The organism is Corynebacterium sp. UMB0012 (genome assembly GCF_030216265.1).
In the GTDB taxonomy this organism is placed as follows: domain Bacteria; phylum Actinomycetota; class Actinomycetes; order Mycobacteriales; family Mycobacteriaceae; genus Corynebacterium.
Map to the genome: position 1 here is coordinate 1 of NZ_JASOKQ010000014.1, position 57,671 is coordinate 57,671.

General features: G+C 56.1%; 51 protein-coding genes and 1 tRNA gene (1 of these 52 running past the window's edge). 18 read left to right on the forward strand and 34 right to left on the reverse strand.

Annotated elements, in window-relative coordinates:
• Positions 1 to 191 precede the first annotated feature (191 nt).
• Positions 192 to 2,189, forward strand: coding sequence for a glycosyltransferase (locus QP324_RS07800; protein WP_284815449.1), 1,998 nt, complete (start codon positions 192 to 194; stop codon positions 2,187 to 2,189).
• A complete protein-coding gene (locus QP324_RS07805; protein WP_200435365.1) occupies positions 2,179 to 2,784 on the forward strand; it encodes a hypothetical protein in 606 nt (201 codons plus the stop codon). Before QP324_RS07800 ends, QP324_RS07805 begins: the two co-directional genes overlap by 11 nt.
• A 48-nt stretch (positions 2,785 to 2,832) precedes the next feature.
• Here QP324_RS07805 and QP324_RS07810 read toward each other — a convergent pair whose 3' ends face one another.
• Positions 2,833 to 3,777: an NAD-dependent epimerase/dehydratase family protein gene (locus QP324_RS07810; RefSeq protein WP_200435364.1), complete on the reverse strand. Its 945-nt coding sequence runs from the start codon at positions 3,775 to 3,777 to the stop codon at positions 2,833 to 2,835.
• A gap of 335 nt (positions 3,778 to 4,112) precedes the next feature.
• On the opposite strand from QP324_RS07810, the gene QP324_RS07815 reads away from it, so the two are divergent.
• Both QP324_RS07815 and QP324_RS07820 read left to right on the forward strand, forming a co-directional pair.
• A complete protein-coding gene (locus QP324_RS07815; protein WP_284815452.1) occupies positions 4,113 to 5,156 on the forward strand; it encodes an ATP-grasp domain-containing protein in 1,044 nt (347 codons plus the stop codon).
• Positions 5,157 to 5,324: 168 nt separating this feature from the next.
• A complete protein-coding gene (locus QP324_RS07820) occupies positions 5,325 to 6,488 on the forward strand; it encodes a hypothetical protein (protein ID WP_284815453.1) in 1,164 nt (387 codons plus the stop codon).
• 53 nt (positions 6,489 to 6,541) lie between these two features.
• On the opposite strand, the gene QP324_RS07825 is transcribed toward QP324_RS07820, so the two are convergent.
• The 7 genes from QP324_RS07825 to QP324_RS07855 all read right to left on the reverse strand — a co-directional run bounded on the left by QP324_RS07825 (position 6,542) and on the right by QP324_RS07855 (position 17,273).
• Complete coding sequence (locus tag QP324_RS07825; RefSeq protein WP_284815455.1) at positions 6,542 to 8,389, reverse strand: hypothetical protein; 1,848 nt, start codon at positions 8,387 to 8,389, stop codon at positions 6,542 to 6,544.
• An 8-nt stretch (positions 8,390 to 8,397) separates the two neighbouring features.
• A complete protein-coding gene (locus QP324_RS07830; RefSeq protein ID WP_284815457.1) occupies positions 8,398 to 10,608 on the reverse strand; it encodes a glycosyltransferase in 2,211 nt (736 codons plus the stop codon).
• 9 nt (positions 10,609 to 10,617) lie between these two features.
• Positions 10,618 to 11,538 carry a hypothetical protein gene (locus QP324_RS07835; RefSeq protein WP_179386813.1) on the reverse strand — a complete coding sequence of 307 codons (921 nt, stop codon included), beginning with the start codon at positions 11,536 to 11,538 and terminating at the stop codon, positions 10,618 to 10,620.
• A gap of 8 nt (positions 11,539 to 11,546) precedes the next feature.
• Positions 11,547 to 12,812 (reverse strand): UDP-N-acetyl-D-mannosamine dehydrogenase, encoded by a 1,266-nt coding sequence (wecC, locus tag QP324_RS07840; protein ID WP_284815461.1) that lies wholly within the window; start codon positions 12,810 to 12,812, stop codon positions 11,547 to 11,549.
• A 123-nt stretch (positions 12,813 to 12,935) separates the two neighbouring features.
• Positions 12,936 to 14,816 carry a glycosyltransferase gene (locus tag QP324_RS07845; protein ID WP_236587104.1) on the reverse strand — a complete coding sequence of 627 codons (1,881 nt, stop codon included), beginning with the start codon at positions 14,814 to 14,816 and terminating at the stop codon, positions 12,936 to 12,938.
• 23 nt (positions 14,817 to 14,839) lie between these two features.
• The gene (locus QP324_RS07850; RefSeq protein ID WP_200435359.1) at positions 14,840 to 16,486 is read right to left on the reverse strand and encodes a hypothetical protein; all 1,647 of its coding nucleotides are present in this window, start codon (positions 16,484 to 16,486) and stop codon (positions 14,840 to 14,842) included.
• Between the two features lie 10 nt (positions 16,487 to 16,496).
• The gene (locus tag QP324_RS07855; RefSeq protein WP_179386815.1) at positions 16,497 to 17,273 is read right to left on the reverse strand and encodes a DUF6270 domain-containing protein; all 777 of its coding nucleotides are present in this window, start codon (positions 17,271 to 17,273) and stop codon (positions 16,497 to 16,499) included.
• Between the two features lie 72 nt (positions 17,274 to 17,345).
• Here QP324_RS07855 and QP324_RS07860 point away from each other — a divergent pair, with 72 nt between their 5' ends.
• Together QP324_RS07860 and QP324_RS07865 are read left to right on the forward strand one after the other, a co-directional pair.
• Entirely contained in the window at positions 17,346 to 18,290 is a 945-nt protein-coding gene (locus QP324_RS07860; RefSeq protein WP_284815464.1) for an ABC transporter permease, read from the forward strand.
• Positions 18,280 to 19,125 (forward strand): ABC transporter ATP-binding protein, encoded by an 846-nt coding sequence (locus tag QP324_RS07865; RefSeq protein ID WP_218840688.1) that lies wholly within the window; start codon positions 18,280 to 18,282, stop codon positions 19,123 to 19,125. Before QP324_RS07860 ends, QP324_RS07865 begins: the two co-directional genes overlap by 11 nt.
• Here QP324_RS07865 and QP324_RS07870 read toward each other — a convergent pair.
• Positions 19,108 to 20,655, reverse strand: coding sequence for a glycosyltransferase family 4 protein (locus QP324_RS07870; protein WP_284815467.1), 1,548 nt, complete (start codon positions 20,653 to 20,655; stop codon positions 19,108 to 19,110). The two genes, QP324_RS07865 and QP324_RS07870, sit on opposite strands and share 18 nt — an antisense overlap.
• Before the next feature lie 2 nt (positions 20,656 to 20,657).
• Positions 20,658 to 21,581: a glycosyltransferase gene (locus QP324_RS07875; RefSeq protein WP_284815469.1), complete on the reverse strand. Its 924-nt coding sequence runs from the start codon at positions 21,579 to 21,581 to the stop codon at positions 20,658 to 20,660.
• A 665-nt stretch (positions 21,582 to 22,246) separates the two neighbouring features.
• Here QP324_RS07875 and QP324_RS07880 point away from each other — a divergent pair.
• Positions 22,247 to 22,319: transfer RNA gene (locus QP324_RS07880), tRNA-Asn, on the forward strand.
• Between the two features lie 1,793 nt (positions 22,320 to 24,112).
• Here the strand turns inward: QP324_RS07880 and QP324_RS07885 are convergent.
• From QP324_RS07885 to QP324_RS07900, 4 genes are all read right to left on the reverse strand, one after another.
• Entirely contained in the window at positions 24,113 to 24,778 is a 666-nt protein-coding gene (locus QP324_RS07885; RefSeq protein ID WP_284815470.1) for a DUF1707 domain-containing protein, read from the reverse strand.
• Between the two features lie 38 nt (positions 24,779 to 24,816).
• A complete protein-coding gene (gene wecB / locus QP324_RS07890; protein ID WP_179386820.1) occupies positions 24,817 to 25,998 on the reverse strand; it encodes a non-hydrolyzing UDP-N-acetylglucosamine 2-epimerase in 1,182 nt (393 codons plus the stop codon).
• A gap of 86 nt (positions 25,999 to 26,084) precedes the next feature.
• Positions 26,085 to 27,362, reverse strand: coding sequence for a phosphatase PAP2 family protein (locus QP324_RS07895; RefSeq protein WP_284815473.1), 1,278 nt, complete (start codon positions 27,360 to 27,362; stop codon positions 26,085 to 26,087).
• A 127-nt stretch (positions 27,363 to 27,489) separates the two neighbouring features.
• On the reverse strand, positions 27,490 to 27,639 hold the full coding sequence (locus QP324_RS07900) for a hypothetical protein (RefSeq protein ID WP_284815474.1): 150 nt from the start codon (positions 27,637 to 27,639) through the stop codon (positions 27,490 to 27,492).
• Positions 27,640 to 27,795: 156 nt separating this feature from the next.
• Between QP324_RS07900 and QP324_RS07905 the strand changes: the two genes are divergently transcribed.
• Positions 27,796 to 28,077 carry a hypothetical protein gene (locus tag QP324_RS07905; protein ID WP_005324241.1) on the forward strand — a complete coding sequence of 94 codons (282 nt, stop codon included), beginning with the start codon at positions 27,796 to 27,798 and terminating at the stop codon, positions 28,075 to 28,077.
• 78 nt (positions 28,078 to 28,155) lie between these two features.
• Here the strand turns inward: QP324_RS07905 and dnaG are convergent, their stop codons facing one another.
• Positions 28,156 to 30,078, reverse strand: coding sequence for a DNA primase (gene dnaG / locus QP324_RS07910; protein ID WP_284815476.1), 1,923 nt, complete (start codon positions 30,076 to 30,078; stop codon positions 28,156 to 28,158).
• A gap of 210 nt (positions 30,079 to 30,288) precedes the next feature.
• On the opposite strand from dnaG, the gene QP324_RS07915 reads away from it, so the two are divergent.
• Positions 30,289 to 30,750 (forward strand): ribonuclease domain-containing protein, encoded by a 462-nt coding sequence (locus QP324_RS07915; RefSeq protein WP_284815478.1) that lies wholly within the window; start codon positions 30,289 to 30,291, stop codon positions 30,748 to 30,750.
• 2 nt (positions 30,751 to 30,752) lie between these two features.
• On the forward strand, positions 30,753 to 30,986 hold the full coding sequence (locus tag QP324_RS07920; RefSeq protein WP_005324236.1) for a barstar family protein: 234 nt from the start codon (positions 30,753 to 30,755) through the stop codon (positions 30,984 to 30,986).
• A gap of 138 nt (positions 30,987 to 31,124) precedes the next feature.
• Here the strand turns inward: QP324_RS07920 and QP324_RS07925 are convergent, their stop codons facing one another.
• The 3 genes from QP324_RS07925 to QP324_RS07935 form a co-directional block, all read right to left on the reverse strand.
• On the reverse strand, positions 31,125 to 34,403 hold the full coding sequence (locus tag QP324_RS07925) for a LamG-like jellyroll fold domain-containing protein (RefSeq protein ID WP_284815480.1): 3,279 nt from the start codon (positions 34,401 to 34,403) through the stop codon (positions 31,125 to 31,127).
• Positions 34,404 to 34,714: 311 nt separating this feature from the next.
• A complete protein-coding gene (locus tag QP324_RS07930) occupies positions 34,715 to 36,007 on the reverse strand; it encodes a deoxyguanosinetriphosphate triphosphohydrolase (protein WP_284815482.1) in 1,293 nt (430 codons plus the stop codon).
• 48 nt (positions 36,008 to 36,055) lie between these two features.
• Positions 36,056 to 36,631: a YdcF family protein gene (locus tag QP324_RS07935; protein WP_284815484.1), complete on the reverse strand. Its 576-nt coding sequence runs from the start codon at positions 36,629 to 36,631 to the stop codon at positions 36,056 to 36,058.
• A 54-nt stretch (positions 36,632 to 36,685) separates the two neighbouring features.
• On the opposite strand from QP324_RS07935, the gene QP324_RS07940 reads away from it, so the two are divergent.
• Positions 36,686 to 38,710: a TPM domain-containing protein gene (locus QP324_RS07940; RefSeq protein ID WP_284815486.1), complete on the forward strand. Its 2,025-nt coding sequence runs from the start codon at positions 36,686 to 36,688 to the stop codon at positions 38,708 to 38,710.
• A gap of 95 nt (positions 38,711 to 38,805) precedes the next feature.
• Here QP324_RS07940 and QP324_RS07945 read toward each other — a convergent pair whose 3' ends face one another.
• Genes QP324_RS07945 through QP324_RS07955 form a run of 3 tightly spaced genes read right to left on the reverse strand, consistent with a single transcriptional unit; the run spans position 38,806 to position 41,137 of the window.
• Complete coding sequence (locus QP324_RS07945) at positions 38,806 to 39,246, reverse strand: hypothetical protein (RefSeq protein WP_284815488.1); 441 nt, start codon at positions 39,244 to 39,246, stop codon at positions 38,806 to 38,808.
• A complete protein-coding gene (locus QP324_RS07950) occupies positions 39,246 to 39,755 on the reverse strand; it encodes a hypothetical protein (RefSeq protein ID WP_239278673.1) in 510 nt (169 codons plus the stop codon). Before QP324_RS07950 ends, QP324_RS07945 begins: the two co-directional genes overlap by 1 nt.
• Before the next feature lie 2 nt (positions 39,756 to 39,757).
• Positions 39,758 to 41,137 (reverse strand): glycine--tRNA ligase, encoded by a 1,380-nt coding sequence (locus QP324_RS07955; RefSeq protein ID WP_005326454.1) that lies wholly within the window; start codon positions 41,135 to 41,137, stop codon positions 39,758 to 39,760.
• Between the two features lie 184 nt (positions 41,138 to 41,321).
• Here QP324_RS07955 and QP324_RS07960 point away from each other — a divergent pair, with 184 nt between their 5' ends.
• The gene (locus QP324_RS07960) at positions 41,322 to 41,612 is read left to right on the forward strand and encodes a helix-turn-helix transcriptional regulator (protein WP_284815489.1); all 291 of its coding nucleotides are present in this window, start codon (positions 41,322 to 41,324) and stop codon (positions 41,610 to 41,612) included.
• 70 nt (positions 41,613 to 41,682) lie between these two features.
• Complete coding sequence (locus QP324_RS07965; protein ID WP_284815491.1) at positions 41,683 to 42,102, forward strand: Fur family transcriptional regulator; 420 nt, start codon at positions 41,683 to 41,685, stop codon at positions 42,100 to 42,102.
• A gap of 111 nt (positions 42,103 to 42,213) precedes the next feature.
• Here QP324_RS07965 and QP324_RS07970 read toward each other — a convergent pair whose 3' ends face one another.
• Positions 42,214 to 42,876, reverse strand: coding sequence for a CPBP family intramembrane glutamic endopeptidase (locus QP324_RS07970; protein ID WP_239278675.1), 663 nt, complete (start codon positions 42,874 to 42,876; stop codon positions 42,214 to 42,216).
• 139 nt (positions 42,877 to 43,015) lie between these two features.
• Between QP324_RS07970 and QP324_RS07975 the strand changes: the two genes are divergently transcribed.
• Together QP324_RS07975 and QP324_RS07980 are read left to right on the forward strand one after the other, a co-directional pair.
• Positions 43,016 to 43,465 (forward strand): hypothetical protein, encoded by a 450-nt coding sequence (locus tag QP324_RS07975; protein WP_284815493.1) that lies wholly within the window; start codon positions 43,016 to 43,018, stop codon positions 43,463 to 43,465.
• Positions 43,466 to 43,468: 3 nt separating this feature from the next.
• A complete protein-coding gene (locus QP324_RS07980) occupies positions 43,469 to 43,663 on the forward strand; it encodes a helix-turn-helix transcriptional regulator (protein WP_284787560.1) in 195 nt (64 codons plus the stop codon).
• A 25-nt stretch (positions 43,664 to 43,688) separates the two neighbouring features.
• Here the strand turns inward: QP324_RS07980 and QP324_RS07985 are convergent, their stop codons facing one another.
• The 4 genes from QP324_RS07985 to QP324_RS08000 all read right to left on the reverse strand — a co-directional run bounded on the left by QP324_RS07985 (position 43,689) and on the right by QP324_RS08000 (position 46,540).
• Positions 43,689 to 44,444: an isoprenyl transferase gene (locus QP324_RS07985; RefSeq protein ID WP_284815495.1), complete on the reverse strand. Its 756-nt coding sequence runs from the start codon at positions 44,442 to 44,444 to the stop codon at positions 43,689 to 43,691.
• A gap of 10 nt (positions 44,445 to 44,454) precedes the next feature.
• Entirely contained in the window at positions 44,455 to 45,171 is a 717-nt protein-coding gene (gene recO / locus QP324_RS07990) for a DNA repair protein RecO (protein WP_284815497.1), read from the reverse strand.
• Between the two features lie 6 nt (positions 45,172 to 45,177).
• Positions 45,178 to 46,215: a GTPase Era gene (gene era, locus QP324_RS07995; protein WP_284815499.1), complete on the reverse strand. Its 1,038-nt coding sequence runs from the start codon at positions 46,213 to 46,215 to the stop codon at positions 45,178 to 45,180.
• A 118-nt stretch (positions 46,216 to 46,333) separates the two neighbouring features.
• Positions 46,334 to 46,540: a hypothetical protein gene (locus QP324_RS08000; RefSeq protein WP_284815501.1), complete on the reverse strand. Its 207-nt coding sequence runs from the start codon at positions 46,538 to 46,540 to the stop codon at positions 46,334 to 46,336.
• Between QP324_RS08000 and QP324_RS08005 the strand changes: the two genes are divergently transcribed.
• Positions 46,539 to 46,928, forward strand: a complete 390-nt coding sequence (locus tag QP324_RS08005) for a hypothetical protein (RefSeq protein WP_284815502.1) — start codon at positions 46,539 to 46,541, stop codon at positions 46,926 to 46,928. The two genes, QP324_RS08000 and QP324_RS08005, sit on opposite strands and share 2 nt — an antisense overlap.
• An 85-nt stretch (positions 46,929 to 47,013) precedes the next feature.
• Here the strand turns inward: QP324_RS08005 and QP324_RS08010 are convergent, their stop codons facing one another.
• The 8 genes from QP324_RS08010 to hemW form a co-directional block, all read right to left on the reverse strand.
• Entirely contained in the window at positions 47,014 to 48,030 is a 1,017-nt protein-coding gene (locus QP324_RS08010) for a formamidase (RefSeq protein ID WP_284815504.1), read from the reverse strand.
• 372 nt (positions 48,031 to 48,402) lie between these two features.
• The gene (pdxY, locus tag QP324_RS08015; protein ID WP_284815506.1) at positions 48,403 to 49,251 is read right to left on the reverse strand and encodes a pyridoxal kinase PdxY; all 849 of its coding nucleotides are present in this window, start codon (positions 49,249 to 49,251) and stop codon (positions 48,403 to 48,405) included.
• Between the two features lie 52 nt (positions 49,252 to 49,303).
• Positions 49,304 to 49,921: an rRNA maturation RNase YbeY gene (gene ybeY, locus QP324_RS08020; protein ID WP_005326445.1), complete on the reverse strand. Its 618-nt coding sequence runs from the start codon at positions 49,919 to 49,921 to the stop codon at positions 49,304 to 49,306.
• Positions 49,918 to 50,898: a PhoH family protein gene (locus tag QP324_RS08025; RefSeq protein ID WP_284815507.1), complete on the reverse strand. Its 981-nt coding sequence runs from the start codon at positions 50,896 to 50,898 to the stop codon at positions 49,918 to 49,920. Before QP324_RS08025 ends, ybeY begins: the two co-directional genes overlap by 4 nt.
• A 23-nt stretch (positions 50,899 to 50,921) precedes the next feature.
• A complete protein-coding gene (locus QP324_RS08030) occupies positions 50,922 to 51,680 on the reverse strand; it encodes a 16S rRNA (uracil(1498)-N(3))-methyltransferase (RefSeq protein WP_284815508.1) in 759 nt (252 codons plus the stop codon).
• Positions 51,680 to 52,837 carry a molecular chaperone DnaJ gene (dnaJ, locus tag QP324_RS08035; protein ID WP_284815510.1) on the reverse strand — a complete coding sequence of 386 codons (1,158 nt, stop codon included), beginning with the start codon at positions 52,835 to 52,837 and terminating at the stop codon, positions 51,680 to 51,682. The genes QP324_RS08030 and dnaJ overlap by 1 nt, the downstream gene beginning before the upstream one ends.
• A 69-nt stretch (positions 52,838 to 52,906) precedes the next feature.
• On the reverse strand, positions 52,907 to 53,956 hold the full coding sequence (hrcA, locus tag QP324_RS08040; protein ID WP_023020999.1) for a heat-inducible transcriptional repressor HrcA: 1,050 nt from the start codon (positions 53,954 to 53,956) through the stop codon (positions 52,907 to 52,909).
• 397 nt (positions 53,957 to 54,353) lie between these two features.
• Positions 54,354 to 55,493, reverse strand: coding sequence for a radical SAM family heme chaperone HemW (hemW, locus tag QP324_RS08045; protein ID WP_284768894.1), 1,140 nt, complete (start codon positions 55,491 to 55,493; stop codon positions 54,354 to 54,356).
• A 147-nt stretch (positions 55,494 to 55,640) separates the two neighbouring features.
• Between hemW and QP324_RS08050 the strand changes: the two genes are divergently transcribed.
• Positions 55,641 to 57,035: a hemolysin family protein gene (locus QP324_RS08050; protein ID WP_284815512.1), complete on the forward strand. Its 1,395-nt coding sequence runs from the start codon at positions 55,641 to 55,643 to the stop codon at positions 57,033 to 57,035.
• Positions 57,035 to 57,671: the 5' portion of a CNNM domain-containing protein gene (locus QP324_RS08055; protein ID WP_005324190.1), read on the forward strand. Its footprint extends 422 nt past the window's final position; the window shows 637 of its 1,059 coding nt (coding positions 1–637); it begins with the start codon at positions 57,035 to 57,037; the stop codon falls past the right edge of the window. The genes QP324_RS08050 and QP324_RS08055 overlap by 1 nt, the downstream gene beginning before the upstream one ends.

Below are 57,671 nucleotides of genomic sequence, written 5' to 3' on the forward strand. Positions count from 1 at the left end.
GCATCCTGGTCAAATTTTCTTGGCATATTCCAGATTTTCCCATCTACTCAAACGGAACAAAACCTGGGACACTTCAGAGCCCGTCCAATGGAAGGATCGGGCTAACCCAATTCCCATCCCACCTTTCGAGCTAGTTGTCACGGCCAATTGGCCTGGGGCAAATGTAGTTACTATTTTTGGAGAGCCGCTTAATGACTGACATTTCTGTAGTAATTGGATTCCGCGATTGGGGCGCACTCCGGCTTGAGCTAGCACTGGAGTCTATCCGTCAATCTTTTGGCCAGTTCGATGGTGAGGTAATTCTTTCTGACTTTGGCTCTACTGACCATGAAGCAAACCGCAGGCTCGCACAGAGACTGGGCGTGAAATACGTATTTACACCGGACCAAGGTTACTGGTCTCGTTCTGAAGCTCTTAATGCAGGATTCGTACACGCGGACGGCGAAATCCTGGTATCTACCGATGCAGACATGGTTTTCACGCCTAAGGCGTTTGAGCGCATTGCCGCCGTAGCTAAACAGGATGGGCAATCTGCTTACTTCTTGCAGTGCCGAGACCTTCCCGAGGGAATGGACGATTCTTGGGTAGCTGAGCACCCCAATAGCTGGAAGGAGATGGAACGAGCTGCTCGGCTACGTCCACGCTGGGGAATGGGCGGAATGATGGCCATTCCTCGAGAAGGCTTCGACCTCATTCGTGGGTTCGATGAACGCCTTCACACCTACGGCGGTGAGGACCTCGATTTCGCGCAACGCGCCCGTCGAGCTGGATACAGGACGGTCTGGATAGATGACCCCGAGGTGCGCATGTACCACATGTGGCACCCCAAGACGATCAACACCGTTAACCAAACCGACGAAGGAAGAGAAGCCGTACGCTTCAACAGGTCCGTCGTCCACCACGACAAGTCGTTCGTACGAAATACCAATCAGTGGAAACATCGCCGTGGCGACGAGAACCCGGCGGTATCGGTGGCCATTTCCACATATAACCGCGCAGATTTCCTTAGAGAAACGATTCTCTCGGTGCTTAACCAAACGATGCAGGATTTCGAAATCGTAATCGTCGACGATGGCGGCTCTGACCACACGAAGCAGGTCGTAGACGAAATTAACGACTCCCGAATTAAGTACTATTGGCAAGAGAATCAAGGCATTTCGGCTGCACGAAACCTTGCAGCCGAGAAAAGCACTGGCTTCTACACTGCCGTCATCGATGATGATGATCTCATGCACCCTAACCGACTCCAATGGCAGCTCGAGGGAATCGAGGCCGGCGCCGTTGGCAACGTTGGCTGCTTCATCAACTTTGAGCACGACGACGGAACAATGCAGCTCTTCGTGGGTAAGAATCCTACCGCGGAGCGTTCCATTCCTACCGGTTCCGCACCGGGTCATGGTACTTGGATGCTGCAAACAGACGTCATTCGAAAGCTAAAATATGACACCTCTCTTTCTAGCGGCGTAGACAACAATTTCTTCCTTCGCTTGCTCCGCTCGGGCTACAAAGTAACCCACACAGGCAAGCCCCTCACGCTTCGCCGTATGCATTCAAGCCAGGTAACTAATACCGACGTAGGCAATCAAACGCGTGCAGCCGCAGAAACTCTCAACTTCCTGCGCTGGCGATATGACGAAGCACAGCGCAAAATCGCTGAAGAACGGGCCAATGCCACACCACAGTGGCCAAAGATTGGTGACAAGAAGGAGATGCTGGAGGAAGCACGCCGCTACCTCCCCGATCACCTCAGCACCAAGAATTTAATCGTCACCTCGCCCCTCCCCCAAGCGGAATGGACCGGCCAAGTAACTGCCACGAAGGTCCATCTACTAGAGCACGGGGAAGACGAAGCCGAGGAAGTCATCACCGACGTTTCGATCATTCTCACCGCTAGCTACGAAGATATGGTTAAGCTGCGCCAAAGTGGGGCCGAATTCAGTGTTGCTCTGGCGGACGGAGATGGACCTAGTGATCCGTTAAATGTACTAGCAAACGGAATCATTCCTTCCCTGAATACCAGCAAGCCCGATGCAGTATTTGCACTATTCGTCCGGCTCGCACCGGAAGACAAGTTCGACGTGTTCGTAGGCGACCATGGCTTGATCGCCGACAAGTTCAACACTCTAGAGAACAAAGCCAACGCGTTTGTAGTAGGACCGAAGCACTTCGAGGCAGATAATGAAGTTTAAACGAATTCAGGAACCAGGAAACCGAACTGGCTACGAAGCCGTTCTCTCGGAATACGACTCTATTCCCCCGAGCAACAAAGTCATCATTGATGAATTGCCGGAAAAGATTGACCCGAACCGGGAGGCCATTGCGCTATATCTCATCTTTGGAAAGTGGGTAGGTTCTGATTTCGCAGTCCCGCAGTGGATGTCCCCTCATACCGGTGAAACCATTGCGCGGGCAGCATCTCCTATCACTGTTAACCCAACACCTTTTGAGTACTACCCAAAGGGCCTTCCTATAGGCAACCGAGACCTCTTATGCACCGACTCAGTCGAGGTTGGCAACGAGCAAAGCACGGTTTCAGTCCTTCCCGCTCACTCTTGGTCCGGCGCAGTGAGAGGTTTCGATTCGCTCATGGTTTCTTCTAACGCCTTTGTGTTTCAGGAAACCCCCGAAGACGTAGCCCCGCTAGTAGGAATCGCCGTTCTTTTCGCTGAGGATCTGAACGCTGATTCTGTGTGTGTCCGAGCTAATCTTGCCGAAAGTGAAGAGAACCGAATAGCCGAGCTTCTTTCAAGCGTCCGCTTGGGTTTTAAGGCTACACAGGGCTAACTGCACAGAAATTAGGGCTCTCGCAAGTACTAGCGAGAGCCCTTAGCTCTATTTAGCGCCGAGGCCACGGAAATAATCAAGAGTTTCCTCGATTCCCCGCCCAAGGTCATACTCCGGTTGCCAGTTTAAATACCTTTTTGCTTTTGAAGAATCTAGCGAAGAACGAGGAACATCGCCCAATCGAGCCGGGGCAAACTCCGGGTCATCGGCCACACCCGCCGCCTTCGCTACTGCTGTGTGTAGTTCCCTATCGCTAGTCTCCACTCCCGTACCGATATTGAAACGCCCGAAGTCACCGGGTGTGGTAGCCGCCAAATAGAAAGCTCGAGCAACATCTTTAACGTACACGTAGTCACGAGTATTGGAGCCCGAACCAAATACCTTGGTGGGTTTACCGCTCAGAAGCCGCTGGCTGAAAATCGCAACGACCCCGGCTTCACCATGGGGGTTCTGGCGTGGACCATAAACGTTAGCCGGCGCTACGAAACTTACGCTGATACCGTACAGCCGGTGGAACATCTCCAGATATAGTTCGCCGGCAGCTTTGCTGGCAGCGTAGGGGGACTCGGGAGCGAGCGGATTATCCTCGTTTACAGGAAAACTTGCGGGACTGCCATAAATCGATCCTCCGGAGCTAGTGTGAACGATTTTCTGTACACCACTGCGGCGGGCGGCGTCTGCCAGTTTGATCGTTGCAATAATGTTTAACTCAGCGTCTTCAACTGGGTCTGCCACCGAATGCCGCACATCAATCTGGGCAGCCAGGTGGAACACAACATCAGTGGGATGCTCTTGGAAGAAGGCACCGAAATCAAAATTCTTTATATCGCCTTCAATGATTTCAACTGTTCCGGATTTCATGGCGGATTCTAGATTGACTTTCCGACCCGATGAAAAATTGTCCAACACAGACACAGAGTGTCCCTCAGAAACAAGTAAATCCACCAAGTGAGAACCGATAAACCCGGCTCCTCCGGTAACTAGAGCGCGCATGCCCTTAACAATAGCACCGCTTCAAAATTCCCTGACAATTAACTGTGACCACAAAGAGGACCAGGGATTACTTCCCCTTTTCCTTCACCCATCCTCGTCTGCCATAAGCGTGAAGGACCACATGCTATAAGCCAAATGCTCTCAGGACTCTACCGACCAAGCATAGAAGCCCCGCCACATCAGAGACAGCATCTTATGAAAGCTCAAGGAACTGCCTCCACTCACGCCGCACGTGTTGCGGAGATTTTGCAGGCTCATCGATGGGGCGAATTAGTGAGTAGGTCTTAGTGAGTTAGTCGGTGCAAAAGCGAGAACCTTAAATGTACTATGACTACGTGAGCTACGATCCTAGAAACCTAATTGCTTTGGTAAATGACGAAATTTTGAAACCAAAGCTGCCAATCAATACTTATGACCGGATTAAGTCCCGCACAAAACTTATGCTGGGCGAAGCGAGGTCCCGCGGCTGGGAGACCCAAAAAGTTAAAGACGGCACATGGATATTTTTGAATAACGGTAAAACGGTGGGAGGAACCGTTTACCACGGCCCTTCTACCCAGAGCATGTTCGCTAGAAGAGTTTCCAACGACAAACAGGCCACAAAATTGACCCTTCAAGCCAATAACGTGCCGACGCCTAACGGCCAGAAGTTCAATTCAGCCACTAAGGCTGAGGCCCTCGAATATTTTAAGGCGCAAGATCGCCCTGTCGTGGTTAAACCGAATGGCGGTACCCGAGGGCGAGGCGTGTCTCTCAATATCAAAGATACCGAGTCGTTTGAAAAAGCTTGGACTAAAGCAGCTGACAGCGGCTACGGCGATGAAATTGTAATCGAAGAATACTTCGCTGGTTTCGACATTCGCGTCTTAGTCATCGGTGGCCGTGTACGCGTTGCTTGCTCTAGGCTAAACGCATTTGTAGTAGGTGACGGGAAGCATATGGTTCAAGAACTGGTGGATCTCGAGCTCCGACGCCGACAGGCCGATGCTTACCTAAAATCTACGGAGATCAACATAGATGAAGATTGGCTAGCCGAAAGCCCTTGGACACTCGAGCAAGTGCCCGAGCACGGCGAAGTAGTCGTTCTAAATCCAATATCCTCCGTAGGTGGAGGCGGCTTCACGCTTAATGTCATCGATAAAGTTTCTCGTCAACACATCGCGGTTGCGGAGCGCGCTGCTCGGGCTTTCCCAGGAACGGGAACAGTGGGAGTAGACATTTTCACCTCTTCCCTACAGCCTGACGCCGACATCACAGTTCTAGAAATCAATACGCAGCCTTTCTTCGACATTCACCACTATGTAAGTTACGGAGAGCCTGTTAATGCGGCTAGCTATATTGTCGACCAGATCGAGCGAACACAGCTGCTCTACTCTTAGGCACTAGTTAAGACTCTAGGCTTTGCTGGGTCGGCGTAACACCGCTGAACCTCTGCACTGCCTCGGGCTTAATAGTGAAAACCAAGGCGAACTAACTTGTCAGCCTGCCCTCGTTGCTAGAATCTGTGCGATAAGCAACCCACTCCTAGCTCAGATGATTGGAACTACATGCGTACCGAGCACCTAAACCATATTCTGGATTCTCTGCCCAGCCTTGAACAAAATTATTGGCAAGATGGTTACACCACGGGCATACACAACGCGTGGATTCGGACTGTCCGCCGCTCGGGGCGCAACTTCCATATTGACCGCTCGAAAAAGAACCGTCCGTATATCACTCTAAAGGATTCTGCAGATGATCCCATCGGAGTAGTTACTCCTTGGAACGTACCTACCTGCACTAAGACAGCTGGGCGAATCTGCCAGAACAAAGTAAAAACACAAAAAATCCTGCACACTGCTGGCATTAATGTTCCCTGGTACCAGGTTTTTGGACCGGACGAGGCTGACAAAGCCTTCGACACCGCTTTTGCTCAAGGCCGGAGGGAAGTTGTGGTCAAAGCACCAAGCTTCTCCCAAGGTCTCGGAGTTTTTCTCAACGTTACTGAACAGGACTTCAAAGAGCGCTTCCACGAATGCGTGGAGATGCAAAAGGAACGAAAGCGAGAGCCCTCGGTAATTGTCCAAGAAATGGTTGACGGCTTTGAATTGCGCGTCACCGTTGTGGAGGGAGAGTTTTTCGGTTCAATCATCCGAATCCCTGCCTACGTTACCGGCGACGGAACCCACAATATCGAAGAACTGATGGCGCTTAAGAATGAAGAGCGTCAGAAGGACCGCGCACGAAGCAAGCGGCTTCTTCGCCGAAACGCGAACATGGAAGCGTTCATGCGATCCAATTCAATGTCTTTCTCCGATGTTCCCGAAGCAGGAGAACGCGTTCTCCTCAGCGCAATCTCTAATATTTCTTTCGGTGCTGAAACTGCAAACATCACCGATATCATTTCGGAGGAAATTAGGGACACCGCTGTTCGAGCAGTTGCCGCGATTCCGGGTCTATACACTGGCGGCGTCGATATCATGGTGCGTAGTTTGAAAGACGACATGCCACGAGTTTTGGAAGTCAACTCTTTCCCTCACGCGACATCCTTTATCTACCCCACTTACGGGGAATCTATAAACCCCATCGCGCACTATCTGGACTCGTACTACGCCCAGCACAAGTTTGCAAAAGGCACAGAAGAGACCTTCTCATTGAAAGAAAAGCAGATGCTTTCTTCTCGCCATGACTTCTGCAAACTAAAGCTGCAGCTATTTCCCACCGAAGACTAAAAGTAAGGCCGGTGAGCATGAGCACATCATGTTCACCGACCTACAGCCTTGGGCTAATCATCTTTCGCCGCTAGCCATTCCTTCCGCAGCCAACGATCAGCCACGTACAAACGCCAAATGAATTTCACGATCTCTCTTTGAGACGACTTTTCGGGAACGATAAGTTCTCCGTTCGCGGCCGCTTCCAGGATATTCCCAAATTCGGGAGTGACCTTTGAAATGAGCAGATCCCAGTTAGCAGATTCCACCAGCTCTTTGGCCATCTGAACGGCCACAGCCTTGGTGTACTCTATCGCTTTTGAATCTTTAAGCCGAGGATCCACCTGTAGGAATTCATCGCTCTCATGAGCAGGAACTTCAGCATATCGCTCGGCAAAGGAATCTTCTCCAAGATTCTCCACCGGACCAGCACTCTCAAACCGCCATTTATTGCCGTTGGACAAAGGAATTCGGTTCGCTTCGGGCCAAATCATTTCTAAGGCCCTAAAGAGAACACGCTGTGAAACCTTCTCTGACATCGTCATAGCGTCAGAAATCGCAGCGACCTCTTCATCAGCAATTGGATAAGCAATGACTGCATCACGCTCGTAAAGGTTAATGTGTGCATGCAACCAACGTCCCGACCTAAAGTTTCGGGCAAAGAGATACAAGTACTCGAGGTCGATAGACGTCTCTACTTCACGCTGCCATTGTTCAAGGAAATAAGCGTACTGCGCTCGGATTCTCTCGTTTACGAACCACCCGGCTTGTCGTCGCAAAGCGTTTTGCAAGCCCGACCCAGAATAGTGCAGCTTCTTTGCCTGACCGCCCTTCATTAGTGGCCACTGCCCCAGCATGATTGCGTCACCGGCAACGCGCGGCGAGGAGCCATAATAAATAGAAGTATGCGGTTCAGAAGCCGGGATGCCATCAGACATGAGAATTGTTCGATCAACCTTTTCCGCCAAGCTTGACCGATCAACTGGGGCTGGTGCAGTTACTTCCAAGTTCTTTTCAGCTGCTCGGCACAAATTATGCGCCACTCGGACTTCTTCATCATTCGGCTTGCCAAAGGTTACCCCATAGACAGATTGCTCCGAGTCCTTAACTAATCCGAGCAATAGCCGGCTGTCTTTACCGCCACTCATTCGTAGTTGAACGTTCTTGCCCGAAAAATTCGCTAATGCTCTCTGAGTAGAGGCCTTTAGCGCGTCGGCAAGTGCTTCAGCTGCTTCCTCTTCAGAGTGAAGGTTTGGGAGGTTCGCGATTAGACCTGCTGGACGAGGAATAATCTTTACTTCTCCGGCCTCAATCGCTAGTGCCTCGTCCACTGCAATTGTAGATACCCCTTCAAACGGAGAAACAGCATCGAGGTTAAACCCAAACATCAAATACTGATCTAAAAAGTCAGTTTCCAATGCCACTGGAGAAGATTCGCCCTCTGCTCTTGCTACTGCAGCAAGAAGCGGCCGGTTGCTGGCGAAAACATAATCTTCCGTCTCCGCATAATGTACCGCTTCTAGAGCCGGAATTGTGTTCCATAGTATGACGCGATCGCGATAGCGCTCACCCCAGATCGCCGTATAGCTGCCCCAAACAGGATCGGTGTAAACAACCTCGCCGCCACGCCTGGACACCTTCTCTAACAGGAGCTCGGAAACATCCTGGCCGCTCGAATGCGCCCACCAGTCTTTCTTTGCGACGACGCGGTTCGACTCGTTCTTCCTTTTCCACACGCCTATAGAGGCAGTCCCATGCTGTCCCGGTGTGGAAACTTTTATTTCACTGCGATAGTGATCACTGACCAAACTGCGGTATTTCTGGAAGCACCGCCGTAGCAGTTCGGAATTATGCTCTGCAAGGTCGTCAGAAACGGTAGAGCGAAGCTTCTTCTTAGGCACCGCCAAAAGGTAAATGGACATCCTAGCTCCTAGATAGTTTCCGTACGCTCAGACTCCTTGACGGCAATATTTTGCCCGGTCAAGGCTTCGATCCATTCGGAAATAATTTTCTTAACTCCCCAACGGGAGGCGTATTCACGTGCCTTTTGGCCCTCTTCTGCAAATGTCTCCGGTTCACGTAGGGCGAGTACGCGATCAATTGCGAGGTCACTACCTCCATCTACATACGGACCAAAAATGTTCTTCGCCCCGTCTCTCTCCCACACGATGGGGACTGCACGCGAGGCCATTCCTTCTGCAGGCGCAAGATGGAAACTTTCCACATCACTTGGCGACAACACGATGCCGATCTTCCTAAACCAAGACGCCATATCTGGCCCAAAATCTTCAAACACTACGTGATCCCGTAGTCGCTCGTTCGAGGCAATAGATGAGAAGAAATCTAGATACAACTGCTTCTGCAGAGGCTTACTCCATTCGTGAGGGTATTCCCAAGGAGCCCTGCCTCTTATATGAAGGATGTACCGGTCGTCTTGTTCCAATAGCTCTTCAAAGAAAGAAACAGCTCTATCTGGTCGCTTTAGGAAGGGAACGTAGCCGACCAGACCAATATGGAACTGAGCACCAAAAAGCTTTTCCCGGTCAAAGTCCACTAAATCAATTGCATTTGGAATTACCCGAGTAGCCGTGGATTGCAGCGGAAGTCGTTCCAGCGCCATTTCCTCGTAATGCTGCGAAACGAAAATCAATTCGTCCACGCCTTGCCAGTCGATTTCCTTCATCCATGGGCCGGGACCACGAAGTTCGAATCCATGTAGACGACTAATTAGCCTCTGCCCTGGTCGCTTATGCTCTGCATACCACCGAACTGACGGACCACACCATTCGCAAAATACAACGTCCGCCCAATTGACCAGGTTTCGGCTGCGTTCTTCGTCATGCTGATGCAGGGACGACCAAACGTCCTTCTCGAGTATGAACCGTGGATCCTTCTCAAGCGCATCCACTAATTCGCCCATGAACTTGAAATCGTGGGATGCGATTACGACCTTAATCGCATCCATAGGCACCGCACGCTTACTAGAACGGACTATGCCGGCCGCTTCGAAGTAGCCAGTTAGACGATCTACCGCTGAATCCATTGAAAAGTTTGCTACCTTGCCCCTAACCTTTGGGCTCATTAGGTCAATAGAGTTTGCGGTTTTCGCAATGACCTTTGCGGCATCCACTGCGGTAGCTTGCGCATCGATAAAGAATGGATAATCGCTACCGAAGAGAGCACGGGAGTCTTCGTTAAAGTTAACTAAGGCAGGAGTTCCAAGGGCAGAATATTCTAGCGCCTTTGTGGAAACCTCAAGGCTTGAATCTAGTACCGCTGTCCGCCAGCCTAATCCAATATGGGCGGAGGAAATGGCTGCCATAGATTCATCCCGAGACACACCACCTAACCATTCAACTCCGCTATCAGCATCGGCTGCTGCCTTCTCTAGCGCATCTTTCATCTGAATGTGCCAAGAAGGATCTCTTTTATCCCTATTTATCTTGTCTCCGACAACTAATAGCTCTGACTCAACTCCCAACTTTCTGAGATGCTTGGGAATCTCCAGCATTTCGAGTGTCTTCCAGTCCTTGGCCATCTTTCCCGCATAGACAATGCGGAGCTTGTCCGACTGCTCGTAACTGCTGCCGAGTTTCTCCTTGGAAAACGCCTCACTCGGTACCATCGGGAGCATCAAGCAGGTCTTCCCTGCTGCGAATGGTGCGATCGATTCTAGATAACTCCGCGCCGCTTCAGTTTGTACAAATACTCTCCGAGCATTCGCCGAGATTCTTTGCAAACGGCCGATATTGGTCTTAGAAAGTTTGGTGATCGGGAAAGGAAGATCTGTTATATAAGCCCAGAGTATCGGTGACAAGATCGAGGATCTACTTAATGTATGTGCCAAATTCAATCCTCGAGAGACGAGGATGTCAGCACCGACTTCGCTGACCAACGATTCAAGAACAGGAACCGCAGCTTCCTCGTTGAGTGGAGAACTGGTGTCCGGAGGGAGATGTAGGACGACGTTTTCAATCTTGTCTACGGACTGTATTAGACGATAGTTATCCGGCTTCATTTTGAGCTGGAGATGAACCTCGTCGCATGTTTTTGAGAGCGTTTCGGTTATTGACATGAGCCAAATGGACGAACCATCGACAACATTCGGGCTGATGTCCCCATAAACTACAGCTATGCTCACTTCTTAACCTCACTTACACGCGTATGCGTCGATGGCCTTTATCACTGGGTTCGCCATTTCGGCGCTCCGAGAATCTTTCCTTGACTTCTTAGAAAGCACAACATCAGCGGCGTCACGCAAAACGCTCGTCATGTGTGAAGCTGGTGCATTAGCCACTACCGCCGTAACGACATTACCGTTTCGTTGCGCTTTCATAATCTGGCTATGGAGCTCCTGGAAAAGATGCGTTCCCTGAGCTGAAAGACTCCCGAACCAGCGACCAGAGGTTAAAGATGCTTCTTCGATAACGAGGTAGGAAATGTCGTTCCCTGCCTTCGCCAGGTCAACGGCAGAATCTATTTTCCGGACGGAGCAAAAATCTGAAAGAATTTCACGTAGTTCGGAAGAGCCTAAAACGGCCACTACTCGACTCACTTCGCTGGCAGGATAGAGCAGTTCCCGTAGTTTTTCCTTGGAACCCTCCCCAGTGTCTTGCAGCGCCGCCTGTCGCCCAGCCACATGGGAGTTGGGCTTTTCGACAGGCTTCGATGCAGAGATACGCCTAGGCGAGAAATAGGATAGAGGTTCTGAGCTTCTGCCCCCTGAGCCTGTCTCCCCGTCCCGCCATTCCTCGACCGCGGAATTGATTTGAGTGAGTTGCTCTTCTTGAAAGCGTTGACTTTCTCTCGATTTAGCTATACTCCCCGACATGTTTCGGAGCAGCGACAACTCCTTTGCAACGGACATTACATTGCGGTAATCCTGACGGCGTTGTGCCTCCACTCGTCGTGCCCAAGAAACGCTCAAGACCAAAATCAGAGCTGCTATTAACACCGCCAGGATCAGCAGCCCCGCGCGAACCATATTGCTCGACAGCACCGCGGCTATTAACAACACAGCGGCTAACACGGCAAGACTTGCAAGCGACTTGCCGGATTCCAACCTCTTCATCCCTAGGATCAGCTCCACATGCCACGTGTGTCAACGACATTCTTTCCTTCCAAGACGCTCTTTTCGAGGCTCTTGAAAGGTGTATGGTCCACTAAGACAGCAACCACGGGGCTTGAAGATATCGCGTGAGAAGCGTCAACTAGCTGCACGTTTTGATATGCGGTTAGACTCTCGGGCAGCTCATTCACATTAGGCTCAGCTACTAGGATGTTTTTCTCTGGCCACTTCTCGGCCATTTGTTGCACGATAGACAGAGCAGGGGATTCTCTCAAATCATCGATATCCGGCTTAAATGCTATTCCCAGTGCGGCGATTGAATCTGCGCCTTCGGCCTCGACTGCTTCAGTAATTTTGGCAATAACGTAGGCAGGCTTGCCGTCATTAACCTCCCTCGCCGTACGGATCAGCTTGGCTTCCTCCTGAGCCGAAGAAACAATGAACCAAGGATCAACTGCAATGCAGTGGCCACCCACACCAGGGCCCGGATTCAGAATATTGACTCGTGGGTGATGGTTGGCGAGTTCAATCAATTCCCAAACATCAATTCCAAGCTTGTCTGAGATGATTGACAGCTCGTTTGCAAAGGCAATATTCACGTCCCTGAACGAGTTCTCGGTCAGCTTTGCCATCTCAGCGGTTGTTGCATTCGTCAATAGCATCTCGCCATTGCAGAAAGAGGAGTATAGCTGTTTCGCCCTATCCGTCGACAGGGGATTTAGGCCTCCGATAACTCGGTCATTAGCGGCCATCTCCTCCATAATCTTGCCCGGTAATACCCGCTCAGGACAGTGTGCGACTAAGAGACGGTTAGCACTTTCAGGATCCGTCGATAGGTCCGGCCTTTCGGCTAAAAGAATTTCAGCCATCTTTTCAGTGGTCCCTGGAGGGGAGGTTGATTCTAGGACCACGAGCGCCCCCGGTCGAAGCACAGGAGCAATATTCTTCGCTGCCGCTTCGATGTAGGACATATTGACTGAATAGTCATCATTGAACGGCGTCGGGACAGCCACAATGAACGCGTCTGCTTCCGCTACTTCTGTATCAGCCTTGAGATGTCCATCGGCGACTACGCTTTTTAATAAAGCTTCGAAGCCAGGTTCAAAAAAGGGCATTTCACCATTGTTGATCTTCTCCACATGGCGCTCATTGATATCCACCCCCACTACGGAGATACCAGAATCAGCGATAAAAGCTGCAGTCGGGAGACCAATGTATCCCAGCCCAACAACACAAACCTTGTTTATGGGTCCCAATTGTTTCTCTTCAATGCTCACTAAAACCCCTCCTCGGGAGAAAAAGTATTTTCAAATTTTAATTCGACGTTCTAGAACCGCAGTATATTATTCCACAAAGGGGACGCTCCTACATCGAAAACCCTTGGGGAGCACGCGGTCCATCTAGCATTCAACAGCCTCGAAATTCCGACCAATCCCCACGACCTGCCCGTTAGCCAGAAACGATGCATTTGAGACTTCCCAAGTATGTTGTCCAGCATTTCTCATCTGAACAAAGTTGAAGCGGTCTGTGGAATATATTTTCCCCCCTTTCCTCAAAAGAGAACGAATAAACGCAGTGTCTTCCCCTCGGGAACGCGCCTCAAATTTATTTTCCGCAAACGTATTGCGGGGGCCGAAGAAAGTAGGGCCAGCTACGAAGTTCGTCCAGCGATGTTCCCTCTCCGGCCGCCTAACTATCAGCAATTCTTCATTGCCCAAAAACGCATAGTTTGCCTGTTTGCCTACCAGGTCAGCACCAGAAAAGGACCACGAGTTATACATATCCAAAAGATATGAAGCAAAGTAAAAATCATCATCATCAAACTTGGCGATGAAATCGCCTGACGAAGCAGCGATACCTGCATTTAAGCACTCTCCTAGCGAGGAACTTCGCTCCTCCCTAAGTACACGGTATTGATGAACTTTCGCCTCCTCAGCGAAGTTTGCAATCTCCTTGTCACCAACTTGAATCCCGTGCAGAACCAAAATCAGCTCGACATCCACTCCGGATTGCCGACCTACCTGCTCAAATACATGCTTCAATTGCCCTTCCCGCACCGTAGAGCAAATAACACTAACTTTTGGTTTAGTCTTCAGACCTTCAAATTCAGAGGGACTAACTCGTTCCAAAATCTCCATTGCCCGAGTTGTATAGGTATGGCTCTCCCAGATCCTTCTTTGCGCCCGATGTACCAGCCTGTCTCTCAACTCAGGAGAATTAACCAAGGCACGAATAGACAACGTGGCTTCTTCCCTACTATCTACAAGCACTAATTCAGTAGAAGGAAAAGTCTCCTCAAGTGCCTTGCTCCATGTAGAGACTACAGGCGTGCCAGAAGCAAGAAGTTCAAACACTCTACGGGAGCACATACTGGGACTGTCGACTACAGAGTTCACATTTAGGAAGACTTTGAAATTCTTGTAAGCCGCAATCATTTTTTCGTACGGCAGAGACCCCACAACTCTTTGGGAAAACGGCTGCGGGAAAAGATAACGCTCGTCTTTTCCCTCGAATCTAGAGAAGATACGGAGACCGTCTTCAAGATGCCCTGATGCGTCCATAGCTCCGCCCAGCAGCATCTCCATTTGCTCACGGCGTTCTGGATATTTGTGAGCAAAATACATGCCTGCAAAAGCCACGTCTCCTTTCTGATAGTTAGGCATATCAGTCCGGATAGGGTTATGAATCGCAGGCTGAGCAGCAAAGCTCAAAGGCCACACTCGGTCATGCCCCAAAGCCTGCTTATAGGCACCTACCAAATTGACATCACTCGTAAACACGAAATCGAACAATCGTGCAGTATCCAAGAAGTCCTCAAAATGGGGAGGATCCTCTTTATTCCAGAAGGCCGTAGGAATCCCAAGTTGCTTACATTGCTCGACGATCACGGAAAGCGCGGTGCTGGGAGCGGCACCGCCAGTCAATTGGTATTTCCAGGCTCCTCCATTTCCGTCCCAAGCACTCTCGACCAAGAATAAATCAAGCTCAAGGGATTGAAGTTTCGATTCTTCCCCAGGCAAGATTGGCACGATTGTAAATTCCTCTCCCCATGCCAGGAGAGAAAATTCATCCATGATTACGCCAACGCGTAGGTCCTTGAATGGGCTTGTCCTGTTAGTTTTCCCTTGGGCGGTTACTGCCAGTGGGTCAAACGTAGCGGTCCTTTTGCTTACCGTTCCTACGTTAAATCGCCTTTTAGTCTGGCGTATTAATTCAGAAGGGCCTTCATCTCGGGCCACCTGACGCGCCCGTTTAAAATAGTATTCAGTTTTATTCACCATCTTGTTTATTCTTCCATTTTGAGTCACAGAGGCCACCCACTCCAACGAATTATTGTTTTGTACACTGCTTTGTTTAACCGATTCTCGTACGACAAATTGAGCATTGGCCAGATTATTCTCCTAGTATTGAACGGAAGACCTATTGAGGGCCCTAACTCATATTCGGAGTATCCCGCAGCAGCCCAACTGGTCATTCGATTTTCCCAATAATAGAGGTCATAGAAGCTTGCTAGCGACGGGGAGACTGAATCTAGCTGCGTATAAGCTATGTACTCCTCCATCTCTGCGACAAGGCGAGAATTGGAGGAAAATTTACTCGTCGTAAACTTTTCGGCTAGAATTTCGCCGTTAACTGGACTTTCAGTCCTATCTCTATAAAAGACTGTGCCGATTTCACCACCGATCCCAAAAAGGACTACGGATTCTTTGGGGAAGTTCTGCCACATAGTTTTGGCTAAAGCCGGAAAACGAGCCCAAGTAGGAAACGATCGTTTGTACGCGGAAGCAAACTTTCCCTCAAAAATGAACGGTTCCACTTTCACTACCTTGTGTTGCAGACCAGACAGCAAAGCTAGGAAATTGGCTCCTTGGAGATCATTGATCCCTAAAGGATCTTTTCTCTCCGCGAAAATGTAGGTCATAGCTTTCGTGAAGTGTTTTTGGAAAAGATCAATGCATGACAACAGAACTACCAAAGAATCTTGGCCTGAGGTCAAAGCGAGATAGGTTTTATCAGAGGAATTGAGCCACGCCGAAGTCTGCACCCTAAGCTCACCAATCAGAATGCGAGCGACCTCTTTTGGCGAATATTCTGCTGATACTCGGTGCTTTTCCAATGGGAAAATGCGGGAGTGCAGGGCCCTTTCTCCGTCAAAAGACAGCACACAATTAGCACTTACTAGGTCGGTGCAATCATGCGGCGTAATGCGGCCTGGCAACCATTTTCCCGCAGCACTCACATAGTCAGGATTTGAAAGAACCCAATATGCTCGCTTCCTCGAGAATTCTTCTATCTCTCTAGCGACCAACGCAGAATGCGATGCAGCGAAAAGTTGTTTATTTCTGACGGTCCAGTAACAACTTCTGCTTGCCATTGCATCTACGTGAATACGCCACTGGTCATCACGCCCGGCGATAAGGACGAACCGGCCCCCTAGCCACAGGACGTACTCATCAATCGCATCGAGGCTATTTCCAGACAATATTAGATCAGCAATACGGTCAGCGATGAGGTCACTATCAGATATTCCTTCTTCCGAGTCGATAGCAACCCCCAGCACGGCAACTGAGACTCCACGTTTCTGGGCCAATGCAACAGGAAGGTTTTCTTCAACCCGAAGGCGCCCCTCACCTAGAGCCAGCTCTTTCCAACGCGGTGAAGGCGGTGGTTGAAGAAACCCTTGGTTGCTGAACTCGTATCCACGCGAAAAAGCCCGCACTTCCCCGCTATTGCCAGACCTTCGCCGATTCTCTCCCACCGCAGCGTCTGACAACCCGCGCCAAGCTCTTTGCAGGGTGGATTTCGCGTTTTCGTCCAAATCCGGTCCGAGAAAGCGAGTACCCACAGTCGCCTCGACTCTGGAACGCCCCCGATATACTCGCGCTCTAATACCGTGCGGGATTTGACGAGCTCCCTTCAGCAAGGAAGCCAGCAAACCTTCTAGTTTCATATCTATGCCGCTAATTCCTAGTCTGGTGTACTGATTTCTTAATCTCGTACTCCATCGAAGCATACGCCGAACGAGTGAAGTGGAATGGTGCATTTCCCCACTTATGGTTCTCGTCAGCTACTGTGCCGTCGATCCTTGACACAGTAATCCCCAGTCTTTCTAGAACCACGTAATATTTACGGAACATCTCATTGTACTGCGAGGCAGATAAACCACGTATCCGGCCAGTCTTCTTATTGTCTGAGCGATACTCGGCCCATTCCGGTGCCAAGACTAGGCATTTTTGCTTCAAACCAAGAAAATCCAAAAACTCAGTAAATAAAGCTGCAGCCCCCTGCCAACGCTGGAAGTGCTCGGCGGACCCGAAAGGAATCTTTCTGGCCGTTTTCAGGATTTGGGGCACGCCCTCCAGCCGCCTAAGTTCCGCGCTATTGGTAGCAATGCTCCCATCTGGAAACTCCCAAACCCCGGTCCGTTCAACGACCAAGTCCCAGACAAAAACATCAATACCGTTTTTCTTCGATATTTCGCGCATGAGGTTTCCCGACAAATCACTCTCTAACATGCGCTGCTGGAAAGAGCTTTTCAGTTTGAAATCAGGAATATTGGATTTCGCGTCTGAGCCCACGGAAAGTAGAGACTGACGTGCCACATAGCGGAGCACTTTGAAGTCGGTGTGCTTAGCGAACTCAACAGTGTCCCGACTCACACACCCACCAAAAATAAAGGTACGGACAGGCGTGGCTTCTCCTTTGGAAGATGCCGGCTCAAAGTTTCCTAACTGCATACGATGATTCTAGACTATCCTCAGTGACAGTTTAGACCGTAACTACAGAGCAATCATCACAGTGGAGAAATTGTGGAATCACAATTGAACAACGACAGCGACAGTGCTCCCGAGGGGACCAACGCAAAACAAGAAAAGCCCAAGCGCGTTAAAAACGCTAGTTTCCGCAACTTGGAGCTCGTTGACGATTCCCAGTTATATAACCTACAGAGCCGAGATAACCTAGCGTCTTATACTCGTCGTCTTCTTGACCGCCGACATTTCATCTTGGCTTATGCACGCAGTAAATCGCTTAGCCGAGGTAGAAATATGTTCCTCGGACGCGCTTGGCTTATCCTTCAACCGATCCTAGACGTGGCAGTTTATGCTTTCATTTTCGGCTACGTTCTTCACGTTTCCAGGGGAATGGACAATTTCATTGGATTCCTAACAATCGGTGTAATTTACCTCAAGTTCGCAACCGGCGGCTTATCAGCTGGCACTTCCATCATCCGTGGCTCAAAGGGGTTGATTAGCAGTTTTAACTTCCCCACAGCAGCCATCCCCATTTCGACGACCATTAAGCAAATGATCGACCATGCAATCCCCGCCATGGTTGCGATAATAGGCGCACTTCTTTTTCAGCTCGATAAAGGAGTTTCTTGGACCATCATTCTAGTGGTTCCCTTGTATTTCTTAATCCACTGCTTCTCGCTCGGTTGCATGTTCATTGTGGGACGAGCTACAGCATTTATTCCCGATCTAAAGTCAGTAGTGGGAATCATCAATCGAGGTCTCTTTTTCATCTCGGGTGTATTCTTCGATCTGAGCAAATTTGATAAAAATCCCCATATTCAAGCAATCATGCAAGCTAATCCCATTTACCAGTTTCTTACCGCAGTGCGGCAGCTGGTTTTGGACGGTGAGGTACCGCCCTTAGGCACTTGGCTGTATATTGCAGCTTGGTCATTCGGGCTATTGATTATTGGATACTTCTACTTTTGGCAAGCCGAGGAAAGGTACGCAGTTGTCAAATAACCCAACGGTTGTCGCTCGTAATCTCAAGAAGTCTTACTACCTTAATCGCTCCGGTTCTGAGCATGTTTTATCCAAAAAACTTTCGAAGCATACTGTGGAAGCAGTAAAAGACGTTAGCTTTGTAGCTTATTCTGGAGAATCGATCGGCATCCTGGGTAAAAACGGCTCCGGGAAGTCAACCCTTCTACGAATGATTGCTGGGTCATCAAAGCCCGATTCCGGCGACGTGTTTGTTTCCTCCCAGCCCACCTTGCTCGGCGTCGGGGCGGCTCTCCAATCAAATTTAAGCGGTCGCCAAAATATCAATTTAGGACTCTTGGCAATGGGGCTAACCCCAGCGGAATCTTCGAAGCTCGTGGATCCGATCATCGATTGGGCGGATCTCCGATCCGCAATCGATCGTCCCTTAAAGACTTATTCGTCGGGCATGAAATCTCGCCTGACTTTTGCGATCTCTACAGCAGTTCGGCGCGAGCTACTACTAATTGACGAAGCCCTTTCCACCGGAGATTCCACGTTCAAAGCTAAGGCTAAGGATCGTATGGACGAGTTTCTCGCTGGATCCGGAACAGTCTTTCTCGTATCTCATGGTGCCGCGACAATTCAAACGCACTGCACTCGTGCCATATGGCTGCACGAAGGCGACATGATTGCTGACGGAGATGCGGAAACTGTAACTACAACTTACCGTGTCTGGGGAAATAGAGTTAGTACGGGAAAACTTGAAGAAGCTGACCGCATCATCAAGCGGCAGCGGAAGGCGTTTAAACCGCACAAAATCCTACTGGATTCTGAGGCCGCAAAGTTTTTGACTCATTCATCTTCCCCTCAGTAGCTCTAAGTACAGCCCCTCCAAGATGTGCGCATTCCGCTCCCATGATCGCTTCTTGGCCCATTCTTCAAGCTCCCGAGGATTCACGCTGAGTTCCCCCTGCCGGACTAAATCAACTGATTTAGCAAGCGCGGAGGGGTTATCCGGTTCAACTTCAACCATTAATCCACCGGTGATTTCCTTTAACGCTGGTAGGTCAGTTCCGATTACCGGTACCCCGCAGGCCATAGCCTGTAGCGGCTTAAGCGGAGTGACCTTCCTACAAACTTCAACGTCTCGCCGCGGTACCACGAACACATCCAAAGCAGCGTACCAAAGGTGAATATCAGAGGCCGGCTGCTTACCAGCGAAGACAACCCGATCGTTCAATTCAAGCTCATCGACCAAGTCTTCAAGCCCTGGTCGAGCCACTCCATCTCCTACGATAATGAGAGTTGCGTCTGAAATCTCCTCCATCGCAGTTATAGCAATGTCCAGCCCTTCGTAATCCACGACTGAGGTAATTGCACCGATTAAGAACTCGTCGCCTAGGCCCAATCGTTTTCGGGCGCGTGCTTTGTCAATATGAGTTTTAAGCTGATTGGCTTCCAAAGCGTTCGGAACGACCTTGATTTTCGATTCTGGAACGCCTCGACGCGTTAGGTCCCCTTTCGACACCTCACTTAACGCTATTACTTGATTTGCAGCCATCATCGCCGCTGTTTCGGCCTGGCGCGCTAATTCAAAAAACTCCGAGCTGCGGCGTTTTTCTGGGTCTGGTGACTGCGAAGCCCACGTGCTCTCGGGCTCGCCTCGGACCTCATAGATCCATGGGACGTCAAGTAGAGCGGCTGCGCGAGCCACCACGCGTGCGTTTGTGTACGGGGTGGTGGTGTGAAGTATGTTTACTTGCTTTTCCCTCGCGAGTCTTACCAGTTGGCGTACGGCCAGATCCTCCTGGCGAGTAATAGAAAACGGAGCAAATACGGAGCCCAACACGAAATATTCGAGACCATCGTTGACAAAATATGGACCATGATGGAATCTACCGATATTCTCTGGATATCCGTAGCGCGTACAAGCAAACGCTTCTACTCCCCTTGCCCTTAAACTCTTGAATAGTGCTTTAGACCGAAGCGTGTATCCAGATTGGGTATAGGGCAATGCATTCGTGAAATGAAACAGTACCCGCGGGGCGGCTGCGCTACCGCTGCGTTCAACTGCTCCCTCAAAGCATTCAACTGACTGGAGTTGCAGAAGTTTCCCGCGGAGATATCTCTCAAACGAAAACGTCAATGGCCTAAGGAATCGCCACTTTTTCAGCTGTTTTATCGCCCTACTCAATTCCCCGGCCTCGGCGGTCTCGTACCCAGGGCTCCTCATTGCCGAAAGTACAAAGTGCGCCCCCTTCACACATGCTCGGGCTACCTTGGACTCTGAGTTTAAGCGCACGAATTCAACCATTTGACTCGAAAATCGCACAGGATCCTGTACAAGTCCCACAACATTGATGGACCAAAATTTGATGACCGAGCGACCAATTCCAGCAGGCATGCTTATGGCTCCATCTGCTTCAAGAACTTAGCAATCAAGCCGGGCACAACGTTGTTCCGTTCGTTCTCAACCCAATGTCGAGCTCTTTCGCTCGCCTTGAGAGATAATTCGCCCTGAGCAAAGGCACACCATAGGTTCGCTAGAGCTTCCGGCGACTCGGGAGGAACCGCATAACCGGCTTCCAACGACTCGATCAACCTGACTGATTCCCCGGCTACAACACCTGTAATTGGCACCCCATACTCCATGAGCTCGAACAGTTTAGAGGGAACAGTTCTTTCTAATGGCTTCCAATCAGTTAAATGGACAAGCGCGGTATCTGCCCAGTCGTAATAGTCTGAGATGGAGTCAGCTGACTTCCGCTTAATGAAAGCTGCGGGAACTTTTCTTTGCTTTGCGTAGTCTTTCACTGACATGCGAGCATCTCCTGCGCCCACGAACTTTAGCTCAATCGGCACTCCGCGATCCGCCGCGATCACCGCTGCATCAATCACGTTTTGAAGTCGTTGAGCGCGACCTATAGTGCCGGCATATAGCACCTTTAGAGGTCCTTCCCCTGAGTCTGGAGCCTTCTTCTGCCCCAATCCCCCTCGGGGAAAAACATTCCGGATGGTGACCATATTGCTCAAAAGTTTTGAGTTCTTCCGCAACTGAGGTCGACTCTGAAAATCTAACTTCAAATCATCTGCTGTGAAAATGACACCATGGGCTTTCCCCAAGACATAATAAAGTGTCCTAGCAACCACAAAACTAACGAACTGAATCGGCCCTCTACTCAAGATTTTTTGCTTTAGCGAGGCACTCTTGACCCCCTTATTCCACTCACTTGAATAGGCTAAGAGGTCAGGCCAGGCGTCCCTTAAGTCGATAGCCAATTTCGCCCCTGAGATTTTAGCTGCTGCAAAGGCGACCACGGCGGTTGGCAAAGCCGGCACTGTACCTATAACCAAGTCAGGCTTCCAAGATTTCCGAATTCCGAACTCAACTATTACTGCGTAGAGAGACCCCAGAGCGATGCCCGCTTGACCGATCGCACGCTGGATCAATGAGCCACCACACGGGATAAACCCACTCCGGATGACTAAATCTACAGCGTTACTCTTTGCTACCTCCGTTCGAGGATGGAAGAGAGACGCGCTCCACCAATGACTCATAGAGGTTCGTCGAACAGATGCCGGCGGAGGAGCAACAACCCTGACCTCGTGGTCTTGAGATTTTAGAATACTAGCGATCCATTCCCAGCGACGCTGCGGCACGTTACTCTCTGGCGACCAATACTGCGAAATGATGAGGATCCGCAATTTTCTCTCTTTCGTTAGTACTAAATCCGTCGCTCTCTAGCGCCAACAGCATACTGAGCCGCTATTCCTAGATTACTGGTTCCCATAGAACTAGTCTTCTTACCTACCATTTTTACACAGGGGCCCCAGTGTGTGGAGTCCTGGCCCTTTCCTGCCGCGTTCCCGCCACATACGAACAACAAATTCAGCCATTTTGCCGCTGTGTACTGCTAATTTGTTGAAACGGCAGGAACCCTATATAGTTATTTCTCGTTGCACAGAGAACACAAAGTTCGCCGTACAACGAATATTCCTCCATAGCTCAGTTGGCAGAGCATTCGACTGTTAATCGAAGGGTCACTGGTTCGAGCCCAGTTGGAGGAGCAAATAGCCTGGTGGAGTTATCCATCAGGCTTTTACTTTTAGCTTGCTTCTCTCTAGGAATCCTCTCACTTCTCATGCTCACCCGCCGCGATAATTTCTCTCCTCATCATAAGTTCGATTCATTGCTGGACTTTTACTCATCCTTCCCCCCCCCTTGACGGGGTTTCCACGATTGGATACGGCCAAGGAGAGCTCGATATCAAAGTCGTTAACCGCGGTTCGGATACTACTCTCGTCTTATTCCACGCAGCTATCTACCGGCGAAAAGTCAAACACTACCCACTTTTTTCGGGACAACGGATCACCCGCGATCTGAATGCTAATCTCATATTTGTCTCCGATCCTTCTCTGGCCCTCGGATTAGATCTCGGCTGGTTTGCTGGTAGCCGAACTCAGTGGTTACAAGCTGATCTCCCGGGGATATTGCGGCATGTCTCATATGCATTTGGATGGGACCAGAAAATGATATTTTTTGGTGCTTCAGGAGGAGGTTTCGCGTCCCTCTATTATTCTTGGCATTTCCCTGGTTCTACAGCCATTGCCGTAAACCCACAGACGAATATCGCCGAATACACCTCTGATCCGGTCGAAACATACGCCAATATTGCCTGGGATGTTCCCGACATTGAATCTTCACCAATTACTTTTGATTTGCGGTCTTTATACTCTCATGGCTTTCCCAACCGCGTTATCTTCCTCCAAAATACCTTCGACGGACTGCACAGAGACAGGCACCTGGCACCGTGGTTACGGGCGACCCCCGCACCCGACAAAAATATGTGGCTATTAATGGGCCGCTGGGGGCGCGGTCACACCCCTCCTGAATCCGCTCTCCTGAAGCAGGTCTTAGAAGCTTCTGTCTCGCCGTCCACGTCTCCGTTGGAGACGCTGGGGTTCGAACAGGCTCCGCCCAGAAATAGGCCTAAAACTTGGCACAAAGCTCTGAAACAAAACGGCTCGACCTCATAGCCGGTCTAAGGCTCCGTTTCCTGAGAAATAGAATCGTCAAGTGCCAACTTGGCTGCTTTCCTAAATCCGGCAATCCAGCACTCTAATTCCCGATTCTGGGAACCTCGTTCCTATACTGATTCGACTGGGTAAATATCACATACTCACTAATGATATAAACAGGTCTGAAATCTTACACAGTGGCATCCCTCGCCATAAAACGGCTGGCTGGGAGCCGGATCATTAAAGCAGTTAAAGAAGCCGCTCGGCGGTGTTTCTTCTAGTCTCGAGCGTTCCATTAAGGATGCTGCTGATTTCCAAACCCGTCAGGGGCGACGACGAAACTGCAACTGGTGACCAGGGTTTTGCGCCGGCCGAAAGATTTTGCACCGAAGAGGTACTAACCTAAATTGAACTAAACCAAATCTGCATAAATCGAGCAGACATTTCTGTTAGCGTTTCCGATATCAGAAATAAAGTCGGCAACGCCTTGTCTGCACGGGGGACACGAGCTATCTCCACCGATTTTCTGTAAATCCTGGCTACGGCGCCAGATACATCTTCGGAGTAGGAGTGGGGCTCACAGGAACGAGAAAAAGGCCGTTAGGTTTATAACAGGTTGCTAACTCACACGGCCGACTACTGTTGCAGATGCTTTCGCCGTTATCTAAAGCTGCGCAGCAGCTGATTTGTTGTTCGAGTTTTCTCTCCGCAAGGAAAGCGCTCCCTGTACTAGGCAGATCAGGCAAAGGCATTGAGAGCACGTCCGAAAGAAATACCACCACGCTTCAGATGTGACCCAGGTCAGCCGGCGATATGTTGGCAGGGTCGACAAATAGTAATAGCTATTCTCCGTAGCGGCGCCCCACGTGAACGTCTACGCCACCAAAGAGGCTGTAGCAGTTGACGATGATTTCGGGTGCGTCCACTGGAAGGTCATTCGGATGTATGGCGCCGTGCTCGACCTTCAGGTCATGCCCACCAAAAAGGCCAAAGCCACCCACGCGGACGCGGAAGCCCTCTGGGATGTAGACATCGGCACCACCGAAAACTCCTACCGCATTGATGGTGGTCGTGCGGTTACGAAGAGCCACGCCGGTCAGGTCAATGTCAACACCGCCGAAGGCTCCAATAGCTGTCAGGGTACGGGCTACTGCCCCGCCATTGACCGTGGAGCCACCGAAGATGCCCAGAGCCAGGGATTGCGGCTGTCCTACCGAAGGCTGAATCTGCTTCATCGCCTGCTCAACTTTGGCTATGGCGTTGGATTCTTGGTGGCCGGAGTACGCTTTGGTGACCTGGCTATGGGCACCAAAGAGGACTTTTTCCGGGCTTTCCACAAGGTCAGCGAGGGGCTTGATCAGCTCGCCACGCGTTGTGGCGCTCTCACAATCGGCCGAACGCTTTTCAAATTCAGTGAGGTCAATCTGACCTGCCGACAGCGCATCCCCGAGGATGTCTGCGGCCTTCATACGCTCTTGGTGGTTACAACGGATCTCCAGCGGTTTCATACTTTTATAATATCCGCTATAGCCACCATTCGCGCGGCTTATTCCTCACTTTGAGGGGACTTGGAGGTATCGATCTCCGGACGGAAGTCAGCTTCCCGCTCGCCAACTCCGGTTAGCTCGGCAATAGCCGCTACAGCGCGCTGCGCACCCTTGCCATCGCCATAGGGGTTGACTGCGTTGGCCATGGCGTCGAATGCGGCGGCGTCGGAAAGCAAAAGCTTAGCCTCAGCCACGATGAGCTCACGGTTGGTGCCCACCAGCTTTACGGTGCCGGCAACGACGGCCTCGGGGCGCTCGGTATTTTGGCGCATAACCAGGACTGGTTTGCCTAGCGCAGGAGCCTCTTCCTGGACTCCGCCGGAGTCAGTCAAGATGATGGTCGCGCGGTTTTGCAGCTGCGTGAACTGGTCATAAGGCAGCGGATCCGTGATGATGATATTCGGCAGGTGTTCGACCTCCGGCAGGACGGCCTCGCGCACCTTGGGATTCAGGTGCAGCGGCAAGGCAAAGTTGATCTCTGGATAGGCTTCTGCCAGATCCTTGACCGCGCCACCGATTTCCTTCATAGCCTCAAGGTTCTCGCGGCGATGGGTGGTAACTACGACAAGCCGCTTATCGGAATCTGCGGCTTCCTGCAGGGCAGGGTCCGCGAACTTCGTGTCCCACGAGGCTGCTTCCAAAAGCGCGTCAATGACGGTATTACCAGTGACCACGATGTCCTTGGAACGAACGTTCTCGCGGCGCAGGTTCTCCATAGACCCTTCGGTAGGGGCCAGGTGGAGCTCGGCTACCTGGCCAATGAGCTTGCGGTTAGCTTCTTCGGGGAACGGCGAGTGGATATCCCCGGTGCGCAGGCCCGCTTCCAGGTGGACAATCTTTACACCGCGGTGGAATCCCGCGAGCGCTGCGGCCATGGCGGTAGAGGTATCGCCTTGGGAGATGATGACGTCTGGTTGTTCCTCTTCAATGATGGAGTCCAGTCCGGCAATCGCACGGGAGACGATCTCATTGAGGCCTTGACCCGGCTTCATAAGGCCGAGGTCATGCTTCGGGGAAATGCCAAACATGGTGTTGACCTGCTCCAGCATCTCTTTGTGCTGTCCGGTAGAAACCGGAATGGATTCAAAGCGCTCATCTTTATCCAGCGCCTTGATCACAGGGGCAACCTTGATAGCCTCCGGGCGGGTGCCATAGATGGTCATTACCTTGGGCTTAGTCATTACTCATTTCCTTTTGGTTGATGGGGATACTTCTTTATTGAACCATGTGCGGGAGCGTTGTACCCCCACGCGGCTTGTTGGAATCGTTAGCCGCTGACACTCACGCCGCCGTCTGGGGTGATGGTCACCGTGGCCGCCATGGCGCGGGCTAGGTCGAGACGTTGCCACGAGCCTCCCTCTGACTGCCAATCCAATGGATTGCCGGCTGGGCGCGCGGTCTGGCGGAGGACCTCGGCACGCTGGTTCCAGCTGAGTTCGGGATGGGATGCGGCTAGCAACACTGGGGCGGCCTGTGGGACGACCATCGGGGCGTCTGTGCGGTAACGCGGGGCGAAGTCATAGTCCATGAACTTCGAATATTCGGCGACCACATCCTGGGTGGAGCGGTAGTCGGTACCCTCTGCCCTATCCTGGGCCACCAATTCTTCTACCGTTTTGCCGGTGCGCCACTTGATTTCTTGGCGCACTTCCATCGAGGCTTCCCATAGAGCATGGCGCATGCGCTTATCGTTGAGGCGGTCTGCCGCGGCGGCTTGGCCGGTCATGCGCCCACCGATGACATCCAGCGGGTAATGCACGCCCAGTACTACGCGGTGGTTGCCGGCCTCCGCGCCGCGCAGCATGAGCTGTGGGCCTACCTCGGGCAGCATGAAGGACATCAGCGTGGTAATCCACGTTGCCTGATTGGTATGGCCCGAGGGGAAAGCTGGCGAGGTGGGATAGAGATCCTTGGAGCCATCGTCGTAGCGCTTAATCGCCTGCGGCGCGCGCTGGTACGGGCGCTGATAGTTGAAGTAGTACTTCTCTGACATCGTGGAATTGGCCAGTCCGCCTGCGCGGGCGGCGTAACCATTGCCTAGCAGGTATTCGGTTTTGGGCAGGCGGTGCTCGGCCAAGGCGGCACGGAAGGCATCGCCTAGGTTCTTGCCCATCGAGTCAGAAACGGCGTTGAGCACGCTGGTGGAGCTGGCCTTGGCATCGGCCTGCGCGCGGCGGATCAAAGCGGGGTCGCCGGCTGCGGCGTTGTTGATGGCTACGGCCTTGTCCATATTTTCCTGGCGGATTTCTGGCTGGGCCTTGATGTGGTCAAAAAGCTGGACTACCTGCCAGTAGTTGCCAAATTGATAAGACGAGACATCGGATTCGAAGCCCGCGATATAGTCCGTGCTAAATGGCTCAGGAACCGGGGCACCGGGGTGCTGGACTGGGGCTGCGCCGGAGGTGCGCTGGGTGACGGGCTCACGCAGCTGGGGCACGGTTACGGGAAGAGCTGCGGCCGCCGGTGCGAGGGTTATAGTCAGTCCAGTGGCCGCGCAGAGGGCGAACACGCGGGCTGCGGGTCGAAGTTTATTCCGATAGTTCAACGTAGAAACCTTTAACTAGCATCAAATTCCTACGAATAATATCCAGCTAAAGTTACGGAGAAGTAAACGCTGCGCTAAACCTGCATGCACAATTGCGGATTGATGGGTAGACCTTTGCGGTCACCACTCAGCACTCTTCAGGCCAATTGGGGCCTTGGTGCGCCGCGGCGGCCTCCGGTTGGTGGCCTGAGGATTCCGCAGAAATGCTCGCGGTAAAAAGCGCGGCCAGCGCTACTGCTGAGGCCGCCGCCGAATCCCTGCGCTTGTTATTTTCCACACACTTAAACTAGCGCGTATTCCGCGCCATGAAAAGTGCTAGTCCAATGCGGGGCTAACGCTACCCCTCACTCGTGGCTGGCGGCGCGCGGCAAGGCTTCGCGGTAGGCTAGTGGGGAACTTTTACTCGCATAGAAATAAGGGGACACGCTAGATAATGATCCAATTCGTCTTCGGCGCCGCAGCAGGATACGTTTTTGGCACTAAGGCTGGCCGCAAGCGCTACCACCAGATCAAGGGCGCCTACGAAAAGGCCGTCAACTCCCCCGTGACTAAGTCCGCCGTCACCTCGGCACGCAAGGCGGTGGCTAATCGCCTGGACCCGGAACCGCGCATGCGCGAGGTTCGCGATTTGTCCTCCAAGCGCAAGGGCAAGGGCCGGCTGCGCGGATCGCAGGTGGATAATGCGGACCGCATTTATGAGCCTGATGAAGACTAGGTCGGTAACAAGCTAGCCTGTAGGGCTTCCCCTCCCCTCGGCGCGTACCTGGTTTGGGTTCGTGCCGAGGGGAGATTTTTATGCTTGGGGAGGCGTGCCGCGGAAGGCGCGGTCATTAAGCTCGCGGCGGGCCTGCTCGAGGGCAACGAGGTCGGCGAAGAGCGAGTTATAGCTGGCCTCATCATCGGAGGGACGCATGCGGCCGAGGCGGGCCTTGAGCTGGGCGATCTGATCGCCCACCACGGTTTCTTGCAAGCGGGAAAGGACGGAGTCGGCGTATTTTTCGGGGCCGACGTCGGTAGGCAGGATTGCTTCGACGGCGAGCTCGGAGACGAAATTGCGGCCGGTGAGGTCCTGCATCTCGCCGGCTACTGCGGCAATCCATTCCACGGCGGGCATGGACGCACCCTGGGCGGCGCCGCCGGCGGTGGAAATAGCCTGGCGGACGAGGCGGTAGGCGTCGTTAGTATAGGCGTCGGCAGTAATGCCATCGAAGTAGGAGCCCGCTACCTGCGGCATCTGCAAGGCCAGCTTGAGGGCCTCGCGCTGTGGCCACAGGTGGGTTTCCTTGGGGCTCGGCGGATGGATCATCGGCACGTCCTGCTGCGCCGGCTGCTGCTTCGCGTTGTCGAAGCGGCGGATGGTGGGTTTTTCAGCCTTCTTGGGCTTGCGCGCCTCCGCGCGGACCTGCTGGAGGACCTCCTCTGGGTTGGCCCAACCCACCCAACCTGCGAGGCGGCGGGCGTACTCGCGCTGGAGGGGCTGATCGCGGATCTGCGCCACCACGGGGACCGCGCGGCGCAGGGCCTGCAGGCGCCCCTCCGCGGTATCGATGCGGTACTCCGCTATGACGGATTGGATAACGAACTCGAACATGGGGATGCGGTCCGCGATGAGCTCGCGCACGGCGGCATCGCCCTTCTGTAGGCGCAGATCGCACGGGTCCATGCCGTCGGGCGCCACGGATACAAAGGACTGGCCGGTGAATTTTTGCTCGCCATCAAAAGCGCGCATGGCGGCCTTCTGCCCTGCCTCATCGCCGTCGAAGGTATAGATGAGCTCGCCGTTGAAGTAGGAATCATCCAGCATGAGCCGGCGCAGCACCTGGAGGTGCTCACCGCCAAAGGCGGTGCCGCACGATGCCACTGCGGTTTTCACGCCGGCGGCGTACATGGCCATGACATCCGTATAGCCCTCTACCACCACGGCCTGATGGTTATCGGCAATATTGCGCTTAGCCAGATCGAGTCCGAAGAGCACCTTGGACTTGTGATAGAGCATGGTGTCCGGGGTGTTCATGTATTTGCCGAGCTTGTCGTCATCGAAAAGCTTGCGGGCACCAAAGCCAATAACATTGCCGGAAAGGTCCTTGATGGGCCACAGCAGGCGGCGGTGGAAGCGGTCTATGGGGCCGCGCTTGCCCATTTTGGAAATGCCGGCCGCATCCAACTCCTCGAAGGAAAAGCCCAAGCGCAGCAAGTGCTTGGTGGCGGTATCCCACCCCTCCGGGGCATAGCCGCACTCAAAGTCATAGATGACCTCGCGGGAAAAGCCGCGATCCAGTAGAAAATCGCGCGCGGTAGCCGCCTGCGGCGTCTCCAATTGCTGACGGTAGAACTCGTGCGCGGCCTTATTCGCAGCGATGAGGCGCTGGCGGGTACCAGGCTTCTCATTGCGCGCGCCCGTGGAACCGCCCTGGTAGTTAATGTGGTAGCCGATTTTTTGCGCTACCGCTTCCACTGCCTCTGGAAAGGAAACCTGCTCCATTTCCATCAGGAAACTAAAGACATCGCCGCCCTTGCCGGTGGAAAAGCAGTGATAGTAACCGCGCTGCGGGCGCACGTGGAAGGACGGGGTCTTTTCATCCTTGAAGGGGCTCAGCCCCTTGAGCGAATCATGTCCGGCGGGCTTGAGCTGAACGTACTCGCCCACGATCTCTTCTAAAGGCGCGCGTTCACGGATAGCTTGAATGTCGCTGTCCGGAATTCTGCCTTTTGCCATGCGTACAGACTACCCCGCGCGCGGCGGGAATGTTCAAATGGCAGGGCCAGGATGGTGTGGTGCCTGTGGGTTCACGGTTTGGGCGGAAATTACCCTCTGATGGGGTGTATTCCGCCTGCCTTTACCTACCCCCGTGACGGGGAATTTTTGGCCTTGTTGGCAGCTTAGGCCGATTTCGGTATTCACCGCTGCACCTGCAAGAATAAAGGTATGTCCAAGTCCCAAGCGTCTAAGAAATCGCTCCCAGTAGCCCTCGGCGGCCTTGCGCTTGCCGTCGTTGCAGGCTACTTCGGCTTCGACCTCGGCGGCAATGATGATTCCTCTGCTTCTTCGCCGTCTGAGTCCGCAGGTGGCGCTAAGGGGGGTGACACCGATACCTGCGAGATGTCCTCCCTCCCCGCCGAGGCGAAGGACACCGCGGACGATATCTTGGCCGGTGGCCCCTATGACTACCCGGATAATGACAACGCCCGCTTTGGCAACTACGAGGGACGCCTGCCGCAGCAGGACAAGAATTACTACCGCGAATACACAGTAGAAACCCCGGGCAGCAAGAACCGCGGCGCCCGCCGCATCATCACCGGCGGCGGCAGCGAGACCGACCCGGACGTGTGGTACTACACCGATGACCACTATGAAAGCTTCTGTTCTATCCCAGACGCGGAGGAGTAATCATGCAACGCATCCTCATCACTGAACACATCCGCACCCGCGCGGACTTCTTCAACGCGCTTGGCCGCACTCGCGGCTGCGAGGACTGCGGCCCCCGCAACCTCGATGACCTGGCGGACTTCCTACGCGAGCAGCGCACCACCGTCATCATTGCCTCCGACATGGAAATCGCGGACGCAGAGTTGGAAGGCGTTGCCACCGTTTTGGAGGATCAGGGCGTTAAGTTGGTGCGCTAGCCGGTTTCATACCCCCTACCAATCGCGGTGGGTACACCGATTAAAAGCCGAACTGAGGAAATGAATCCTCGGTTCGGCTTTTTCATTCACGTACCACCGGGCGCTATAGCTCTAGCACCGGCAAAGGTGCTGTGCGCTTTAGAGCCCGAAGGCTCGCTTCAGCTTCTGGATGGTCTCCGGCGCGAAGTAGTTCAGCATACCCGCGATGATTCCGGTAGCGCCCACAGCTCCAATAAGGGCACCGAAGATGGCGGGGAGCACGCGATGAGAGCTTCCCTGGCTCGAGCTGGAGCTGCTTGAGGAGGATTCAGAGCTGGAGCTACTGCCTGTGTTGTGGTTGCCGTCGGTGGCGGTAACTTCAACGACTCGAGAAGCAAGAGCTTGGTTTCCAGCAGAGTCCGTGACTGCGTAGGTCACCGAATAGGTGCCTGGCTTGGAGGTATCCACGCTGCCGATAACCTTCACCTTGTCGGTGAGATCACCGTCTTCTTTGTCCTTGGCGCTCACGCCCTTGGTCAGATCGGCCTCTGCCCCCTGGGAAATGGTGAGTTTCTCGCTAGGAACGATGAGCTCAGGCGCTGCGTTATCTGCAGTGTTCTCCTGCGCGGTAAAGACGCCGAACTGGCGGACGATGCCGCGCTTGTTGGTGTCCTTAGAGGAGGCGTCGGCAGTCGTGGCATACCAGCCGTAGGTCTGACCGGCCTTCAGGTCCTTGTAGACTGTGCTCGTAGGCCAGCCGGATTTTGCGGTATCCTTACCAATTTCCTTGCCGGTATCGGTCAGCGCCACCATGGAATTGGTCTGGAAGTCGGTCTTGCGAGTCTTGAACTGAATCGGCACACGGAATTCATCTTCATGGCCGTTATAGCGCTGGCGGTCGTCGTACTCGGTGGCGTTGTGGTCATCGAGGAGCGGCGAGTAAGTGTCCACCACCATCTCGTTATTCTTCAGGTCAAACTGCAGCAGGCGCAGGTAGCTGGAGCCGAAGCGGAGGCCGGTATCACCGTCGTACTCGCCAATCTCGGTCAGGCCCATTTCATCGGAACCGACCTCGTAGAACTGGTAGTCCGCCAATAGCTCCGTCACGTGGTTATTGGTATGGCCTACATCCTTGCGGGTGATAATGGATACGCCGTGCTCGTGGCCGGCCAGCACCAATGCAACGTTCGGGTTCTTCTTGATCACATTGTCATAGACCATGACGCCATCGTGAGAGAAGTCGGAGTTGCGTCCATCAGGGCTATTGGATGGCTTTAGATAGGCGTGAGTGAGCACGATGGCATTGCGGTCTGGATACTGCTTGAGCACCTTATCGGCCCAGGCTGCCTCTTCTTCGGTGACATCAAAGCCCAAATGCAGGGCGATGAAATCCATGCCGTTGGTAGTAAAAAGGTCGTAGTGGTTATCGTTATTGCCCTCAGCATAAGGGTGGTACGAAGCATCTTCCTTGGCCCAATTGCCCTTGCCCTGCTGTGCCTCGTAGCGCTCTGGACCGAAGTACTCGTTGTACAGGTTGCCCGCGCCAACATCTTCACCGCTGATGTTGTCGTGGTTGCCCGGTAGCACGCCATTGACCACGCCTGCATCTTCCAAGTTCTTCTGAGCCTTGGACGCAACCTCAAATTCCTTCTTGGCGTTGGCACGGTCAGAGCCTGCTACACGCCAATTCTCAATGAGGTCACCGGTGTGTGCAGAGTAAGCGATCTTGCGCTTTTCAGCGTTGTCTGCAATCCACTTGGTAGCGGCGGTGTAGCCTACCTCCCACTTCTTGCGCTCTTCAGCCGTGGCCTTCTCTACCGCGCCTTCGGAGAGGTACTGCGTATCGGTGTGGTGCGCAATGGCGAAATCATAGTCGTTGGCATCTGCAAATTCCTCATTGACTGGCTCATTGAGATCATCGGCAAAGACGTCATAGCCCACCACCATAGTGTGGATAGTATCGCCATCCACAAAGTCGCTATTGACCTGCGCGCTCAGGCTTACCTGATCCTCGGATACACCGCGAGACTCCGCGAGCTTTTCCCACGCAGAAGCCTTGTTATTCCATGCCATGAGGCGAACGGCGCGCTTGGGATCCACCGCTCCGGACCAGGCAAGGTCGTGGGTGTCCTTATCTGCGTCCTTGAGGGACAGGTCAAAGCGTTGGAATGGCATGTTCTCGGTAGAAGCGGACTTCTGTGCCTCTTCGTTGGACGGGTTCAGAGACTTCTCAAAGTCCTCGCCATCCTGGTACTCAAAATCCAGCTCTTCCGGGATTTCATCGAAGGTTCCTTGGAATCCCTTCTCCGCTACGCTGACATCTGCTTCGGTGAAGGTGGTCTCCACGTCCCCACCGCTCGGGTTTTCCGCGCGGGCGGAAATGGTCGCGCCATTTCCGGTAGGAGTGGAATCGGTTCCGGCAGCACCCGGCAGGTTGCCGGAAGTGAAATCGATGGACTGCGAGATTTGGTTGCCAAAAACATCGTGGCCTTCGACCTCGATGACGTGGTTGCCTTCCTTCAGGCCGGTGCCAATCTCTTGGCCGCGTTCAATGTCCTCACCATCTAGGGTGTAGGTGAGCTCGCGAGAGATGAGCGCTTCATCATTTACCTCGACGTCGAAGGTCACCGGACTGGTCAGGTGGTCACCGGTGCTTGGGGTGGAGCTGGTGATTTCCGCCTTCTTGTCCGTGCTCAGGTTCGAATCCTCATATAGCGCCGTCACGTCTTGTGCGCTGAGCGGATCGGAGAAGACGCGTGCTTCACTGACCGCCACGTCAGAGTAGAACTGGGCTCCATTGTTTGGGCCAGAATCCGCGCCGATCATCACAGCGGTCGAGTTGCTCTTTGGCTTTTTAATCTCACCGGTGGCACCGGTGTTCTCGGCGACCTTCTCGCCATTGACGTAGAGCTCATTTTTGTGGCCATCGAATACGCCGACCGCGTGGTACCACTGGCCCGGCTCCATCTTCTGTTGCGCCTTCTTGTAGCCACCGTTTGCATTAACGGTAAAGGTCAGTTGGTCACCATAGATGACCATTGCCCAGCCACCGGCTTCCTTATTAGCGCACAGGCTCTTTTCGTTTCCATCAAAATCACCGTCATAGCGAAAGACGCACTCCACTGTGAATCCGTCCTTGACTTGGTCAAACTTATCTCCGATATCGAAGCCGACAGCGTCTTTGCGGCCGTCGAACTGGGCGACAGGGCGCTCGAGCACGCTGTCTTGTTCCACCGAGGGCGCGCCGATGGTTAGCGGCTCGGTTTCGGAGGCGGAGTTGGTGATAACCCCATTGTCGAGGGCCATATCGAAGATATCTGCTTTAGGAAGGGATTGAGCGGAAGCGAAAGCGGGAGCGAAAGCGGGAGCCACTAGGCTCGAACCGGCCAGGCTGATGGAGGTGATCAGAGCGGCCTTATAAACACGTCGTTGAGACACGAGAATTCCTTGACTCTTAGTAAATGGGAGAGAGTTCGCGTCCAGCCATAGTGGAAGCGAATGGGACTAAGAGTAGGCCGCCCGATTTACGCGAAGTTGTCGGAATAGTTACGTCAGAATGAACGGTACCCAAAAGTATTTTGGCGGAAACTACTTCCCTTCCCGGACTCAATTCGCTACCCGATTCAAACGAAGGAAAAATACATTGTCTACTGAACCTCCGAACCTTAAGCATCACCCTGCCGAGCCTGATAACCCGAAGCGGCTCAGGAGAAGTTATCACTAATCCTCCCCCCCTGCCCTGGCACAATCTAACTCAAAAATCCAGACAACTCCGCGCTCCGCCGGGCCAGTCGCTCCAGGCGGGACTCGGTCATGGAGGCGATCTGGTCGATGATGGCGCGGTCGCGGGCGGCGTCGGTATCGGCCTGCTCCCACCACAGGCGGAAGGTGGCATCGAGGGAGCCGGGGGCGCCAGCGACGAGGTAGTCGTAGACGCGGTAGATGCGCTCGCGCTGGCGATCTTGGCGTGCGAGGTGGGCGGGCTCGTCCATGACGTAGAGGACGGCGATGGTTTTGAGCAGCTTGACCTCTGCTTCGGCTTGCTTGGGCACGATGAGGTTGCCGTGCATGCGGCCAAGGCTATTGGAGGCAATGAGATCGGCATTGGCCTCGCTGGTGGCGCCAACGGTCGCGCCGACATAGCGGCCGACGAGCTCGGAGGTCATCTTCTTCAGGTTGGCGTAGTCGCGCAAGGAATAGTCAAAGTCACCGATGGCGTTGATGACACTTAAGTTGCGCAGGCTATCGGCTGCTTCTAGGAGCTCGTCGGCGGTGCCGCCGAAGGCTTTGGCGCCCTTTTCTGCCAGTTGGGCCAGCTCCACCAAGTCCCAGAGCACGCTCAATGAGATACGCCGGGAGATGATGCCATCTTCCACGTCGTGCACGGAGTAGGCGATGTCATCGGACCAGTCCATGACCTGGGCCTCGATGCACTTACGGTTATCGGTATGACCCTCGCGCAGCCAGTCCAAAAGGTGCGCATCCTCGTCATAGGCGCCGTACTTGCGGTTGGTGGTGCCATCCGGGTTGGTCTTGGTCCACGGATATTTGCAGGCGCCGTCGAGGGCCGCGCGGGTGAGGTTGAGGCCAAAGCTTTGGGGTTCGCCGCGGGCATCGTCCACGATGACCTTCGGCTCCAAGCGGGTGAGGATACGCAGGGTTTGGGCGTTGCCCTCGAAGCCGTTAAGGGCAACTTCATTGAGCGCATTCTCGCCATTGTGGCCATAGGGCGGGTGGCCGATGTCATGAGTCAGGCCGGCCATATCGCAGAGATCGGGATCGAGGCCGAGCCCGGAGCCGATGCTGCGCGCGATTTGGCCCACCTCCAGCGAGTGGGTCAGCCGGGTGCGCGGGGTATCGCCGTCGCGCGGGCCGACGACCTGTGTTTTATCCGCTAGCCGGCGCAGCGCGGCCGAGTGCAGCACGCGGGCTCGGTCGCGGGCGAAGAGCCCGCGGTGCTCCTCCACGGGGTGGAAGGCTGAGCCCTTCGGCTTTTCATCGGCCAGGCGGGCAAAGTCGGCGGCGGAATAAGAATAGGTCACGGCGCCAAGTTTATTCCGCGAACAGGCCTTTTGGGTGAGCAACGTGGCCTAAGCGCGGTCGTCTTCCTGCTGAATCGTCTCATGCCGCAGCTTCTGATTGGGCCGCAGCACTTGCTCCACGCGGTAGAAACTACTGCGCAGCGCCGCAGCGCCGCGCGGCGGCAAAAGGCCGGCCACCAACGCATAGGCTACGCCACCCGTTTCGTGGGCAAGGTAGCGCCACCAGGGCTTAGAAAAGCGCGCGGCCGGGTAGTACGGCGTGCCGGAGACGGTGGCCGTGATGCCCTCTTGGCGGGCGATGAGTGCGGTGCGCAGGCGGTGGAGGGGATCGGTGATGATGGTGGCGTCGGAAAGCGCGAAGGCTTCCTTGACTGCGCTGAGGGAGCTGCGGGTATCCATGCCCTCCTCCACCGCGTGCACGGTCAGGTGCGGGAAGTGCTCGCGCAGGTAGGTGCGGCCGACGCCGGCCTCCGTGAACCTATCGCCGGGCAGCTTGCCGCCCACGGTAATAACCTCCAGTCCCTCAGCTGTGGCGAGCTCACCGGCGTGGCGCAGGCGGCCGGCCAGGATGCGGGAGGGGCGGCCATCGTATTGGGCGGTTCCTAAAACAATTGCGTACTTCACTGCCCCACTACATTACCTGCCGGAGGGCTAAGCTAAGCCGGTAAAGTGGTGGGCATGAATTTGAGTGCACGTTTGGGCCGCGCGGCCATTGCCGCTTTCATTTTGGGCTGCACCTCCCTCGGTGCGGGGTCTGCCTTCGCCGCCGAGACCACCACGGTGGCGCAGGGCACCGATACGGCAGCCCTAACGGAAAAGGTTACCGATGATGCGGGTGTATTAAGCACCCAAGAGAAGGCCGAGCTCAGGGAGAAGATTGGCCAGCTGCAAAAGGACGAGCACTTGACGCTCTTTGTCTATATCACCGATGAGCTGGGCACGGATCCGGAGAGCTTTGCTGGCCAGGCGGTCAAGGACAAGGGGCCGAACTCCGCGGTCTATGTGCTATCCATCAATGACCGCAAGATGGGCGTGCAGGCCGGCGATGCGTGGCCCAAGGGCCGGCTGGACCAGATGTATGACGCCGCCTATGACAAGCTGGCCAGCGACGAGTACGGTGCTTCCGCCCTCGCGCTTGCTGATGCCGCCTTGGGCAACTCCCCCGCCTCCGATTCCTCCGACTCCTCTGGCCTGGCGTGGCTGGGCGGTGGCGCGGCCGCCATCGTCGCCGCCGGTGGCGGAATCATGTACTACTCGCGCCGCAACACCAAGAAAAATAATGCGCAGACGCTGGAGTCTGCCCGCGAGATCGCCCCGGGCGATACCGATCAGCTAAACCGCCTGCCTCTGGAAACCTTGGACCAGCTGGCCCAGGAGGAGTTGGTCTCTACCGATGAGTCCATCCGCCGCGGCAAGGAGGAGCTCAATATCGCGCTCTCCGAGTTCGGCCCCGAGCGCGTGCGCCCCTTTACCAAGGCAATGAACCACTCCACCTCTACCCTGCAAAAGGCCTTCCACCTGCGCCAGCGCCTGGATGATGCCGTGCCGGAGTCCCCGGCCGAGCGCCGCCAAATGCTGGTAGAAATCGTCTCCTCCTGCGGCCAGGCCGATGACGCCCTCGACGCGCAGGCCGAGGAGTTTGCCAAGATGCGCGACTTGCTCATCCACTCCGATGAAAAGCTGGACGAGCTCACCCAGCGCACCGTGGGCCTGCACGCCCGCCTGCCGGAGGCCGAGTCCACGCTGGCCGGCCTGAAGTCCAACTATGACGAGCACGTGCTCTCCTCCATTGCCGATAACCCCGAGCTTGCCGCCGCTTCGCTCGATGAGGCCGAGAAACTGCTCGACAAGGCCCGAGGGGTCCAGGCCCAGCCGGCCGGCCAGCAGGGTCCGCTGGTGGGACTTATTCGCGATATCGAGCACGCCTGCGAGATGACGGATCGCCTCATTTCCGGCGTGGAAAACGCCGAGGAGAATATCGCCACCGCCCGCGGCAATCTCGAGGCGCTTATCGCCGAGGTTGAGGGTGAAATCAACGAGGCCCGCGAGCTCGAGCGCCAAGGCAAGGCCCAGGGAACCACCGCGGATTGGAACGCGCTCGAGGATCTGCTCGGCCGCGCCGGCACCGCCGTCAACGAGGCCAAGGCCCACGGCCAACAGGATCCGCTGGGCCAGCACACCGCGCTGACCTCCATCGATACCGAGCTGGATGAGGCGCTCGACCGCGTGCGCGAGAAGACCTCCACGCACGCGCGCCAACTAGACCTCTTCCGCCAGCAGATTTCCGTAGCCGAATCCAATATCCAGGCCGCAGAAGACCTCATTTCCTCCCGCGGTCGCATCATCGGCTCGGGTGCGCGCACCGCGCTTGCCGACGCCAAACGTCTCCACGCCCAAGCTCTCCACACCGAGCGCAGCGATATCCGCGCCGCCCTCCAGTCCTCTCGCGAAGCGGCGGCCGCCGCCCAGGCGGCGCTGCAGCGCGCCAAGGATGACATCGACGAGTACCGTCGCCGCCAGCAGCGCCAGCAGATGGGCAACGCCGCCGGCAATGTCGTGACCGGTATGGTCCTCGGCCAGATGCTCAGCGGCGGCCGCGGCTTCGGCGGAGGTTTCGGAGGCGGCGGCTTCGGCGGAGGAAGCTTTGGCGGCGGAGACTTCGGCGGTGGCGGCGGAGGCGGCTTCCGCGGCGGCTCCTTCTAGCCCTCCCAGCCCAGACCGCTCCACGGTCCGGAAGCCAGGCAGCCCTCCTGCCCGGCTCTAGGCTCTCGCGGGTGACCCGGCAGCCCGGCGCTGGGCTAGGTGCGGAGGGTGCGTGGGGTGGCGTCGAGAAGCGCGCAGGCGTAGCTCAAGAAGATGGCGTCGAGCTCCGGCAGCTCGCCCACGCTCACGCGCAGGCCATCGCCGGCAGGTGCGGTGCTGGCAACCTCGGCGCCCGTGCCGCGGGCTACGATGCGGCGCTCGCGGCGGAAGGGGTTGCGGCGCTCCAGCAGGTACCCGCGGTCAGCGCAGGTCGCGCGCAGGCGGGTGACGGTAATCCCGGCCTGGGTGACCGAGAAATCCTCGCCCGCGGCGGTCTGCGCGCGCAGGAAGAACCGCGGGGAGGAAGAATCCAGCGAGGATTTTACTGCGAGGCGCTCGCCGGCGGCGGTGGCAAGCACGCCGTCGCGCACGGAGGCAAGCTCGTGCCCCTCGGCGTTGGTGAGCGCGCCCGCGCGCCAGGTCCACTGCGCAGTCATTAGAGGACGAATAGTGCGACGAGGGCGACGATGGATGCTAGGACCAAGGTGATGATCCAGGCCCAGGCTTTGCCTTGGGTGGTGGCATCCAAGATGACGCGGGTAAACCAGCTAAGACCGGCGATTTCCGCGGTGGTCAGGCCCTCGGCATCGTGCTCGAATTCGAGGATGGACTTGCGCACGCCGGAATTGCGGGCGGTGAACTGCCCTACCTTTTCATCATCGACGTCATCGATGATCCAGTCGCCGCTGTTTTCGTTGATGAAGGTGAAGGTACGGCCGTTGAGCGATGCCTCTAGGCGCTTATCGCGGCCGGGGCGGCCGGCGAGGCGGTAAATGGAGCCGTCGGCAAGCGTGGCAGAAGCGCCAAGGTCACTGACCTCGGTGCGCCAGAAATGGCCGTCCACCTCCGCGGAATGCTCCGAAAATACGCCCAGCTGCTCCGGGCCTTCCTCGGCCAAGAGCACGGGCTTTGCGCGGTCGGAGCGATCCCAGCTGGTGTAATGCATTACTAGCACCCAATCAGGCGAGCGGCGAGGTAAGCCTCGAGGTCATCGAGCTTCACGCGCTCCTGCTCCATGGTGTCGCGCTCGCGCACGGTCACGGCATCGTCCTCGAGGGTGTCGAAGTCGAAGGTGACGCAGAACGGGGTGCCGATCTCATCCTGGCGGCGGTAGCGGCGGCCGATGGCGCCGGAGACGTCAAAGTCCACGTTCCAGTGTGCGCGCAGCTTATCGGCCAGCTTACGGGCGGGCTCAGAGAGCTCTTCCTTCTTGGACAGCGGCAGTACGGCCACCTTGATCGGTGCCAGGCGGCGGTCCAGGCGCAGGACGACGCGCTTATCGGTGCCGCCCTTGGCGTTCGGAGCCTCTTCCTCGTCGTAGGCATCCACCAGGAAGGCCATCATAGAACGGCCCAGGCCGGCGGCCGGCTCGATGACGTACGGAATCCAGCGCTCGTCATTGGCCTGGTCGTAGTAGGACAGGTCCTCGCCCGAGCCCTTGGCGTGGACGGACAGGTCATAGTCCGTGCGGTTGGCCACGCCTTCCAGCTCGCCCCACTTGGAGCCCTTGAAGCCAAAGGCGTACTCCACGTCCACGGTGCGCTTGGAGTAGTGGGAGAGCTTTTCCTTCGGGTGCTCGTACAGGCGCAAGTTTTCTTCCTTGATGCCCAGGTCTACGTACCAGTTGTAGCGGTCATCAATCCAGTACTGGTGCCACTCTTCGTCCTCGCCCGGCTTGACGAAGAACTCCATTTCCATCTGCTCGAACTCGCGGGTACGGAAGATGAAGTTGCCTGGGGTGATCTCGTTGCGGAAGGACTTGCCGATGTTCGCGATGCCAAACGGCGGCTTCATGCGCGAGGAGGTCATCACGTTCTTGAAGTTAACGAAGATGCCCTGTGCGGTTTCCGGACGCAGGTAGTGCAGGCCTTGCTCATCGTCCACCGGGCCCAGGAAGGTCTTGAGCAGACCGGAGAAGGCCTTCGGTTCGGTCCAGTCACCCGGCTGGCCGGTTTCTGGGTCATTGATATCTGCCAGGCCGTTTTCTGGCTCGTGGCCGTGCTTTTCTTCGTAGGCCTCGATCAGGTCGTCGGCACGGTAGCGCTTGCCGGTGTGGCGGGATTCCACCAGCGGGTCAGAGAAAACCTCGACGTGACCGGAGGATACCCAGACCTGGCGCGGTTGGATGACGGAGGTATCTACGCCCACGACGTCTGCGCGGGACTGCACCATGTGGCGCCACCACTGGCGCTTGATGTTTTCCTTGAGCTCTACACCAAGAGGGCCGTAGTCCCACGCGGAGCGGGAACCGCCGTAAATTTCACCTGCCTGGTAGACCAAGCCGCGGCGCTTACACAGGTTTACAACGGTATCGATGACGGATGCCATTAGTTTTCGGACTCCTCTGGTAGGGGACAGTCTTGACAATCTCGTTCAGTCTAACCCGAAGCGCTTCCCGGCGGTGGGATTGGGGCATGAATTTAAACTGAAATATATACGAGTTATTGAACATATCGGGTAATATAGGAGCGACCGACAGGTAATAGGTATTTAATTGAAGGTGACATTCCCTATGACGACCACTTACAAGGCCCCAAATACTTCTGCGGCCGCCGGCGTGATCGCTGCCCTCGATTCACCCCTACGCATCGCAATCATTTCCCTCTTGGCCGAGCGCGATCACTTTGTCCACGAGCTGGTCAAGGCCACCGGCAAGTCCCAGCCCCTTATCAGCCAGCACCTGCGCGTGCTCAAGCAGGCAGGCATCGTGGACTCCGAGCGCAGCGGCCGCGAGGTAACCTACTCGCTCATTGCGCCACGGGTTTTGGACCTGCTTGCCGACGCCGCCAAGATCGCCTCCTAACCCCTCCCCGCCTGCATAAAAAGCCGCCATGCTATGCGGTTATTGAAAAAGAATTGATAATATTGTGGTCATGGCTTTACACGACAGTATTCCCAAACTAGGCGCACGCAATACCAAGCAGCGCACCGCAGTCGTTGAGGTGCTGCGGGAAATGGAGAAATTCGCCTCTGCCAAGGAGATCTACCACGAGCTCCAAGAGCGTGAGGAAAAGGTGGGCCTGACCACCGTGTACCGCACCCTGCAGTCCCTGACCGATATCGATGCAGTGGATGCCCTCCACATGCCCAATGGCGAAACCCTGTACCGCCACTGCGATACCGACGCCCACCACCACCACTTGGTGTGCACCAAGTGCGGCCGCACCGAGGAAATCGATGGCGGCCCCATTGAAAAGTGGGCCACCTCCGTGGCCAAGGAGTACGGCTTCGATCTCACCGGCCACGATGCCGAGGTCTTTGGCATCTGCAGCGACTGCGCCGCTACCTCTTAAAGGCGCTCGCGCTTCCTCGTGAAGCCACCCCTCCCCTAACCTCAGGCTTCCACTTCCGGCGCCTGAGGTCTTTGTTTTGCGGCGCACACGGGAGCATATTTCACGCCAAGACTATAGTGCTGAGATTGCAATCAACTGCACGGTTAGGTTATTAACAAAGTGCAAAATAAGGCCTGCACGCAGAGAATTGTGGAAGCGAGTTACTAACGCGCACCCCATCCCCAGGAAAGTCGCATACACAATGACCGGTGGAGCAATATGAGCGGCGCCAAACAACAGCGAACTGAGGATCACACTGGCGAACGCTGGAACACTGCGATCCAAGTACCCCATGAGCAGGCGGCGAAACACAATTTCTTCTATCAGCGGCGCCAAAAATAGGTAGCACGCTAAAGAAATAACCACCATAGCGCCGCGACCGTCAGCTGAAGATGTACTTTCCGAGGGTGCAATACCCAGCAGCGGACCCACTATTGCGGCTGCCGCTCCCGCCATAAAGATGGCGAGTGGAACCTGCCACAATAAGTGCCAACCACGCCGACCCAAAGGAAGAAAACCGAGACCAATTCCCCGACGTTTTAGGTAGAACACCAATGCAGTCGTCGGCACTACCACCGAAAGAGCAAGCACAACGGGCATTATCGTGCCTAGTCCACCCGTGGTTAAACCAGCCTTCATCATGACAAAAACTGTCGCCACTAAGAGGGCATCCATTGCAATGACGGCCACTAGTCCAATAAGCGCATCTTTCAACCTGATGTTATCCACTGCCATGCCCCCTACCCTAAAAGGCTGCCTCTCATCCTAAAGAATGAATTTACCCAGAATGGTAAAGCACCCTTTACAGTAAAGCGTCCTTGACATATAGTGTGTGTCAAGCACGCTTTACAATCATTTGCTTCAGGAGGTTTCTGTGCAGACCACTCGCTTTGGCCGCCCCAAGTTCGGCGGCACGCAAACCAAACTCATTACTTTGTCCGTGGCTGCAGGCGCAGCCATCGCAGCAGCCGCCGGTGCCATCATGGCCGCGTTCATACACGATGATTCGCCGTGGCTAGCTTTTGCCGTGTACTCGCTGTGTCTCCTGCCTGTTGCTATCTCCGCTAGCTGGCTTTTTATGGTGGACCGCTCCACCATCCGCGGGGCGACTCCCGACCCAGAAAATTCGATCGAATCCCATTGGTATTCGCAGGCTTCCGAAAACACCCTGCACGCCATTCTCATCGCCATAGGTGCATTAGGCATAGCCTCTTCCTTCTGGGAATTCCAGGTTTCCGGCACCACGCTCACCATCATCTTAGGGACTTTTGTCGCCGGCACCTTTGGCATTAGCTACTTTGCCCACAAGCGGGCAGCGAGCTAAACCATGGACAACCGGCTAAAAGAGATTCGCGAGAGCAAAGGTCTCTCGCAGCAGGGCTTGGCTACGGAGCTTGGCGTCTCACGCCAAACGGTCATCAGTATTGAAAAAGGGCGCTACGATCCTTCGCTCCCCCTCGCATTCCAGATCGCGCGCCACTTTTCCTGCCACATCGAGGACATATTCATCCCCGAAAAGTAGCCGCGCAGCACTTCGGCGCTGCGCGCTACTTCTTCACGCCGCCAAAGCGGCGGTCGCGCCGCGCGTATTCCTCGATGGCGGCAAAGAGGTCCTCCGGAGTGAAATCCGGGAAGAGCTTGTCCTGATAAATCATCTCCGCGTAGGCGGACTGCCAGAGCAGGAAGTTGGAGGTGCGCTTCTCACCGGACGGGCGCAGGAAGAGATCCACATCCGGCATGCTCGGGTCATAAAGATGCTGCGCGATGGTTTCTTCCTTAATATCGCGCGGGTTGAGCTCGCCTGCGGCCACCTGCTTGGCGATGTCCCTAAAGCCATCTACCAGCTCTGCCCTACCGCCGTAATTCACGCACATAGCCAGGGTCATCTTGGTATTGTCCTTGGTCAGCTCCTGGGCAGCCTCGAGCTCCCTAATAACTGAGCGCCACAGGCGCGGGCGGCGGCCGGCCCACACCACGCGCACGCCGCGCTCATTGAGCCATTCGCGTTGGCGGCGCAGCACGTCGCGGTTAAATCCCATCAGGAAGCGGACCTCCTCCGGGCTGCGGCGCCAATTCTCCGTGGAGAAGGCATAGGCCGAAAGGTAGGGAACGCCGGCGGCAAGGCAGGCATCGACGACGTCAAGAAGCACGGCTTCTCCGCGCCTATGCCCCTCGGTGCGCTTCATGCCTTTTTCCTGGGCCCAGCGGCCGTTTCCGTCCATGACCAGCGCAATATGGCGCGGCATGAACTCATCCGGGATATTTGGCGGGGTCAAAGTGCGGTTCGGGTCTGGCGTAATCACGGGCTATATTCTACTGTTCCATAACCTGCAATGCGGAAACATTGCGCTCCATGTGCCATTGCAGGTGCGCCCGCGCTAGGCGATGCCCCTCCTGCTTCTGCGCATTCGTCGGATTGGTCGGGTGATTATGCGCCAAAAGCCACAGGTGGTGCAGGGTTTCCGGGTCTACCTCCGCAGCACCTGGCGGACGGCATTCGTGGCACGCCGCACCGCCTACCGCTGGGTGGAAAGCGTGGTGCGGGCCAGGCCGGTTGCACTGGGCGCAGTTGAATAGGCTCGGCGCCCAGCCGGCATGCGCCATGGCCTGTAGCAAGAAGGCATCCAACGCCATGGTCGGGTCCGCGGTCTGGAGCTGCTCCAAGGTCGCGGTGACGGATTCGTAGAGGTAGGGGTCATGGGCGGCGTCGGCAAATGCAAGGCGCTCGGCCGATTCCAGCACCGCGCACGCGGCCGTATAGCGCTCATAATCCTCAATGAGGCGCGCGCCAAAGTAGTCGACCGTATCCGCCTGGGAAATGGTGGCCAGATTCTTGCCCACATACAGCTGCACATCAAGGTTGACGAAGAGCTGCAGGCGCGAACCAAAGCGCGACTTGGCGCGGCGCACGCCCTTGGCCACCGCGCGCACGAGGCCATGCTCGCGGGTAAGTAGGACTATGACGCGATCGGCCTCGCCAAAGTCGTAGGTGCGGATGACCACTGCGCGGTCACGATAGTTCTCGCGCATAACCGCTTAGAAACCGAGCCTGCCCAGCGACTTCGGATCCGACTGCCAATTCTTCAACACCTTGATGCGCAGATCCAGGTACACGTTTTGGCCCAGCAGCTTCATAATTTCCTTGCGGGCATTGCCCACAATGCGACGGAAGCGCAGGCCATCCTTGCCCTCAATAATGCGCTTCTGGCCTGGGCGCTCCAGGTACAAAATGGCGTGGATATCCAGCACGCCCTCGCGGGTGCGCGACGGCAGCATCTCATCAACCTGCACAGCCACTGAGTGCGGCAGCTCCGCCTTCAAGCCGGACAGAGCAGCTTCACGAATGAGTTCCTCGATGCGCTTTTCCTGGCCCTCATCGGTGATGTGATCATCCGGGTAGAACTTCGGGCCTTCCGGCAGGTGGTCCACGATGACCTGCACCAGCTCATCTAGTTGCACACCCTCCTTGGAGGAAACCGGGATGACTACCGCATTCGGGTCATCCTGGGAGAGCAGCTCGTGCAGGGCCAGCAGCTGCGCACCAACCTGATCTTTGCTGGCTTTATCCAGCTTGGTGACGATGCCGATGATCGGGGTCTTTGGCGCGATACTGCGCACGTTTTCCAGGATCCAGCGGTCACCCGGGCCAATCTTTTCATCGGCCGGGATGGTCAGGCCGATTACATCCACATCGGCATAGGTGTCTTTCACTACCTCGTTGAGGCGCTCGCCCAAAAGGGTGCGCGGGCGGTGCAGACCCGGCGTATCCACGACGATGACCTGGGCATCATCGCGGTGGACCAAACCGCGAATGGTGTGGCGGGTAGTCTCCGGCTGGTCCGCGGTAATCGCAATCTTCTGCCCCACCAGGGCATTAGTCAGCGTGGACTTGCCGGTATTCGGACGGCCCACAAAGGACACGAAGCCCGAACGGAATCCCTCCGGCGTATCGGTGTATTGCGAATAATCAAGCGGGGCTGCCGTATTTTCGGCGCCTTCCGGCACGGCATCATCGGGGTCTTCTGGCAGGCCCTCGAATGCCGCATCAAACTGTGCATCAAAATCAGAACTCATTACCCGCAATAATAGCCCACGGAGTCAAGATCTCCGATTAGTTCGCAGCCAATTCGTACCGGTGACACGGCAAAGGATTAATCTATGGAGAAACCTCTTCTCCCCAGCGCATACCGCGCTAACTCTCCGAAAGGCTCCTCATGCCCCGCAAATCCCCTGCCCTATTGTTGGGCGCTGCACTCACTCTCTTCATCTCCGCATGCTCCTCGCCCGATTCCGAGCCACCCGCCGAGACGAGTACTAGCTCTTCAGCTACCTCTTCTTCGAGCGCTACTAGTTCTTCGAGCAGCACCTCTTCCGCCACGACCAGCAGCGAAGAGGCCATGACTGAAGAACCTGCAGATAGCGTTGCTGCTGAACCGGAGACCCAACCCCAGGCTGCAGCCGCGGAGCCGGAGTTGCTGTATTGCGATCCAGGCAATCTGACCATCATCGGTACCTTTTCCGATGGGACGCAAAAGCCAACCGAGCTGTGTGACACACCCGCTCACCGCCGTTCCGCACGCGCAGAAGGCGTGTGCGGCAGTCTAGATGGACGGTATAAGTACCCCGAGGAATGGGCCGAACTGTGCAACGGAGGCCTTCCGCCTTCCGATTCAGACTATCCCGATAGCTACGGCGATATAGATGCAGGCTACACACCAGAGTCTGGCGCAGATACGGATGCGCCAGCCGATTCGGATATGGGTGCGGTTGAAGGCTATGAGTATTAATAGATAGAAGGCAGAGCGTTAAGCAACGTCAAGGCCCTGCGCCCGTCGAAACGGGTGCAGGGCCTTGGTGGTGGATTAGCGGAGCTTACTTAAACTCGTCCGGCAGCGGGCCGAGCTGCGGGCCGTCCGGGTAGTACTTCCAGCCGTCCTTGATGCGGACGTCGTCAGCCCACGGCAGCTTGTACTCGCCCTTGGCCAAGTCCTCGACCCAGGTGAGATAGTTGTCGGTCTTGCCGCCGGGGTAGCCCACGTACCCGCGGTTGCCCAGGTTGAAGATGTTGTTTTCTAGACCCCAATTGATACGGGCCTTGTCAGCCAGCTCTGGGAAGATTTCGGCAGTGACGATTTCGCCCGGATTACGGTGGCCCTCAGAAATCATGTGGCCGTCGTAATTGCAGACGTTGCCCTCACCGAAGTAGTAGAAGGTGTTGTCGTAGCCAGCCAGGTTTACGGAGGCGGTGTACATCAGGTTTTGGAAGGCATTCGTTTTATTGGTCATGATCCACTGATCCTGGGTCTGCGTGGAATAGCCAGAGATACGGATATAGACGTTGGCACCCTTGTATGCAGCCTCGCGTGCGAGCTCAGGGAACATGCCATCGTGGCAAATGTTCACGGCGAGCTTGGAGCCCTTTGGTCCGTCACAAACCGGCATGCCCAGATCGCCTGGGTACCAAGGCTCGATAGGAGTCCACGGCTGAAGCTTGCGGTAGTGCAGTGCGATTTCACCATCGGAGTTAATGATGATGGCGGTGTTGAAAGGCGGCTTTCCTTCCTCATGGTTTGGCTCCATGATGGAAAAGACGCCCCAGACATCATTGTCCTTGCAGGCCTGCTTGAACTGGTCCACCTTTGGGTCATCGAGGCCGATGAGGAATTCATCATAGGACCAAATTTTGGTGTTGAGACCGGAGGAAGAATACTCCGGGAAGACAATAAGGTCGAGGTCTGGGTAGCCCGCCTTGGTGGAACCCACCATGCGGCAGATTTCGTCCACGCTGGCCTGGACGTCTTCCGGGGTATTGACCACCGGAACGGGATACTGAATGAGGGCCATCAACAGGCCGTCGGGGGAAGCGCTGATGCTGCCGGTGCTGGACATAGTGGGCTCCTATCGCAAAGTAGATGATGTGACGGGAGCCATATTACTGGCGTTTTGGGAGTACGTCACACTATTCGCCCTGAGAAGTAGTCTCGTATAAGAGACTCATCGTAAGCCGCCCTTGATGAAATAAGAGAGCCGAACTGAGGGGAAGGTTTACTCAGCTCGGCAGACACTCGATAGACCTAGGGGCGTAGGTGCGGGTTCTTAAGGGAGCAGAGGAGAAAAGTCCAAGGTGATCGGGCCGAATTGAGGGCGAAAAGGCCGATCTGAGGGGTACTTTCCCTCAGATCAGCTCGATCAGATTGGACCTAACTTTAGGAGGCCAAACTTCACGGGACCCCACGCGCCCAAACGGGGGCCGCGCAGGGTTTAAAGCTCCTCGGCGTGGAACTGCATGCGTGGATGCGCGAATACATCTTGGGACTGGATGAGCTGGAGCTCGGCGGTCTCAGCCTCGTAGGTGTTTTCCAGCAGGTCATACACGGAAGAGGCGGTGCGACGCAGGGACTCCTTGACGTCGCTGGTCTCGGTGTAGTGGCCGGTAAACAAGGCGGCGGTAACATCGCCGGAGCCGTTGCGCTTGAACGGCAGCAGCGGGGTGGACACTAGGAAGGCACGGTCGCCGTCGACGGCGAGCATCTCAATTTGGTCGTCGGCAGTCTCGGGGCGCTTAACGGAGGTAACCAACACGGTCTTCGGGCCGATTTCCTGCGCCTTCTTTACCGCGGCGAGGGTTTGATCAAGGGTGCCTACCTCGGAATCGGTGAGGTAGCCCAACTCAAACTGGTTGGGGGTGATGATATCGGCAACGGGCACGACGCGGTCGCGCAACAGCGGCGGGATCTCATCGGAGACGAAGCAGCCGGACTTGGCATTACCCATCACCGGATCGCAGGCGTAGAGGGCCTTGGGGTTGGCGGCCTTGATGCGGCGGACGGTTTCCACGATGGCATCGCCAATGTCGGCGCCGCCCTGGTAGCCAGAAAGGATGGCGTCGATCTGCGGGAAGGCGCCGCGCTTTTCAATGCCGTCGATAATGGAGGTGACGTCGCTGGCTGGAATCATCGGTCCGCCCCAGTCACCGTAGCCGGTGTGGTTGGAGAAATTCACCGTGTGGACCGGCCATACCTCATGGCCGGCGCGCTGCAGGGGAAAGACGGCCGCGGAGTTGCCAACGTGGCCGTAGGTGACGTGGGACTGGATGGAAAGGATAGTCATAGCTATCTATTGTGCTACGCGGCTTATGCGCCCACAAAAGAAAAAGGAAAAATTATTCCTCGGGCCGATCTTGTGGCTCGCCCACCGCAGGGATTCCGCCGCCGGGAACCTGCTTGTCTAGGTTGGCGCGCTCCGCGGCGTCGGGGAAAGCCTTCGGGCCAGAAGGCTTGGGCTGATAGGAAACGCCGCGCTCGGCTGCGTCGTCGTACCAATCCGCGAGCAGCTCGTTTTGCCGGCCGAACATTTCCTTCTCTTCAGCCGGAGTGGAGTGGTCATAGCCCAGCAGGTGCAGGCAACCATGGACGGTAAGCAGGGCCAGCTCGTGGCCTAGGGAGTGACCGGCGGCCTCCGCCTGGCGCAGGGCAAACTCGGGGCACAGGACGATATCGCCCAGCATGGCCGGGCCCGGGTCGGCGGCATCGGGGCGGCCGCCACCGGCGATGGCACCAGGGGTGAGCTCATCCATGGGAAAGCTCATGACATCGGTGGGGCCTTCCAGATCCATCCAGCGCACATGCAGATCTTCAATGGTCTTCAGATCCACACAGGTGATGGTGCACTCGGCATCGGGGTTAATATCCATGGCGCCGAAGGCATAAGAGGCGACGTCAATCAGCATCTCCTCGTTGACGCCTTCGAAGCCGGATTCATTGAGAAACTCGATACTCATTCCATTCCCTCGTATTCAGCGGCTTTCTTATTATCAAAGGTCTCATACGCATTGACGATGCGCCCGACCAGCTGGTGGCGCACCACGTCCTTGGAGCCCAGGTCCGCGAAGTGGATATCATCCACGTTGCGCAGGATGCGACGCACGATGCGCAGGCCCGACACCTGGCCGTGTGGGAGGTCTACCTGGGAGACATCGCCGGTGACCACAATCTTGGAGCCAAAGCCCAGACGGGTGAGGAACATCTTCATCTGCGCCGGCGTGGTGTTTTGGGCCTCATCAAGGATGACAAAGGCATCGTTCAACGTGCGGCCGCGCATATAGGCCAGCGGGGCGACCTCAATGATGCCGGCTTCCATGAGCTTAGGAATCATTTCTGGGTCGAGCATGTCCCGCAGGGCGTCGTACAGCGGGCGCAGGTACGGGTCAATCTTGTCATTGAGCGTGCCCGGCAAAAAGCCGAGCTTCTCCCCTGCCTCCACGGCCGGGCGGGTGAGGATAATGCGCGAGACCTGCTTGGTCTGCAGGGCCTGCACGGCCTTGGCCACCGCCAGGTAGGTCTTGCCGGAACCGGCCGGGCCAATACCGAAGACCACCGTATTATCGTCGATGGCCTGCACGTATTCAGACTGCCCCACCGTCTTCGGGCGGACGGCCTTGCCGCGGCGCTTAACGATGTCCGCCGCCAGCGCCGCCGACACCGACTGCGGCGCCTCCACGGCCACCATGTCCATGGTGTGCTTGACCGTATCGGTGGACACGGCGTGGCCGCGGCGGGCGATGGCCTCGAGCTCATCGAGGATCTTGGCGGCGCGGGCCACTTCATAATCGGGACCGGTGACGGTGACGACATTGCCGCGGGCAAAAAGGTCCGCATCCAGGCGGTTATTGAGCACGCGCAGGTTATCGTCCGCACTACCCAGCACGCTGCCGACGTAGGCGGAATCGAGCTCACATTTCTTCGTGATGATAGGCACGTGCTTTAGGCTACCAGCGCCTGCTACCAACGCTCGGTGCGCATGCCGATTGCCGCCAGCGCCACCATTGCCGCACTCGCCGTGCGCAGCACTTCCGGGCCGAGCTTAATGGGCGTGGCGCCGGCTTCTTTAAGGCGATCGAGCTCGGCGTCGCCAATGCCACCCTCGGGGCCGACGAGCAGGACGACGTCGTCCGCCAGCGGCACGTCCTTGATGGAGGCGGTAGCCTCTTCGTGCAGGACGAGCACAGTGGGTGCGTTAGAGGAAGCGCCGCCGCGGCCGCCGGTGAGCTCTTGGACGAGCTGCGGGGTGGTCAGCGGGCCGCGCACCTGCGGGATGCGGGCGCGACGGGATTGCTTGGCCGCGGAATCCGCGGCCGCCTGCCACTTGGCCACCGCTTTCGGCGCCTTCTTACCGTCCCATTTAGCCACGCAGCGGTCCGCCTGCCAGGCGATAATCTCATCCACGCCTGCCTGGGTAGCAAGATCCACGGCGAGCTCGGCGCGCTCGGATTTCGGAATGGCCTGCACCACGGTCACCCGCGGGGTGGGATCAGGCGCGGTGTCGATGGAGTCGACCGTGCCCTCCAGGGAGTCCTTGCCCGAGGTGGCGGTGATGGTGAGGGTGAGGCGGGTACCGGTGCCGTCGATAAGCTCGAGGCGCTCGCCCTCCCCCATGCGCTTGACCGTGACGGCATGGCGGGCCTCCGGGCCGGAAAAGCTGAAAGCCTCGCCGGTGCGCGCGGCGGAAAGATCCGGATGGATGAAGACGGGCAGCGACATTAGCGGCGGAACTTATCGCGGATGCGGCTAAAGAAGGACTCCTCTTGGCCGTCGCCGGTGGTGCGCACGCGCGCGCCCTCGTCGCGGGAATTGCGGATCTTCTCCAGGGACTCGCGGGTCTTGCGGTCCAGGTCCTTCGGCACAACGACGTCCACGTGGGCAAAGAGGTTGCCATATCCATCGGTGCGCAGGCGAGGCATGCCGGCACCATCGACCTTGATGGACTCACCCGGCTGGGTGCCCGGCTCGATGTCGATGGTGAGCTCTTCGCCGCTTAGCTGATCGATGGTGAAGTTGGTGCCCAAGGCGGCGTCAATCATCGGCACGCGCACGGTGAGGTTCAGGTCATCGGCGTTGCGCTGGAAGACGGGGTGCTCCTCCGTGTGGACCTCGACGTAGAGGTCGCCGGCCGGGCCGCCACCGTGGCCGACCTCGCCCTGGGAAGCCATGCGGATGCGCATGCCGTCATTAATGCCGGCCGGGATATTAACGGTGATATCGCGGCGCTTCTTCACGCGGCCGTCGCCGGCGCAGTGGTTGCACGGATCGGTAATGACCTCGCCGAAGCCCTGGCACTTCGGGCACGGGCGGGTGGTCATGACGTTGCCCAGGAAGCTGCGCTGCATCTCCTGGATTTCACCCATGCCATTGCAGTTATCACAGGTAACCGGCTTGGCCTTGGACTCGGAGCCGGTGCCGCCACAGCTATCGCACAGCACCGCGGTATCCACGGTGACCTTCTTCTTCAGGCCGGTGTAGGCCTCTTCCAGGGTGATGCGGGTGCGCAGCAGGGCATCGTTGCCCGGCTGGACGCGGGACTTCGGGCCGCGGGAACCGCCGGCACCGCCGCCGAAGAATTCGGCGAAGATATCGCCGAGACCGCCGCCACCGAAGCCGCCAAAGCCGCCGGCGCCAGCACCGGCACCGCCGCCACCCTGCTCCATGGGGTCGCCGCCCATGTCCACGATCTGGCGCTTTTGCGGATCCAGCAGGACCTCCTGGGCCAGCGCGGCATCGCGGAACTTTTCCGCGGCAGCGTCATCATCCGGGTTCAGATCCGGGTGATACTTGCGGGCCATTTTGCGGTAGGCCTTCTTAATCTCCTGGTCAGTTGCGTTTTTATCAACACCGAGGATGCCGTAATAGTCACGAGCCACTGTAAGAGATATTCCTTCTAATTCGTCTTGTTGGGGTTAACTTGAAAAAATTATTCGCGGCCAGCCAGTTTACTCGCACTGCTCGCCGGCCAAAATTTCGCTCACATACCGTGCAACGGCAGAGACCTTAGAAATTGTTCCCGAGTAATCCATAAAGGTAGGCCCCACCACGCCGAGGCCGCCGAGTGTGGCCACCTCATCGCCGGTGCCCAGGCCATAGCCCGTGGCCACCACGGAGGCTTGGCGCAGCTGGTCTTCCTCGTTTTCCTCACCGATGACCACGGAGACGTTGCCCAGATCGGGCACGCGGGCAAGCAGCTTGAGGACGACGACCTGCTCTTCTAGTGCCTCAATAATCTTGGGCAACCCTTCCGGAAACTCGCGCGCCACGCGCGTCAGGTTAGAAGCACCGGCCATAATCAGCCGGTCGGAGGGCTGTTCCACCAAGGTCTCGATGAGGGTGGTGGCCACCTTGAGGACGTGGTGTCGGATATCCAAGGGGGCGTCGTCGACGAGGTGGGCGAGCTCCACGGAGGCGTCGCTAAGCGTCTTGCCCACTAGCGCGCTATTGACGATGTCGCGCAGGCGGAAGGTCTGGTCCTGGTCGATGATTTCATCGAGCTCCACATTGCGCTGATCCACGCGGCCGTTATCGGTGATAAGCACCAGCAGCAGGCGCACTGGGGAAAGCGCCACGACCTCGCAATGTTTGACGCGGGATACCTTGAGATTAGGCAGCTGGACGACGGCCGCCTGCTTCGTCACCTGCGCCAGTAGCTGCACCGAGCGGCGTAGCACATCCTCCAAGTCGACGCCGCCTTCCAAGAAGTTGAGCATGGCGCGGCGCTCCGGGGCCGAAAGCGGCTTGACCTCGTGGAGGGAGTCCACAAAGTGGCGGTAGCCCTGCTGGGTGGGCACGCGGCCGGAGCTGGCGTGCTGCTGGGAGATAAGGCCCTGGGATTCGAGCACGGCCATGTCATTGCGGATGGTGGCCGAGGAAACTCCCAATTGGTAGCGCTCCAAGAGCGATTTAGAGCCAACGGGCTCTTGGGAGGCAATATAGTCCGCCACGATGGCGCGCAGGACTTCCTTGCGGCGGGCATCGGTTGAGGTAGACACTATGGCGCTCCTATTCGCTTCGGCGAATGATAAATTCTTTAAAGTTCGGGACGGTGTACCTGACTTTACCGTGCTCAGGGGAATAAATGAGACCTTTGTTTATGAGCTTAGCCCGCACCGGACCAAGAGCTTTATTATCCTTCCCTAGACGTTCACCGATTTCTTTCGTTTCCGCTGAACCATCGCCTAAGGCTGCCATGGCACTGAGATAGTCTCTTTCAGCTGGCGTAGCTCGATCCCAGCGAGCTTGGAAGAAGCCTGCGTCTTAGGAACCAGTTCACCAGTCACGGCAAAAGACTAACAAGAAAATAGCGGAATAACAGGTTTCTCATCGACTGAGTCAAAACTAACTGGTTTGGTTTCTACTGGACTAAGTCTAAAGATCTGGGAACGAGGATTAGGTTTCTTCGGCGACGAGGAGATCGGTGATGATGCCATCGGCCAGCAGGCGGCCGGGCTTGGTGATGCGTACGCGATTGCCGGCGCGCTCGAGCAGACCGCGGCCGATCAAGCGCTCGAGGGTGGGGGCAGCGTGGGCATCGAGCCAGGCCTCCGGGATGCCCTCGCGCAGGCGCAGGCCGAGCATGATCTTTTCCATGTGGCGGTCGGCGTCGGTAAGCGTCTCGGTTTCTTTGATGGGCAGCTCGTCGCGGCCGAGGGCCTCGATGTAGCGCGAGGGGTGCTTGACGTTAAAGAAGCGCTCGTTGCCCAAATGCGAGTGGGCGCCTGGGCCTGCACCCCACCAATTGCCGTCTACCCAGTAGATGCGGTTGTGCTCGCACTCGCCGCCGGGCTTGGACCAGTTGGAGACCTCGTACCACTCGAATCCTTCTGCCTCGAGGGTGGTAGAAATCATCTCATAGCGCCGTGCCAGCACGTCCTCATCGGGGGCAGGCAGGATACCTTTATTGACCTTGCGCGCCATGCGGGTGCCGTCTTCTACGATGAGCGAATAAGCACTGACGTGGTCCACGCCGGTTTCTAGCACTCGGTCGAGCGTCTCGCGCACGTTGTCATCCGTTTCGGTGGGAGTGCCATAGATCATGTCGAGGTTGACATGCTCGAAGCCGGCGGCGCGGGCCTCGCGGGCGGCGGCAAAGGCACGGCCGGGGGTGTGGGCGCGTTCGAGGACTTGGAGAACGCCCGGGGATGCGGACTGCATGCCGAGGCTGATGCGGGTATAGCCGGCGTCGGCAAGCTGGGCAAAATACTCCGGCGAGGTGGACTCCGGGTTGGATTCGGTGGTGACCTCCGCCCCTGGTTTCAGGCCAAAGGTCGAACGGACGGTGTTCAGGATGCGGCTCAGGCCCTGCCCTCCCAGCAGCGAGGGCGTGCCGCCGCCAATGAAGACAGTCTCGGCCGGGCGGCCCACGCGCGCGGCCGCCAACTCCAGCTCGCGGTCCAAGGCATCCAGGTAGGGGCCGGTGAGATCGCGCGGGCTGCCAAGCTCGCCCGGGGTATAGGTATTGAAATCGCAATACCCGCAACGAGTGGCGCAGAAAGGAACGTGGATATACAGCCCGAAGGGTTCAGTCATGGATAAAACCCTAATAGGCCGGGAACAAAATGGCCGAAAGCGGGGTTAAGCATGTAGTATGTTTCCATCTTCCCAAGTAGAAAGGCACCCTCAGTGGAACCTCCGAGTCGATGTCCCTACCTCCTTTTAGGCGGTGGGGAGTAAATCATGTTATCGGCTATTGTGATGATCCTGGCCGGCTTCGTAGTCATTGGCCTCATCATCGTCGCGAATGCATACTTCGTGGCCCAGGAATTTTCTTTCATGTCCGTGGACCGCACACAGCTGCGGACCCAGGCTGCTGAGGGGGATAAAACAGCACAGCGCGCGCTGGCTATTACCCAGCAGACCTCCTTCATGCTCTCCGGCGCGCAGCTTGGTATTACGATTACCGGCCTGCTCATCGGCTATGTCGCGGAGCCGCTCGTAGGCCAGGGACTAGGGACGTTACTCGGCGGCGTCGGTGTTCCGTCCGCGGTGTCTGTCACCGTGGGCACCATCGCGGCGCTTTTCATCTCCACGATTGCAACCATGCTCTTCGCGGAGCTTTTCCCCAAGAACTACACCATCGCCGCCCCCATGAAGACGGCGCGCTGGCTGGCCGCATCCACGCAAATCTACCTGCGGATTTTCGGCTGGCTCATCCACTTCTTTGAGTATTCTTCCAATGCCATCCTCAAGATCTTTGGCATCGAGCCGGTAGAAGACGTAGACTCCTCCGCCACCGCCGATGACTTGGAATCCATCGTGGATTCCTCCCACGAGGCTGGCGATCTGGATGAAGATACCTACATGGTGCTCGACCGCCTGCTGGACTTCCCTGAGCACGACGTAGAGCACGCCATGATCCCGCGCTCCCGCGTGGACGTCATTGATCCGGACACCACCCTCGGTGAGGTCCGCGAGATGATGTCTACCGACCACACGCGCTACCCCGTCATCGATGACGAACATAACCCGGTGGGCGTGGTGCATCTTATCGACGTCCTGGGAAGCGACCTTCCCGCCGCCACCAAGGCCACCAGTATCATGCAGGAACCCGTGGTGGTCCCTGAGCTGATGCCGCTGCCGGATGTGGTGGACGAGCTGCGCGATAGTGACCAAAAGATGGCCTGTGTCATCGATGAATACGGTGGCTTCGTAGGCATCGTGACCATGGAGGACTTGGCCGAGGAAATCTTGGGCGATGTCACCGATGAGCACGATATCGAAGAAACCGAGGAAATCACCGAGCAGGACGATTCCCACTGGTTAGTCGACGGCGATACGCCGATTGATGAGATCGAGCGCGCCATCGGCCACGACCTGCCTGAGGGTGACTTCGAGACCGTCGCCGGCCTCATCATCGCCCACTCCGGTGCGCTGCCCGAGGTAGGCGAGGAACACACCATCCAGCTCGAAGCCGAGCCCGATGACTGGGTGGACCACGATGAGGCGCCCGTTCGCTCCATCCGCCTGCGGGTGCAAGAGGTGGACCGCCACGTGCCGTCCGTCCTTGCCATCGAGCTGGTGGAGGATTACTCCGACCACTCCGATGATGACGCTAAGAAGGAGGATGCATAATGACCGAATCTTGGTGGTTTAACCTCCTCGTTACCCTGCTCATCATCGCCGCTTCCGGATTCTTTGTGATTATCGAGTTCTCTTTGATGGGCGCTCGCCGCAACCGTTTGGAAGAGGATGCGGAAAACTCCCGTACCGCCCGCGCCGGCCTGCGCTCGCTCAATGAGCTGACCATCATGCTCGCCGGCGCGCAGCTGGGCATTACCGCCGCCACCTTTGTGCTAGGCGCTGTGACCAAGCCCTGGGTGCACCACCTGCTCATGGCGCCGCTGGAGGCCGCGGGCCTGCCGCTGGGCATTGCCGACGTCGTTAGCTTCCTCCTCGCGCTCTTCATCGTCACCTTCCTCCACCTTGTTCTAGGTGAGATGGCACCGAAGTCCTGGGCGATTACCCACCCGGAGACCGCCCTGCAGTTCATCGCGGTCCCCGCACGTGGCTTCGTGTGGATCTTCCGCCCGCTGCTGAAGTGGATCAACGTCATGGCCAACAAAATGGTGTCCCTAGCCGGCGAAGAGCCTGTCGACCGCGCCGGTGCAGCCGGCTACGACGCCGAAACCCTGCGCACCTTGGTCGAGCACTCCCGCGAGACCGGTGCGTTGGACGATGAGTCTGCTAACCAGATTTCTGATGTCATCG

Bases quoted from the DNA above. Each gene is read 5' to 3' on its own strand.
- QP324_RS07800 (WP_284815449.1), top strand. From the start codon at position 192: ATGACTGACATTTCTGTAGTAATTGGATTCCGCGATTGGGGCGCACTC.
- QP324_RS07805 (WP_200435365.1), top strand. From the start codon at position 2,179: ATGAAGTTTAAACGAATTCAGGAACCAGGAAACCGAACTGGCTACGAA.
- QP324_RS07810 (WP_200435364.1), bottom strand. From the start codon at position 3,777: ATGCGCGCTCTAGTTACCGGAGGAGCCGGGTTTATCGGTTCTCACTTG.
- QP324_RS07820 (WP_284815453.1), top strand. From the start codon at position 5,325: ATGCGTACCGAGCACCTAAACCATATTCTGGATTCTCTGCCCAGCCTT.
- QP324_RS07825 (WP_284815455.1), bottom strand. From the start codon at position 8,389: ATGTCCATTTACCTTTTGGCGGTGCCTAAGAAGAAGCTTCGCTCTACC.
- QP324_RS07835 (WP_179386813.1), bottom strand. From the start codon at position 11,538: ATGAAGAGGTTGGAATCCGGCAAGTCGCTTGCAAGTCTTGCCGTGTTA.
- QP324_RS07845 (WP_236587104.1), bottom strand. From the start codon at position 14,816: ATGGTGAATAAAACTGAATACTATTTTAAACGGGCGCGTCAGGTGGCC.
- QP324_RS07850 (WP_200435359.1), bottom strand. From the start codon at position 16,486: ATGAAACTAGAAGGTTTGCTGGCTTCCTTGCTGAAGGGAGCTCGTCAA.
- QP324_RS07855 (WP_179386815.1), bottom strand. From the start codon at position 17,273: ATGCAGTTAGGAAACTTTGAGCCGGCATCTTCCAAAGGAGAAGCCACG.
- QP324_RS07870 (WP_284815467.1), bottom strand. From the start codon at position 20,655: ATGCCTGCTGGAATTGGTCGCTCGGTCATCAAATTTTGGTCCATCAAT.
- QP324_RS07885 (WP_284815470.1), bottom strand. From the start codon at position 24,778: ATGAAACCGCTGGAGATCCGTTGTAACCACCAAGAGCGTATGAAGGCC.
- wecB (WP_179386820.1), bottom strand. From the start codon at position 25,998: ATGACTAAGCCCAAGGTAATGACCATCTATGGCACCCGCCCGGAGGCT.
- QP324_RS07905 (WP_005324241.1), top strand. From the start codon at position 27,796: ATGATCCAATTCGTCTTCGGCGCCGCAGCAGGATACGTTTTTGGCACT.
- dnaG (WP_284815476.1), bottom strand. From the start codon at position 30,078: ATGGCAAAAGGCAGAATTCCGGACAGCGACATTCAAGCTATCCGTGAA.
- QP324_RS07915 (WP_284815478.1), top strand. From the start codon at position 30,289: ATGTCCAAGTCCCAAGCGTCTAAGAAATCGCTCCCAGTAGCCCTCGGC.
- QP324_RS07920 (WP_005324236.1), top strand. From the start codon at position 30,753: ATGCAACGCATCCTCATCACTGAACACATCCGCACCCGCGCGGACTTC.
- QP324_RS07940 (WP_284815486.1), top strand. From the start codon at position 36,686: ATGAATTTGAGTGCACGTTTGGGCCGCGCGGCCATTGCCGCTTTCATT.
- QP324_RS07945 (WP_284815488.1), bottom strand. From the start codon at position 39,246: ATGACTGCGCAGTGGACCTGGCGCGCGGGCGCGCTCACCAACGCCGAG.
- QP324_RS07950 (WP_239278673.1), bottom strand. From the start codon at position 39,755: ATGCATTACACCAGCTGGGATCGCTCCGACCGCGCAAAGCCCGTGCTC.
- QP324_RS07955 (WP_005326454.1), bottom strand. From the start codon at position 41,137: ATGGCATCCGTCATCGATACCGTTGTAAACCTGTGTAAGCGCCGCGGC.
- QP324_RS07960 (WP_284815489.1), top strand. From the start codon at position 41,322: ATGACGACCACTTACAAGGCCCCAAATACTTCTGCGGCCGCCGGCGTG.
- QP324_RS07965 (WP_284815491.1), top strand. From the start codon at position 41,683: ATGGCTTTACACGACAGTATTCCCAAACTAGGCGCACGCAATACCAAG.
- QP324_RS07970 (WP_239278675.1), bottom strand. From the start codon at position 42,876: ATGGCAGTGGATAACATCAGGTTGAAAGATGCGCTTATTGGACTAGTG.
- QP324_RS07980 (WP_284787560.1), top strand. From the start codon at position 43,469: ATGGACAACCGGCTAAAAGAGATTCGCGAGAGCAAAGGTCTCTCGCAG.
- recO (WP_284815497.1), bottom strand. From the start codon at position 45,171: ATGCGCGAGAACTATCGTGACCGCGCAGTGGTCATCCGCACCTACGAC.
- era (WP_284815499.1), bottom strand. From the start codon at position 46,215: ATGAGTTCTGATTTTGATGCACAGTTTGATGCGGCATTCGAGGGCCTG.
- QP324_RS08005 (WP_284815502.1), top strand. From the start codon at position 46,539: ATGACTGAAGAACCTGCAGATAGCGTTGCTGCTGAACCGGAGACCCAA.
- QP324_RS08000 (WP_284815501.1), bottom strand. From the start codon at position 46,540: ATGGCCTCTTCGCTGCTGGTCGTGGCGGAAGAGGTGCTGCTCGAAGAA.
- QP324_RS08010 (WP_284815504.1), bottom strand. From the start codon at position 48,030: ATGTCCAGCACCGGCAGCATCAGCGCTTCCCCCGACGGCCTGTTGATG.
- pdxY (WP_284815506.1), bottom strand. From the start codon at position 49,251: ATGACTATCCTTTCCATCCAGTCCCACGTCACCTACGGCCACGTTGGC.
- ybeY (WP_005326445.1), bottom strand. From the start codon at position 49,921: ATGAGTATCGAGTTTCTCAATGAATCCGGCTTCGAAGGCGTCAACGAG.
- QP324_RS08030 (WP_284815508.1), bottom strand. From the start codon at position 51,680: ATGTCGCTGCCCGTCTTCATCCATCCGGATCTTTCCGCCGCGCGCACC.
- hemW (WP_284768894.1), bottom strand. From the start codon at position 55,493: ATGACTGAACCCTTCGGGCTGTATATCCACGTTCCTTTCTGCGCCACT.
- QP324_RS08050 (WP_284815512.1), top strand. From the start codon at position 55,641: ATGTTATCGGCTATTGTGATGATCCTGGCCGGCTTCGTAGTCATTGGC.